Origin of the sequence: Vibrio metoecus (assembly GCF_009665255.1) — a bacterium.
Classification (GTDB): Bacteria; Pseudomonadota; Gammaproteobacteria; order Enterobacterales; family Vibrionaceae; genus Vibrio; species Vibrio metoecus_B.
This window is the reverse complement of record NZ_CP035686.1, coordinates 2,407,501-2,464,951: the sequence shown is the minus strand read 5'-3', so window position 1 is coordinate 2,464,951 and position 57,451 is coordinate 2,407,501. Positions and strand designations below refer to the sequence as shown.

General features: G+C 47.2%; 54 protein-coding genes, 7 tRNA genes, 2 rRNA genes and 2 pseudogenes (2 of these 65 running past the window's edge). 51 read left to right on the top strand and 14 right to left on the bottom strand.

The window, feature by feature from the left end:
* Positions 1-1,719 carry the final stretch of a DNA-directed RNA polymerase subunit beta' gene (rpoC, locus tag EPB59_RS11225; RefSeq protein ID WP_154172773.1) on the top strand. 2,487 nt of this gene lie to the left of the window's left edge, so the window shows 1,719 of its 4,206 coding nt (coding positions 2,488-4,206); the start codon falls outside the window, past its left edge; it ends in the stop codon at positions 1,717-1,719.
* A gap of 102 nt (positions 1,720-1,821) precedes the next feature.
* Here rpoC and rsd read toward each other — a convergent pair whose 3' ends face one another.
* Positions 1,822-2,316, bottom strand: coding sequence for a sigma D regulator (rsd, locus tag EPB59_RS11220; RefSeq protein ID WP_154172771.1), 495 nt, complete (start codon positions 2,314-2,316; stop codon positions 1,822-1,824).
* 177 nt (positions 2,317-2,493) lie between these two features.
* Here rsd and nudC point away from each other — a divergent pair, with 177 nt between their 5' ends.
* The 4 genes from nudC (at position 2,494) to EPB59_RS11200 (ending at position 6,373) form a co-directional block, all read left to right on the top strand.
* Positions 2,494-3,270 carry an NAD(+) diphosphatase gene (nudC, locus tag EPB59_RS11215; protein WP_195706992.1) on the top strand — a complete coding sequence of 259 codons (777 nt, stop codon included), beginning with the start codon at positions 2,494-2,496 and terminating at the stop codon, positions 3,268-3,270.
* 255 nt (positions 3,271-3,525) lie between these two features.
* Positions 3,526-4,596: a uroporphyrinogen decarboxylase gene (gene hemE, locus EPB59_RS11210; RefSeq protein WP_195706991.1), complete on the top strand. Its 1,071-nt coding sequence runs from the start codon at positions 3,526-3,528 to the stop codon at positions 4,594-4,596.
* A gap of 95 nt (positions 4,597-4,691) precedes the next feature.
* Positions 4,692-5,327: a TetR/AcrR family transcriptional regulator gene (locus EPB59_RS11205; RefSeq protein WP_055052265.1), complete on the top strand. Its 636-nt coding sequence runs from the start codon at positions 4,692-4,694 to the stop codon at positions 5,325-5,327.
* Between the two features lie 86 nt (positions 5,328-5,413).
* A complete protein-coding gene (locus tag EPB59_RS11200; protein WP_154172765.1) occupies positions 5,414-6,373 on the top strand; it encodes a DHH family phosphoesterase in 960 nt (319 codons plus the stop codon).
* Here the strand turns inward: EPB59_RS11200 and EPB59_RS11195 are convergent.
* From EPB59_RS11195 to rsgA, 6 genes and pseudogenes are all read right to left on the bottom strand, one after another.
* Positions 6,370-7,530: a murein hydrolase activator EnvC family protein gene (locus EPB59_RS11195; RefSeq protein ID WP_154172763.1), complete on the bottom strand. Its 1,161-nt coding sequence runs from the start codon at positions 7,528-7,530 to the stop codon at positions 6,370-6,372. The genes EPB59_RS11200 and EPB59_RS11195 overlap by 4 nt on opposite strands.
* A gap of 164 nt (positions 7,531-7,694) precedes the next feature.
* On the bottom strand, positions 7,695-9,227 hold the full coding sequence (gpmM, locus tag EPB59_RS11190; RefSeq protein ID WP_154172761.1) for a 2,3-bisphosphoglycerate-independent phosphoglycerate mutase: 1,533 nt from the start codon (positions 9,225-9,227) through the stop codon (positions 7,695-7,697).
* 142 nt (positions 9,228-9,369) lie between these two features.
* A pseudogene (locus tag EPB59_RS11185) lies at positions 9,370-10,256 on the bottom strand (DMT family transporter).
* A 151-nt stretch (positions 10,257-10,407) separates the two neighbouring features.
* Positions 10,408-11,823, bottom strand: a complete 1,416-nt coding sequence (locus tag EPB59_RS11180) for an SLC13 family permease (RefSeq protein ID WP_154172759.1) — start codon at positions 11,821-11,823, stop codon at positions 10,408-10,410.
* Positions 11,824-12,035: 212 nt separating this feature from the next.
* The gene (gene asd, locus EPB59_RS11175) at positions 12,036-12,893 is read right to left on the bottom strand and encodes an archaetidylserine decarboxylase (RefSeq protein WP_154172757.1); all 858 of its coding nucleotides are present in this window, start codon (positions 12,891-12,893) and stop codon (positions 12,036-12,038) included.
* Between the two features lie 95 nt (positions 12,894-12,988).
* The gene (gene rsgA / locus EPB59_RS11170) at positions 12,989-14,050 is read right to left on the bottom strand and encodes a small ribosomal subunit biogenesis GTPase RsgA (RefSeq protein WP_154172755.1); all 1,062 of its coding nucleotides are present in this window, start codon (positions 14,048-14,050) and stop codon (positions 12,989-12,991) included.
* 122 nt (positions 14,051-14,172) lie between these two features.
* Between rsgA and orn the strand changes: the two genes are divergently transcribed.
* The 7 genes from orn (at position 14,173) to EPB59_RS11135 (ending at position 15,555) form a co-directional block, all read left to right on the top strand.
* Positions 14,173-14,718 carry an oligoribonuclease gene (orn, locus tag EPB59_RS11165; protein ID WP_148524284.1) on the top strand — a complete coding sequence of 182 codons (546 nt, stop codon included), beginning with the start codon at positions 14,173-14,175 and terminating at the stop codon, positions 14,716-14,718.
* A 158-nt stretch (positions 14,719-14,876) separates the two neighbouring features.
* A tRNA-Gly gene (locus EPB59_RS11160) sits at positions 14,877-14,952 on the top strand.
* Between the two features lie 39 nt (positions 14,953-14,991).
* Positions 14,992-15,068, top strand: a tRNA-Met gene (locus tag EPB59_RS11155).
* A gap of 34 nt (positions 15,069-15,102) precedes the next feature.
* A tRNA-Gly gene (locus EPB59_RS11150) sits at positions 15,103-15,178 on the top strand.
* A gap of 62 nt (positions 15,179-15,240) precedes the next feature.
* Positions 15,241-15,317, top strand: a tRNA-Met gene (locus tag EPB59_RS11145).
* A gap of 42 nt (positions 15,318-15,359) precedes the next feature.
* A tRNA-Met gene (locus tag EPB59_RS11140) sits at positions 15,360-15,436 on the top strand.
* A gap of 42 nt (positions 15,437-15,478) precedes the next feature.
* Positions 15,479-15,555 (top strand) — tRNA-Met (locus EPB59_RS11135).
* Between the two features lie 572 nt (positions 15,556-16,127).
* On the opposite strand, the gene queG is transcribed toward EPB59_RS11135, so the two are convergent.
* On the bottom strand, positions 16,128-17,237 hold the full coding sequence (gene queG / locus EPB59_RS11130) for a tRNA epoxyqueuosine(34) reductase QueG (RefSeq protein ID WP_154172753.1): 1,110 nt from the start codon (positions 17,235-17,237) through the stop codon (positions 16,128-16,130).
* 204 nt (positions 17,238-17,441) lie between these two features.
* On the opposite strand from queG, the gene tsaE reads away from it, so the two are divergent.
* The 9 genes from tsaE (at position 17,442) to EPB59_RS11085 (ending at position 26,743) form a co-directional block, all read left to right on the top strand.
* Positions 17,442-17,906 (top strand): tRNA (adenosine(37)-N6)-threonylcarbamoyltransferase complex ATPase subunit type 1 TsaE, encoded by a 465-nt coding sequence (gene tsaE, locus EPB59_RS11125; RefSeq protein ID WP_055052300.1) that lies wholly within the window; start codon positions 17,442-17,444, stop codon positions 17,904-17,906.
* Positions 17,900-19,624: an N-acetylmuramoyl-L-alanine amidase gene (locus tag EPB59_RS11120; RefSeq protein WP_055052301.1), complete on the top strand. Its 1,725-nt coding sequence runs from the start codon at positions 17,900-17,902 to the stop codon at positions 19,622-19,624. Before tsaE ends, EPB59_RS11120 begins: the two co-directional genes overlap by 7 nt.
* A 6-nt stretch (positions 19,625-19,630) precedes the next feature.
* Positions 19,631-21,577, top strand: coding sequence for a DNA mismatch repair endonuclease MutL (gene mutL / locus EPB59_RS11115; protein ID WP_154172751.1), 1,947 nt, complete (start codon positions 19,631-19,633; stop codon positions 21,575-21,577).
* Positions 21,574-22,521 carry a tRNA (adenosine(37)-N6)-dimethylallyltransferase MiaA gene (gene miaA, locus EPB59_RS11110; RefSeq protein ID WP_154172749.1) on the top strand — a complete coding sequence of 316 codons (948 nt, stop codon included), beginning with the start codon at positions 21,574-21,576 and terminating at the stop codon, positions 22,519-22,521. Before mutL ends, miaA begins: the two co-directional genes overlap by 4 nt.
* A 172-nt stretch (positions 22,522-22,693) precedes the next feature.
* The gene (gene hfq, locus EPB59_RS11105) at positions 22,694-22,957 is read left to right on the top strand and encodes an RNA chaperone Hfq (protein ID WP_001051872.1); all 264 of its coding nucleotides are present in this window, start codon (positions 22,694-22,696) and stop codon (positions 22,955-22,957) included.
* A 32-nt stretch (positions 22,958-22,989) separates the two neighbouring features.
* Positions 22,990-24,279 (top strand): ribosome rescue GTPase HflX, encoded by a 1,290-nt coding sequence (hflX, locus tag EPB59_RS11100; protein WP_000460369.1) that lies wholly within the window; start codon positions 22,990-22,992, stop codon positions 24,277-24,279.
* Positions 24,280-24,324: 45 nt separating this feature from the next.
* Positions 24,325-25,515 (top strand): FtsH protease activity modulator HflK, encoded by a 1,191-nt coding sequence (gene hflK, locus EPB59_RS11095; protein WP_055052304.1) that lies wholly within the window; start codon positions 24,325-24,327, stop codon positions 25,513-25,515.
* A 2-nt stretch (positions 25,516-25,517) separates the two neighbouring features.
* Positions 25,518-26,498 (top strand): protease modulator HflC, encoded by a 981-nt coding sequence (gene hflC, locus EPB59_RS11090; protein WP_055052305.1) that lies wholly within the window; start codon positions 25,518-25,520, stop codon positions 26,496-26,498.
* 56 nt (positions 26,499-26,554) lie between these two features.
* Positions 26,555-26,743 (top strand): DUF2065 domain-containing protein, encoded by a 189-nt coding sequence (locus tag EPB59_RS11085; protein WP_055044470.1) that lies wholly within the window; start codon positions 26,555-26,557, stop codon positions 26,741-26,743.
* 30 nt (positions 26,744-26,773) lie between these two features.
* On the opposite strand, the gene EPB59_RS11080 is transcribed toward EPB59_RS11085, so the two are convergent.
* A complete protein-coding gene (locus EPB59_RS11080) occupies positions 26,774-27,001 on the bottom strand; it encodes a SlyX family protein (protein WP_001186809.1) in 228 nt (75 codons plus the stop codon).
* Between the two features lie 3 nt (positions 27,002-27,004).
* On the bottom strand, positions 27,005-27,940 hold the full coding sequence (locus EPB59_RS11075; protein ID WP_195707114.1) for a WD40 repeat domain-containing protein: 936 nt from the start codon (positions 27,938-27,940) through the stop codon (positions 27,005-27,007).
* A gap of 184 nt (positions 27,941-28,124) precedes the next feature.
* Between EPB59_RS11075 and fkpA the strand changes: the two genes are divergently transcribed.
* The 15 genes from fkpA (at position 28,125) to rplI (ending at position 38,122) form a co-directional block, all read left to right on the top strand.
* Complete coding sequence (fkpA, locus tag EPB59_RS11070; protein WP_055030540.1) at positions 28,125-28,904, top strand: FKBP-type peptidyl-prolyl cis-trans isomerase; 780 nt, start codon at positions 28,125-28,127, stop codon at positions 28,902-28,904.
* A gap of 207 nt (positions 28,905-29,111) precedes the next feature.
* On the top strand, positions 29,112-29,828 hold the full coding sequence (locus EPB59_RS11065; RefSeq protein ID WP_000140990.1) for a helix-turn-helix transcriptional regulator: 717 nt from the start codon (positions 29,112-29,114) through the stop codon (positions 29,826-29,828).
* Positions 29,825-30,220 (top strand): sulfurtransferase complex subunit TusD, encoded by a 396-nt coding sequence (tusD, locus tag EPB59_RS11060; protein ID WP_154172745.1) that lies wholly within the window; start codon positions 29,825-29,827, stop codon positions 30,218-30,220. Before EPB59_RS11065 ends, tusD begins: the two co-directional genes overlap by 4 nt.
* A complete protein-coding gene (gene tusC, locus EPB59_RS11055; RefSeq protein WP_154172742.1) occupies positions 30,217-30,573 on the top strand; it encodes a sulfurtransferase complex subunit TusC in 357 nt (118 codons plus the stop codon). Before tusD ends, tusC begins: the two co-directional genes overlap by 4 nt.
* A 9-nt stretch (positions 30,574-30,582) precedes the next feature.
* Positions 30,583-30,858 carry a sulfurtransferase complex subunit TusB gene (gene tusB, locus EPB59_RS11050; protein ID WP_154172740.1) on the top strand — a complete coding sequence of 92 codons (276 nt, stop codon included), beginning with the start codon at positions 30,583-30,585 and terminating at the stop codon, positions 30,856-30,858.
* Positions 30,859-31,043: 185 nt separating this feature from the next.
* Positions 31,044-31,418, top strand: a complete 375-nt coding sequence (gene rpsL, locus EPB59_RS11045; RefSeq protein ID WP_000201237.1) for a 30S ribosomal protein S12 — start codon at positions 31,044-31,046, stop codon at positions 31,416-31,418.
* A 101-nt stretch (positions 31,419-31,519) separates the two neighbouring features.
* Positions 31,520-31,990: a 30S ribosomal protein S7 gene (rpsG, locus tag EPB59_RS11040; protein WP_001138050.1), complete on the top strand. Its 471-nt coding sequence runs from the start codon at positions 31,520-31,522 to the stop codon at positions 31,988-31,990.
* 75 nt (positions 31,991-32,065) lie between these two features.
* Positions 32,066-34,162 (top strand): elongation factor G, encoded by a 2,097-nt coding sequence (fusA, locus tag EPB59_RS11035; RefSeq protein ID WP_055034024.1) that lies wholly within the window; start codon positions 32,066-32,068, stop codon positions 34,160-34,162.
* Positions 34,163-34,283: 121 nt separating this feature from the next.
* Positions 34,284-35,468: an elongation factor Tu gene (gene tuf, locus EPB59_RS11030; protein ID WP_000031640.1), complete on the top strand. Its 1,185-nt coding sequence runs from the start codon at positions 34,284-34,286 to the stop codon at positions 35,466-35,468.
* A 304-nt stretch (positions 35,469-35,772) separates the two neighbouring features.
* The gene (locus EPB59_RS11025) at positions 35,773-35,961 is read left to right on the top strand and encodes a (2Fe-2S)-binding protein (RefSeq protein ID WP_055052195.1); all 189 of its coding nucleotides are present in this window, start codon (positions 35,773-35,775) and stop codon (positions 35,959-35,961) included.
* Positions 35,962-36,030: 69 nt separating this feature from the next.
* Positions 36,031-36,507, top strand: a complete 477-nt coding sequence (bfr, locus tag EPB59_RS11020) for a bacterioferritin (RefSeq protein WP_055052194.1) — start codon at positions 36,031-36,033, stop codon at positions 36,505-36,507.
* 210 nt (positions 36,508-36,717) lie between these two features.
* Entirely contained in the window at positions 36,718-37,086 is a 369-nt protein-coding gene (gene rpsF / locus EPB59_RS11015; protein ID WP_001216668.1) for a 30S ribosomal protein S6, read from the top strand.
* A 7-nt stretch (positions 37,087-37,093) separates the two neighbouring features.
* Positions 37,094-37,396, top strand: a complete 303-nt coding sequence (priB, locus tag EPB59_RS11010; protein WP_055052193.1) for a primosomal replication protein N — start codon at positions 37,094-37,096, stop codon at positions 37,394-37,396.
* Between the two features lie 15 nt (positions 37,397-37,411).
* Positions 37,412-37,639, top strand: coding sequence for a 30S ribosomal protein S18 (gene rpsR, locus EPB59_RS11005; RefSeq protein ID WP_000090471.1), 228 nt, complete (start codon positions 37,412-37,414; stop codon positions 37,637-37,639).
* 33 nt (positions 37,640-37,672) lie between these two features.
* Positions 37,673-38,122 (top strand): 50S ribosomal protein L9, encoded by a 450-nt coding sequence (rplI, locus tag EPB59_RS11000; RefSeq protein ID WP_001196056.1) that lies wholly within the window; start codon positions 37,673-37,675, stop codon positions 38,120-38,122.
* A 55-nt stretch (positions 38,123-38,177) separates the two neighbouring features.
* Here rplI and EPB59_RS10995 read toward each other — a convergent pair whose 3' ends face one another.
* Positions 38,178-38,942, bottom strand: a complete 765-nt coding sequence (locus EPB59_RS10995) for a DUF481 domain-containing protein (protein WP_431355100.1) — start codon at positions 38,940-38,942, stop codon at positions 38,178-38,180.
* A 170-nt stretch (positions 38,943-39,112) separates the two neighbouring features.
* Here EPB59_RS10995 and EPB59_RS10990 point away from each other — a divergent pair, with 170 nt between their 5' ends.
* The gene (locus EPB59_RS10990; protein WP_000774913.1) at positions 39,113-40,519 is read left to right on the top strand and encodes a replicative DNA helicase; all 1,407 of its coding nucleotides are present in this window, start codon (positions 39,113-39,115) and stop codon (positions 40,517-40,519) included.
* A gap of 13 nt (positions 40,520-40,532) precedes the next feature.
* Positions 40,533-41,618 (top strand): alanine racemase, encoded by a 1,086-nt coding sequence (alr, locus tag EPB59_RS10985; RefSeq protein ID WP_195707113.1) that lies wholly within the window; start codon positions 40,533-40,535, stop codon positions 41,616-41,618.
* A gap of 63 nt (positions 41,619-41,681) precedes the next feature.
* Here the strand turns inward: alr and EPB59_RS10980 are convergent, their stop codons facing one another.
* A complete protein-coding gene (locus EPB59_RS10980; RefSeq protein ID WP_154172736.1) occupies positions 41,682-42,101 on the bottom strand; it encodes a secondary thiamine-phosphate synthase enzyme YjbQ in 420 nt (139 codons plus the stop codon).
* Positions 42,102-42,384: 283 nt separating this feature from the next.
* Between EPB59_RS10980 and pgi the strand changes: the two genes are divergently transcribed.
* On the top strand, positions 42,385-44,037 hold the full coding sequence (pgi, locus tag EPB59_RS10975) for a glucose-6-phosphate isomerase (RefSeq protein ID WP_154172734.1): 1,653 nt from the start codon (positions 42,385-42,387) through the stop codon (positions 44,035-44,037).
* 187 nt (positions 44,038-44,224) lie between these two features.
* Positions 44,225-45,403 carry an MBL fold metallo-hydrolase gene (locus EPB59_RS10970; protein ID WP_055052189.1) on the top strand — a complete coding sequence of 393 codons (1,179 nt, stop codon included), beginning with the start codon at positions 44,225-44,227 and terminating at the stop codon, positions 45,401-45,403.
* 124 nt (positions 45,404-45,527) lie between these two features.
* Here EPB59_RS10970 and EPB59_RS10965 read toward each other — a convergent pair whose 3' ends face one another.
* Together EPB59_RS10965 and zur are read right to left on the bottom strand one after the other, a co-directional pair.
* The gene (locus EPB59_RS10965) at positions 45,528-45,989 is read right to left on the bottom strand and encodes a chemotaxis protein CheX (RefSeq protein ID WP_001200950.1); all 462 of its coding nucleotides are present in this window, start codon (positions 45,987-45,989) and stop codon (positions 45,528-45,530) included.
* Between the two features lie 9 nt (positions 45,990-45,998).
* Positions 45,999-46,463 (bottom strand): zinc uptake transcriptional repressor Zur, encoded by a 465-nt coding sequence (gene zur / locus EPB59_RS10960; RefSeq protein ID WP_032469759.1) that lies wholly within the window; start codon positions 46,461-46,463, stop codon positions 45,999-46,001.
* 379 nt (positions 46,464-46,842) lie between these two features.
* Between zur and dusA the strand changes: the two genes are divergently transcribed.
* The 11 genes and pseudogenes from dusA to EPB59_RS10905 all read left to right on the top strand — a co-directional run.
* On the top strand, positions 46,843-47,793 hold the full coding sequence (gene dusA / locus EPB59_RS10955; RefSeq protein ID WP_050418644.1) for a tRNA dihydrouridine(20/20a) synthase DusA: 951 nt from the start codon (positions 46,843-46,845) through the stop codon (positions 47,791-47,793).
* Between the two features lie 162 nt (positions 47,794-47,955).
* Positions 47,956-48,168, top strand: a complete 213-nt coding sequence (gene pspG / locus EPB59_RS10950) for an envelope stress response protein PspG (protein WP_000462390.1) — start codon at positions 47,956-47,958, stop codon at positions 48,166-48,168.
* An 85-nt stretch (positions 48,169-48,253) separates the two neighbouring features.
* Positions 48,254-48,919, top strand: a complete 666-nt coding sequence (locus EPB59_RS10945) for a TIGR04219 family outer membrane beta-barrel protein (RefSeq protein ID WP_055030530.1) — start codon at positions 48,254-48,256, stop codon at positions 48,917-48,919.
* Positions 48,885-49,044, top strand: a pseudogene (locus tag EPB59_RS10940) (Fe3+ hydroxamate ABC transporter substrate-binding protein). Before EPB59_RS10945 ends, EPB59_RS10940 begins: the two are co-directional and overlap by 35 nt.
* A complete protein-coding gene (locus EPB59_RS10935; RefSeq protein WP_195706990.1) occupies positions 49,041-49,271 on the top strand; it encodes a hypothetical protein in 231 nt (76 codons plus the stop codon). Before EPB59_RS10940 ends, EPB59_RS10935 begins: the two are co-directional and overlap by 4 nt.
* 106 nt (positions 49,272-49,377) lie before the next feature.
* On the top strand, positions 49,378-51,204 hold the full coding sequence (locus EPB59_RS10930; RefSeq protein WP_195706989.1) for an assimilatory sulfite reductase (NADPH) flavoprotein subunit: 1,827 nt from the start codon (positions 49,378-49,380) through the stop codon (positions 51,202-51,204).
* Positions 51,204-52,937: an assimilatory sulfite reductase (NADPH) hemoprotein subunit gene (cysI, locus tag EPB59_RS10925; protein ID WP_154172726.1), complete on the top strand. Its 1,734-nt coding sequence runs from the start codon at positions 51,204-51,206 to the stop codon at positions 52,935-52,937. The genes EPB59_RS10930 and cysI overlap by 1 nt, the downstream gene beginning before the upstream one ends.
* Positions 52,930-53,679 (top strand): phosphoadenylyl-sulfate reductase, encoded by a 750-nt coding sequence (locus EPB59_RS10920; RefSeq protein WP_154172724.1) that lies wholly within the window; start codon positions 52,930-52,932, stop codon positions 53,677-53,679. The genes cysI and EPB59_RS10920 overlap by 8 nt, the downstream gene beginning before the upstream one ends.
* A 536-nt stretch (positions 53,680-54,215) precedes the next feature.
* Positions 54,216-55,758, top strand: a 16S ribosomal RNA gene (locus EPB59_RS10915).
* A 68-nt stretch (positions 55,759-55,826) separates the two neighbouring features.
* Positions 55,827-55,902: transfer RNA gene (locus tag EPB59_RS10910), tRNA-Glu, on the top strand.
* Between the two features lie 301 nt (positions 55,903-56,203).
* A 23S ribosomal RNA gene (locus tag EPB59_RS10905) occupies positions 56,204-57,451 on the top strand (it continues 1,639 nt past the right edge of the window).
* The 16S and 23S rRNA genes sit together here with 1 tRNA gene alongside, the layout of an rRNA operon.

The window sequence follows — 57,451 nt, the reverse complement described above, 5'->3', positions numbered from 1 at the left end:
GACGTTAAAGTTGCTCTGACTGAACTGGCTCTGGGCCGTGTGGTTGCGGAAGATATCCTCAAACCAGGTACAGACGAAGTGCTGATCCCACGTAATACGCTGCTTGATGAGAAGTGGTGTAAGGTGATCAACGATAACTCAGTTGACCAAATCCAAGTACGTTCAGTGGTAACTTGTGATTCTGACTTCGGTTGTTGTGCACAGTGTTACGGTCGTGACCTGGCACGCGGTCACTTGGTGAACCAAGGTGAAGCGGTCGGTGTTATCGCGGCACAGTCAATCGGTGAGCCGGGTACACAGCTGACGATGCGTACGTTCCACATCGGTGGTGCGGCATCAACAGCAGCAGCAGAAAACAGCATCCAAGCGAAAAACAACGGTTCTGTGAAACTGCATAACGCGAAGTTCGTAATCAACAAAGATGGCAAGCTCATTATCACGTCTCGTGCTTCTGAGCTGACCATCATTGACGAGTTTGGTCGTACCAAAGAGAAACACAAACTGCCATACGGCTCTATGCTGAGTAAAGCCGATAGCGATGCAGTTGCAGCGGGTGAAACTGTTGCAAACTGGGAAGCGCACACCATGCCAATCATCACTGAAGTGGCAGGTCGCGTACAGTTTGTGGATATGATCGATGGCGTAACCGTTTCTCGTCAAACGGACGATCTGACTGGTCTGTCTTCAAGTGAAGTGACTGAGGCCGCAGCGCGTCCTGCAGCAGGTAAAGATATGCGTCCAGCGATTAAGCTGGTTGACGCAAATGGTAAAGATGTCCTGATCCCAGGTACTGATATGCCAGCTCAATACTTCCTGCCAGGTAAAGCGATTGTGAACTTGGACGACGGCGCTGAAGTGAATGTGGGTGATACACTGGCTCGTATTCCTCAGAAGTCTGGCGGTAACAAGGACATCACCGGTGGTCTACCACGCGTTGCTGACCTGTTCGAAGCGCGTAAGCCAAAAGAGCCTGCGATTCTGGCTGAACACTCAGGTACTGTATCGTTCGGTAAAGAGACCAAAGGTAAGCGTCGTTTGATCATCACTCGTGACAGTGGTGACACTTACGAAGAGATGATCCCTAAACATCGTCAATTGAACGTGTTTGAAGGTGAGCGCATTGAGCGTGGTGATGTGATTGCGGACGGCCCAGAGTCGCCACATGATATCCTGCGTCTGCGTGGTATCCATGCTGTGACCACTTACATCGCGAACGAGGTTCAGGAAGTTTACCGTCTACAAGGCGTTAAGATTAACGATAAGCACATCGAGACTATCGTTCGTCAAATGCTGCGTAAGTGTACGATCACCTTCGCGGGTGACTCAGAGTTCTTGCCTGGCGAGACAGTTGAGTACTCACAAGTGAAGATCGCGAACCGTCAACTGGTTGAAGAAGGCAAAGAGCCAGCTCGTTTCGAGCGTGAGCTGCTGGGTATTACCAAAGCATCTCTGGCGACTGAGTCCTTCATCTCGGCAGCATCGTTCCAAGAAACCACTCGCGTTCTAACCGAAGCAGCGGTATCTGGTAAGCGTGACGATCTGCGCGGTCTGAAAGAGAACGTAATCGTTGGCCGTCTGATCCCGGCTGGTACTGGTTTTGCGTACCACCAAGATCGTCAAGCCAAACGTGCACAAGAACAGCAAGGTCCATCAGCTGAACAAGCGACTGACAACCTAGCTGCACTGTTGAATGCAGGTTTCTCTTCTGACGACGAGTAAGTCATCAAACTATGAAAAAAGGCACCTTATGGTGCCTTTTTTATTGGTACTTTTCTTTTGAAATTCAAGATGAGCAAGCTCATTCAAGGATGTACAGAGTGATTAAGCGCCTGGAGGTACAGCAAGGCTATCGGCGATCAACTGGATTAAATGATCTTCGAGAGAGAAACGAGCTTCAAGCACTTCACCCACTTCGGATAAATCGCGATCTAAATCGATCAACTCATCATATTCACTGATGGTGGCGTACTGATCGTTAAAGTTCAGTAGTGGCTCAGTCGTGGCGACAATTTTGGCGTACACCTGATTAATCTCATCAGTGGCTTTAAAGCCAGTAGCTTGCCATTGATTCATGACCATGTCGTAGATCTTGAAATGACCTTCAGAAATGTAGTCCACCAGTTCTTGGCAAAAGTACAGCAAAGCCTGTGGAGAAGGGAGTTCTGATACGGTAGTCTTATTAGCACAAGGCTGTAGAGCTGCAAGCTTACAATACTCAACGATCACATGTTGTCGTTTCTCCAACCAGTGATCAATGATCTCGTTCGAACCGCCCCATTGGTCTTGAGTGTTTTTGAATCTTTTTAGCATGACCATGTCCTCATGATCGGATCGTCACTGACGATCGTTCCTTTGCCTTCTTAGTAATATCAATAAGATATAACTACTGCCCTCACAAAAAGTTATAGTCAATAATTGTTGTGCTGACAAATTGTGGTGTGAATTTAGATTGCCAGTAAAATGATCCGACTGCAAGCAATCAGGAGAAGCAGAGTGGAAAAGAGTGACGGCAAGAACGCTTATTGGTGTGTTGTTTCAGGCAGTGACCTGTGGTTGGTGGATGGGCAAATTCCTTTTGGTAGTGCACAGCAGTGGGATCTGCCGCAAGATAAGGCGATCTTAGTGGATCATTACCAAAACTCCCCTGTCTACTGGCTGAATGCCGCGGATATTGAGCAAGATCGCTCGCTCAGCTCGCTACGCGAATTGTTGGGTATTGATGAAACTCTATTTTTATCGGCGAGCAAAGCGGTGCAATACGGACATATGAGCCAAACCATACGTTTTTGTCCACAGTGTGGGGGGCGCAACTACCTCAATCATCAGCAACTGGCAATGCAATGCCACGATTGCCGAACGTTGCATTATCCGCGTATTTTCCCCTGTATTATCGTCGCTGTTCGCAAAGAGAAGCAGATTTTATTAGCGCAGCACCCACGCCATCGTAGCGGCATGTATACCGTGATTGCTGGTTTTGTAGAGGTGGGAGAAACACTTGAACAGTGTGTGGCTCGTGAGGTACGGGAAGAAACCGGAATTGAAGTGACCAATATTCGCTACTTTGGCAGCCAACCTTGGGCTTTTCCATCGAGTATGATGATGGCGTTTCTCGCTGATTATCGAGGTGGTGAGCTTAAGCCTGATTACAGTGAACTGAGTGATGCCAACTGGTTTGGTATGAATAATCTTCCACCCGTTGCGCCACAAGGCACCATCGCTCGTGCGTTGATTGAGCAGACGTTGGTCAATATTGCTCAAGACCATCACTAGAAAATGACAAAAAAAACCCTCCGGTTAAGGAGGGGGTAAGTAAGATGTCGTTATGAGATGCTGAGTCGAAGACCCAGTTTATGATTATAGTTTTCGCTAGCGAACAAATTTTTAACACCGTTAAGGTTTGGACGCAATTTAAGCATTGATTTATGAGTTAATAACTTGATCCCGCTTGCAAAGCCAACCGTTTTTGTGGGACAAACGGTGTTAGAATACGCGCAAAGTAAAGCAGCCGAATAAGTGGAAATCACCATGACTGAATTAAAAAATGATCGTTATCTGCGTGCTCTGCTCAAGCAGCCAGTCGATTACACCCCTGTATGGATGATGCGCCAAGCTGGCCGTTATCTTCCTGAATACCGTGCCACTCGCGCTCAAGCGGGTGATTTTATGGCGTTGTGCAAGAATGCAGAGTTGGCTTCTGAAGTCACACTCCAGCCGCTGCGCCGTTTTCCGCTCGATGCCGCGATTCTATTCTCTGATATTTTGACTATCCCTGATGCCATGGGGTTGGGGCTACGTTTTGCAGCTGGTGAAGGTCCAGTGTTTGATCGCCCGATCACCTGCAAAGCGGATGTCGATAAGATTGGCATTCCCGATCCAGAAGGTGAATTGCAGTATGTGATGAACGCGGTGCGTCAAATTCGCAAAGATCTGCAAGGTGAAGTGCCGCTGATTGGTTTCTCTGGCAGCCCATGGACTCTCGCCACGTATATGGTTGAAGGTGGCAGCTCAAAAGCCTTTACCAAAATCAAAAAGATGATGTACAGCGAGCCTGCGGTGCTGCATGCGCTGTTGGATAAATTGGCTGATAGCGTGATTACTTACCTCAATGCCCAAATCAAAGCGGGTGCTCAGGCGGTAATGGTGTTTGATACTTGGGGGGGCGTATTAACTCCACGTGACTACCAGCTCTTCTCCTTACAGTACATGCACAAGATTGTGGATGGCTTGATTCGTGAAAACGAAGGCCGCCGTGTTCCGGTCACACTGTTTACTAAAAATGGTGGCATGTGGCTGGAGCAGATCGCCGCGACAGGCTGTGATGCCGTGGGTTTGGACTGGACGATCAATATCGCTGACGCCAAAGCACGCGTGGGAGATAAAGTGGCACTGCAAGGCAACATGGATCCTTCCATTCTGTATGCTCCTGCCCCACGAATTCGCGAAGAAGTAGCGAGTATTTTGGCGGGTTTCGGCCAAGGTGATACAGGGCATGTGTTTAACTTAGGTCACGGTATTCATCTTGATGTTCCGCCTGAAAATGCCGGTGTATTTGTTGAAGCGGTGCATGAGCTTTCTAAGCCTTACCACCAAAAATAATTTGTTAAAGCGTCTGCAGGTCAGACGCTTTTCACATCTTGAGCCCAACTGTTTTATACTTCGGTAATCCAGACAGATAGATAAAGCGAATCATGATGAAAACCAAGGATCGCATCGTGCATGCTGCGCTTGAGCTGTTTAATCAGCAAGGTGAACGCAATATCACGACTAACCACATCGCTGCTCACATTGAGATTAGCCCGGGTAATTTGTATTACCACTTTCGCAATAAGCAGGAGATTGTGCGCGATATATTCGGCCTTTACTCTGCAGAGTTGATTGAGCGTTTTACCCCATTACAGGGGAAATATGAAAGCCTCTCTCTACTCAAGCATTATCTAGATTCTATTTTCACACTGATGTGGAAATACCGCTTTTTCTATGCCAATTTGCCAGAAATTTTGCAGCGTGATGAAGAGTTACACGATGACTATATTCAGGTGCAAGAACGGTTACAGACTAATTTGATTGATATCGTACGCAATTTTGTGAGTTTGCAACTGCTGGATTTAAATGAAGATGAGATGCCGATATTGGTTCGCACGCTGCATCTGATTGCTTCCAGTTGGCTTGGTTATCAATCAGCGATGTCGCATAAGACTCAAGTGACCGAGGAGGTGATTCATCAAGGCATGTTGCAAATGATCTCAGTCGTCAAACCTTGTGCTACTAAAGCCGGCCGTGAACAACTTCAACTGCTTGAAGAGGGTGTGCGAGCCATGCATGCCTGAGCATGAGTTATAACCAATCTGTCTTGGGCATGAGGTTGATAACTTGATAGTTTTCTGGTCATTCCAATGCAGAAAGGAAGACGTACGTGGATTATGATGTGTTTAATGGGGATGCCGATGGCATCCTTTCTCTTGTGCAATGGCGTCTAGCGCATCCTAAATCTACTCAGCTAGTCACGGGCGTTAAGCGCGATATTGCCTTACTCGATCGACTGACGGTAATGGCTGGTGATGAGCTGGTGGTATTGGATATCTCCATGGCTAAAAATCAGCTTGGCTTGCAGCGAGCTTTGCAAGCGGGAGCCCATGTATTTTATGCCGACCATCATCAGCCCGGTGACATTCCTACCCATTCTGCACTGCAAGCACATATTTATACCGATGCTAATGTTTGTACCGCGCTGATTATTGATCGACTACTGAAAGGGCGTTTTCGTGACTGGGCGATAACGGCTGCGTTTGGCGATAACTTACACCGTGTTGCACAAACTCTGGCTGAAGAAGCGGGATTCGATGCCGTACAAACCGCAGAGCTTTGTGAATTAGGAACGCTGATAAACTACAACGGCTACGGACGTGAGGTGTCTGAACTGCATTTTGCGCCCGATGCACTTTATCAAACCTTATTGGCTTATGGCACGCCATGGGCTGTGCTGGCCGATCTTAACTCGCCTTTCTACCAATTACGCAGCGCTTATCAGCAAGATTTTGCTTTTGCCCTTGATCAACCGGCTTATTATCAGAGTCCAAGCTTAATGGTGGTGATATTGCCTGATTGTGCAGCGGCGCAGCGAGTCAGTGGCGCATTCGCCAATCATCTTGCCAATCAGGATGTGCAACGTGCGCATTTGATTGTGACGTATGCGGATGTTCAACACTACACGCTCTCTTTACGTGCACCATTGAGTGATAAACGAGGCGCGGGAGCTTTGTGTTCCCAGTTTCCTTCCGGTGGTGGCCGTGAATCTGCGGGTGGCATCAACCATCTACCCCAAGCTTTATTGGATGAAGTTATCCAAGTTGTGGAACGATTTTACGCTCGTTAGCGTTGTAACCACTGCGAGGGGTTTTCCGCACGGCTATTGCGGCGAATCTCAAAATAGAGGGCAGGACGCGCTTGGCCTCCGGTATCACCGGCAAGGGCAATGGTTTCACCGGCGATGACTTTATCGCCCTCTTTTTTGAGTAGAGTTTGGTTAAAACCATACAGTGTCATATCACCTTTGCCGTGGTCGAGGAGCACAACCAAGCCATAACCACGCAGGTACTCGGCAAACACGATCGTGCCCGGATAAACCGCTTTGACCTCTTGGCCGTAATTGGCATCAATGACCAAACCTTTCCAATCGATCTGCCCAGTTTGGCGTTCACCGAAGTTATGTAGCACACGACCTTTCAGCGGCCAAGGCAGTTTACCGCGTTGACTCGCAATGCCATTCATCAGTACCGCATTACGTTTGGCGGCTTTGGCAATTTCTGCTTTGAGGCGAGTTTCGTTGCGTTGCAATTCGGCAAGGTACACTTTGTCGCCAGAAATGCTGCTCTCGATTTTCTTCACCGTTTGTTTACGCTCAGTTTGCGTTTTGGCGAGCTTGTCTCGCTGTTGGGTCTGCTCTGCCAGTAATTTTTCAATTTGTTCACGCTCTGCTTGCCTTTGCTGCTGGTTGGCATGCAGATCAGAGCGTGTTTTTTCTAACGCTTCGATGGCTTGCGCACGGCTTTTTGCCAAATGTTGATAGTACTGGCTGATGCGATCTTCATCGGCGCTGCGATGAAAAAACTGGCCATTCGTCAATGAGCGTTGCGTAAGGTAATAGGTTTGTAGCAGGCGCTCTAGTTTTTCAGCTTGCTGCTGTTTCTGCGTTTCCAGTGCTTGAATGTTGCTATTAAGCTGAGCAATGTTGCGATTGGCATTCTCTAGATCATTTTTGGTTTTCGTGATCTGATTTTCGATGCTGTTGATGCCAAGCTCTTGTTGCTTAAGTGACTGCTGTAGTTGATCGAGTGATTTTTGTTGTTCCGCCAAAGATTGTTGTTGGCGAGAAATTTCACTTTTTACTCCAGTCAGTTCCTGCTGCGTTGCGGCTCCAAGGTGAGGTACAACCATAAGTACAACCATAAATAGCAGGCAAGCCAACAGACGACTGGTCAGGGTTTTACCTCGAAAGTCACTGAAAATCGCATGCGGCGCAGTAGGTGTCATTGAGTTTGATCTGGAGTTAGTGGATTGAAAAGGGTGATTCAGTATACCCAAAGCTTGGCAGGTGGCGAGCCTGTGATGTCAAAAGTTTGCAATTCTCATCGCACGCAATGGGAAAAAGGTACAAAAAAGCCCTGAGTATTCAGGGCTTTCATCATTGAGGCTGCTTAGCTGTACAGCACTTGGCCTGACATGTCTGCTGGAATTTCCAGATCAGATAGCGCCAACATAGTTGGTGCCAGATCAGACAGTTTACCGTTGTCTTTCAGGCTGATCGCTTTGTTCCCGACATAAATGAGCGGTACTGGCAGGCTAGTGTGCGCAGTGTGTACACCACCTGTTTCAGGGTCGATCATCATTTCCGCGTTACCGTGGTCAGCCGTGATCAGCAGTTGACCATCCACTTCTTTGATGGCTTCAACCACACGGCCGATACATTCATCGACTGCTTCACACGCTTTCACTGCAGCATCGTAAACGCCAGTGTGACCAACCATGTCGCCGTTTGGATAGTTACAGATGATCGCATCGTATTTACCTGATTTAATCGCTGCAACCAACTTGTCAGTCAGCTCTTTAGAGCTCATTTCTGGTTGTAGGTCATAGGTTGCTACTTTTGGTGAAGCAACCAGCTGACGCTCTTCGCCAGGGAATTCATTTTCAACGCCGCCGTTGAAGAAGAAAGTTACGTGCGCGTATTTCTCAGTTTCAGAGATGCGTAGCTGAGTTTTACCCGCTTTTGATAGCCACTCACCGTATGTGTTTTCCAGTGACGCTGGACCAAACGCACACTTCAGTGGGATGTCTGCTGCGTATTGAGTCAGCATCACAAAATCAAGCGCTGGGAATGCTTTACGGCTAAAGCCTGCGAAATCCGGTACGAAAGTACGGGTGATTTGACGCGCGCGGTCAGCACGATAGTTCATGAACAACAGTGCATCGCCATCTTGCATCGCGGCAGACTCTTGACCCGCTGCGCGGATTTCGGTCGCTTTCACGAACTCATCGTTTTCTTCACGAGCGTAAGCCGCTTGCAGTGCTTCAACGGCAGAGTCACAAGTAAACTCGCCTTGTGCCAGAGTCAGCAGGTCATAGGCTTTTTCAACGCGATCCCAGTTGTTGTCACGATCCATTGCGTAGTAACGACCCACGATAGAAGCGATACGACCTTTGCCCAGTTTGGCAAACAGATCTTGGAAGCGTTTCAGTGATGCTTCTGCGCTACGTGGTGGTGTGTCACGACCGTCAAGGAAGCAGTGCAGGTAGATTTTTTCTGCTCCACGTGCGGCTGCCATTTCTACTGCTGCGTAGATGTGATCTTCGTGTGAGTGAACGCCACCTGGAGACATTAGACCCATTAGGTGAACCGCTTTGCCAGCAGCAACCGCTTTATCAATCGCAGCAACCAGAATTTCGTTTTGTTGGAATTCACCATCCATGATCGCTTTGGTAATGCGAGTCAGGTCTTGGTAAACAATGCGGCCTGCACCGATGTTGGTGTGACCCACTTCTGAGTTACCCATTTGACCATCAGGTAGACCTACGTCCATACCAGAAGCAGAAATCAGAGTGTGAGGGTTATTCGCCATTAGGCTATCCATCACAGGTGTACGCGCATTGTTGATCGCGTTATTTGCGTTGTCTTCGCGGTAACCCCAACCATCTAGGATCACCAGAGCCATTGGCTTCTTAGCTGACATAGTTCTAACCTCGTCAAAATCAAAATAACTGAAACATAAAATTAGCGTAATTTTACTACAATCTAGACGCTTTGCATCCGGTTAAGATCAATGATTCTCTCTATCAATGCAAGTAAATGTAGCCTATTGATCAAAATCGGTTTTAAGACACCAATAAGCTAGTACCTGCTACGGCAACGATAGCCCCTAACCAAGCATAGCGGTTTGGGCACTGTTTGGTGTACAGCCAAAGTAGTGGCAGCAGCATAATCGGCGTGGTGGAAGAAAGTAGGGCGACCATACCGACATTCCCCTCACGCAGAGCGTAGAGGATTAGCGTCATGCCGACGGCCATGGCAATAAAACCATTGAGCGCGGTGACCAGAAAGATGTTTAGCGTAATGCTTTGGGTTGGGCGAGCAATGCGCGCGCCCGTTAAGCGCAGTAAAGAGTGAGCCGCAAAGGCGGTGATCATTCGCATCGCAGAGGCAGCAACGGGATCGATCTCCGTTTGCATCACCGGTTTGGCAATAATACCCCGAGGGCTTGGCATAAGGCGGCGGTTAATCCTAGCCCAATCCCAACCCAAACGCTGCCATTGATGCTATCCAAACTTGGCCCTGCTTGCCCGCGGCGACCAAAGAAAATTGCCATCAAAACGCCGCTAAACACCAAGGTTGAGCCGAATAGCTCTTGCTTGGTCATGCTTTCACTAAACAGGAAATAACCGAGCACGGCAGAAAACACCGCATGACAGGAGAAGAGTAAGCCGGACTGTCTTGGCCCCATGCGATTCAGGCAAGCAAAAAGCGCGGTATCACCGATGAAGATTCCAATAAACCCCGACAACATCATGGCTGGAATCGCACTGCTGTGTACGGTTAACCAACCTCCGCTGAAGAGAGCAATGGTGGTTAAGATGACGGAGGTACACCCCATACGCCAGCGACTGTAAGCAAAAGAGCCGAGGTGTCTCGCTGGTGTAATAGAAAGTAAACTGGCGATAGCCCAAAGACAGGCTGCGGCAAGTGCCAGCCATTCGTAACCCATTGCGTCATCCTTGCGGTTGGGAGTTGTGAGGGCACTCAATATGCCATTAAGCGATCAGGAAAACAAAACCAATTTCTGTGCGATTAGATGTCTCACACCTTGCCGTATCAAGAGTGACGACAAGGTGTGAAGGAGAGGTGGAAGAGGAAGTTTATCCGAGTAGGAACACCATCAGATAAACGATGCAAAGCCCAATCACCCCGATGACCAAACCAGTTTTGGCCATATCTTTGCTTTCGATAAGCCCCGTTGAGTAAGCGAGTGAGTTTGGCGGTGTCGAAACGGGCAAAATCATCCCCAGTGACGCGGAAAAAGCGACCACGACTAACAGCGCTTGTAAGCCACCGACCTGCTCAAGGCTACTCATCGAAGTACCAATCGCTGCGGCAATCGGCATGATCAAGTTGGCGGTGGCGGTGTTAGACATAAAGTTGGCCATCAGCCAGCACACCAGTGAAAGGGCAATCACAATCAACATAGGTGAGAGAGATTGATAGTCGATGGCGTGTGCTAACGCTTGGGCGAGTCCAGTCTGTTCAAGGCCGATGCCAATCGCGATCCCACCGGCAACTAACCAAAGCACATCCCAGTTGATCTGTTTCAGCTCTTCTTTGCCCATGATGCCAGTGAGGGTGAACACGGCAAGCGGAATAATCGCCACCACATAAGTGTTCATGCCGTGCCATGTGGTGGTCATCCACAGCAATATGGTTAAAGCAAACGTGATGTAGACCAGCATGGCACGCCAGCCGCGTTGAAATTCGCCTTTGAGTTTCAAGGTCATTGTGGCTTGTGAGGAAGGGAAAAGCTTCTGAAGTAAGAACCATGCAATCGTCAGTTGTACCAATACGAAAGGTAAGCCCATCATCATCCATGACAGAAAGTCGATGCTGTTTTCGCCCGTTAGATACTGTAGTGCGATGGCATTAGGTGGCGTGCCGATCGGTGTTGCGATACCCCCTGTGTTGGCCGCAATCGGAATACACAGCACCAGAGCTTTGATGCCTAAATCCCCTTTGGGGGCAGAGGCAACAATAGGGCCAAGCAGCGCCAACATCATCACGGTGGTCGCTGTGTTGGACATAAACATTGAGAAAACAGAGGTGATCAGCATTAACCCCAGCATGATGTACTTAGGTTGGTGGCCAAAAGGTTTGAGTAACACTCGTGCTAGGTTGTTATCCAATTCGTATTTAGATGCGGCGATGGCTAAGGCAAAACCACCCATAAACAAAATGATAATCGGAGAGGAAAAGGCACTGAAAATATCGGTGTATTTAAGGAGCTCGCCGAGCGGATGCTGAGGATCGGACACTCGAAAGCCATGCAAGCCTTTATCGGAGATCATGATCAGTTCTAGAGCGATGATCAGGATCGAAGTGGCGAAAACAGGAACAGGTTCCAACACCCACAGCAATGCAGCAAGAAGAAAAATGGCTAATAAACGGTGTTGTACCAAGGTGAGATCCTGAATCGGAATCGCATCAATTGGCATGAACAGCACGCCCAACGGCAGTAAAAAACAAATTAGGAGTTTGACGAGCAGACCTCGTTCCAGTTTTGGCATTGGCACTTCCTCTTCGCTGGATTGAAAGCCTAGAGTAAGCGATTGAAAAATAGGGGTCTTAGAAGGTGGTTAAACTTTTGTCTTTTGCAGTGGATAACAGTGCAGATGTGTGGCGAGCTTCAAAAGACAACATCCCAGCCGAAGCTGGGATGTTGAGTCTCATCTTCCTACTTGAAGCTGCAGTTGTGTTGGCTGCAACTCCAAGTCGTATATTAAGCTTGGTGTGCGTAGGGCTCGCCCATGCGGGTTGGCGCGCCCAGTGCCATGCTGTCATCAAAGCGGATGGCTTGTTTGGCAAACAGGTTGATCACAGTTGATCCCAGTTTAAAGCGACCCATCTCTTCGCCTTTTTTCAGAACCACAGCTTGGCTACCGTTTGCTGGGTAGTCCCAACGATAAACTGTGTTGCCACGCGGTGGAGTCACGGTGCCAGCCCAAATCAGTTCAATACTGCCGACAATTGTGGCGCCAACCAGCACTTGTGCCATTGGGCCAAATTCGGTATCGAAAATACACACCACACGCTCATTGCGGGCAAACAAGTTCGGTACATTTTCCGCTGTCAGAGGGTTTACCGAGAACAGGTCGCCCGGTACGTAGATCATTTGGCGCAACGTGCCATCACAAGGCATATGTACGCGGTGATAATCCCGTGGCGAGAGATATAGAGTGGCGAAATCGCCATCGCGGAATTCTTCCGCGAGCTTGGCATCACCACCGAGCAGCTCTTGGGCTGAGTATGTGTGGCCTTTCGCTTGAATCAGTTTACCGTCTTCAATCGCACCAAACTGGCTCACGCATGCATCGGCAGGATGAGTGATCACCTTTTCGCCCTCAGCGACAGGGCGCACGCCAGCTTTTAGCTCGCGCACAAAAAATTCATTAAACGTCTTGAAGTGAGTCGGATCAGAGTGCAGAGCCTCGTCCATATTGACGTTATATTGCTTGATGAACCAGCGGATGATGGCGGTGGTCAGGCTGCCTGCACGCGCAGACGCCAACTTGCCGACCAAACGGGTCAGGGCATGTTGTGGAATCCAATATTGCAGTCCAACTTTAATCTTATCCATGGTTTACATTCCAATACATTAGTGATGGGCGCGAGATGTTACTGAAAATCGCGCCTTCTGTCAGTAGATGCTCTAAACTTGCTAACAATTTGCTCTTACAGATCGGCTTTTTTACTGCGCGAATACTGTCGGTTAGCCTTGTTTTCCGTCATGCTTTGTACAATACGGTGGTAATTTTCGAAACGCTGAGCGCTGATTTCGCCTTTTTCAACCGCTTCACGCAGCAAGCATCCTGGGTCATCCCCATGTTTGCAATCACGGAATTTGCAGCCACCTAAATAAGGGCGAAACTCCACAAAAGCTTTAGTGACATCATCGGTCTCTAAATGCCATAAACCAAATTCACGCACTCCGGGAGAGTCAATCAAATCACCTCCACTTGGAATGTGATAAAGCCGTGCGGCGGTGGTGGTGTGTTGACCTAAGCCAGACGTTTCAGAAATCGCCCCTTCTTCCACATCTTCTTCCAATTCTGGAAGCAATGCATTGACCAAGCTGGATTTGCCAACACCCGATTGACCGACAAATACGTTGGTGCGATCGCGCAGTTTCACTTCAAGATCCGCAATCCCTTCACCGGTCTTTTTACTGACGTAGAGCACGTCATAGCCAATGGCGCGGTAATCATTTAACCATGTCGTGTATTGTTCGCGTAGTTCAGGGCTGAGCAGATCAATCTTGTTCAGCACGATGAGTGGAGCAATGCCCAAGGTTTCAGAAGCAATCAAGTAGCGATCAATAATATTCAGAGAGAGCTCGGGCAATACCGACGATACGATCACCATTTGATCCACGTTTGCCGCAACCGGTTTGAGGCCATCGTAATAATCAGGGCGTACTAATACTGAACTGCGCGTTTCTACCGCTTCTACCACACCAGATATTCCCGCGAGAGTTTCTGCTCCGGGGCGCCACAGCACTTTATCGCCAGAAACGAGGCTTTCTATGCCACGGCGCAGGTTGCAGCGATGAATTTCCCCCGTCGCTGGATCTTCAATATCGGCATGTTGACCAAAGCGGGTAATCACTAATCCCGGTTGCGCACTGCCGAGCAAGGCCTCATCCCAAACGATAGACTCTTCTTGTTTGAGTTTTTTATGTTGGTTATTTCTAACCCGGCGTACTTGACCGTGTGTAAGCTTTTTCTTTTTTGTCACAGTGTTCTACTTACTCTCTGCTAGATATAAGGCGTATCAAATCTCGATTTGATACGTATCCTGTCGATCTGAATTTGGGTATAGTACCTCTTTTGTGAATAAACCCCTATAGGCGCACCATTATGTCTTTCAGCGACCAGAATCTGATTTGGATTGATTTAGAGATGACGGGACTTGATCCTGAAACGCACAAAATCATTGAGATGGCGACCATTGTTACTGACAGTGAGTTAAATATTTTAGCCGAAGGCCCAGTGATTGCGATTCATCAACCCGAATCCGAACTCGCGAAAATGGATGAATGGTGTACCACAACACACACCGCAAGTGGCTTGGTGGCGCGTGTGCGTCAAAGCCAAGTGAGCGAAGAAGACGCGATAGATCAAACACTCGCGTTTTTGAAGCAGTGGGTACCGGAAGGCAAATCCCCGATTTGTGGCAACAGTATTGGTCAAGACCGACGTTTCCTTTACAAACATATGCCGCGTTTGGAATCTTACTTCCATTATCGTTATATCGATGTCAGTACCATCAAAGAGTTGACTCGCCGCTGGCAACCGGAAGTGCTGAAAGAGTTCAGTAAAACAGGTAGCCACCTTGCTTTGGATGATATTCGAGAGTCGATCGCCGAGCTTCAGTTCTATCGTAAGACGGTATTCAAGATTTAAAATGGTGCTTTCAAACGCTTGAAGAGCACAATAGTTCGACATCTTGCGTGCTTTTTCGGCAGGCGAAAAAAAAAAGAGTTTTTTTCACGAGAAGCTCTTGCATCGCAAGAAAATGCTCTTATAATTCGCAGCCCTAAACGACGTAAAACGTTGTTGATGCGACACTAGCTCAGTTGGTAGAGCGCAACCTTGCCAAGGTTGAGGTCACGAGTTCGAACCTCGTGTGTCGCTCCAGTTTCATAGCCCTTATCGTGCTTAACGATAACATACGGACGCGGGGTGGAGCAGCTTGGTAGCTCGTCGGGCTCATAACCCGAAGGTCGTCGGTTCAAATCCGGCCCCCGCAACCAAATCTTTCGTAGATGCAGTAGCGTCACGACAAATGCGACACTAGCTCAGTTGGTAGAGCGCAACCTTGCCAAGGTTGAGGTCACGAGTTCGAACCTCGTGTGTCGCTCCAGTTTCTTGCATACCACAGAAAACTGAAGAAAAGTTTTATTGCGCCTAGTGATAATACACGGACGCGGGATGGAGCAGCTTGGTAGCTCGTCGGGCTCATAACCCGAAGGTCGTTGGTTCAAATCCAGCTCCCGCAACCACATTTAAAGCTTTCACTGTGCTTAACAGTGACACAATACGGACGCGGGGTGGAGCAGCTTGGTAGCTCGTCGGGCTCATAACCCGAAGGTCGTCGGTTCAAATCCGGCCCCCGCAACCAATTTTAAAGCTCTCATTGTGCTTAACAGTGAAACAACATGGACGCGGGATGGAGCAGCTTGGTAGCTCGTCGGGCTCATAACCCGAAGGTCGTTGGTTCAAATCCAGCTCCCGCAACCAATTCTTTAAAAAAGAGAGACTGTGCTTATGCGCAGGTTTTTCTTTTTAGACTACTTAGCTATTTGCTAAGGCTCTTTCTATAATGCTGTGAAGCATCATCTCTTAGCGACTTTCTCATTGAACATTAGTTCAAATTTATCGCTATCACCGATATAAAATACAGATTTATAGCAACTAAGTGCTTATTGTTAAGGATAGGACTTTGCTTGCTTTGCCCACTTCATTAACAGACTTATCCACAAAAATCTTCTGTGGATAAAGTGGTTGATAAACTCTTAATCCTCATATTGCTTATTGACACATCAGAGGATCTTTGCTTGTTCTCACTTCTTTAAAAGAAAGATGGGATTCTTTAACTTATTGTTTTTAATTGTTTTTTAATTGATGCCAGAGAGTGGCTTATAGAACATTAAGATCATTACCATCCAAAAGCTTGATCCTAATCATTTACTGAGACTGTGATTAAGTTTTTTTCTAGATAGAAAACAGCGTCTGATTAAAAATGTTGTCCACACAGCGCAATTTGGGATGGGCATCAAACAATCTTTCCTCTGATTATGCAAGTTACTTTCTTATGCGTCTCGCGGTAGACCTTTCTCGATAATTCGAATAAGTCGTGTATGTTGACGTGATGGCTCTGACTTGTTGGTTTGTTCTGCTAAAGCCCAGTAAATATGTTCATCAAGCAGTTCGCTTTGCCCAAGGTGTTGCTGTAGGGTTTCAATAATACGCGGAGAGTAAGGTGCATTCCCCATCGCGATGATCAGATTGCGCCGCCACTGTTGATGGCCAATACGTCGAATCGCAGAACCTTCCATATTTTTTAGAAATGTTGTCTCATCCCACTCAAATAGGGTGACTAAGTCAGCATTGGTTAAGCTTTGCCGACGATGGAAATCACTCTGCTGAGTTAAAGGGGCAAAGCGATTCCAAGGGCAAACGAGTTGGCAATCATCACATCCGTAAATTCGGTTGCCCATGGCTGACCGAAATTCAAGAGGGATCACTCCATCAAATTCGATGGTCAGGTAGGAGATACACCGCCGTGCATCAACTACGCCTTCTGCCACAATGGCGTTGGTTGGGCAGCTTGTTATACAAGCCGTGCACTTACCACATTGATTTTCGCTAGGTTCATCAACCGGTAATGGAATATCCACCAGTAATTCACCAAGAAAGAACCAAGAGCCAGTCTCTTTATCTAAGATTAAAGAGTGTTTCCCCGTCCAACCTAGCCCTGCTTTCTGTGCTAATGGGCGCTCTAGAATAGGGGCTGAGTCGACAAAAGGACGGTAACCCAGTTCCCCCACTTCTTGTTCGATTTTTTCCCCGAGTTTTTTGAGCTGGTTTCGAACAAGCTTATGGTAATCACGCCCTAAAGCGTAACGGCTGATATAAGCTTGGTTGGGATCGCTTAAGTTGGAAGCAAACTGTGCTTGTGGTGGGAGATAGTTGATGCGAGCACTGATCACCCTAAGCGTTCCGGGTAATAGTTCTGCAGGGCGGGCGCGCATCATGCCGTGCCTTGCCATCCAATCCATTTCACCGTGGTAACCTGCGTCTAGCCAAGCCTGCAATGCTGGTTCATGTTCACTCAAATCGACGTCGCAAATCCCGACTTTTTCAAAGCCGAGTTCGATCGCCCATTGTTTGATCTGATTTGCGAGTAATTGATAGTCCATCAGGCGGTCTCACGGAAAGGGGCGAGGATCTTAGCGGATCTTCTTTTCTGCATCTAGCATTAATCACGGCGAGATCTTGCGGGATCATGGATATTTTTCGCTTTGTTAACAGAACAGCTCTTGTCTCTCAATTCCAACCCAGTTTACTATTCCTGTTCTTTTGATTTCTTTATAGTCAATAATGCCCTTGTCGAGAAAAGTGCAATGAATAACAAGATTTTTTCCCTAAAAGATGAGCAAGCCACCATTGAATTGGGTAGCGCGTTAGCGGCTATTTGTTCACAACAAACGACGCTTTATCTGCATGGTGATCTTGGTGCGGGAAAAACGACATTTAGTCGTGGTTTTATTCGTGCATTAGGCCATAAAGGCAATGTCAAAAGCCCAACCTATACTTTGGTGGAGCCATACCAACTCGACGCATGGCAGGTGTATCACTTTGATCTTTATCGCCTCGCCGATCCGGAAGAACTCGAGTTTATGGGGATTCGTGATTACTTCACCACCGATGCGATCTGTTTGGTTGAGTGGCCAGAAAAAGGGCATGGGTTATTGCCTCATGCAGATCTCGATATTGATTTACGTTATGACGGTGAGCAACGAATCGCGACACTCACTGCCAATAATGACTATGGACGCGACCTCTTGAATCAGTTGGAGTTATGTTGAACGTTAGCCGTTTTCGTTTTGGATTCTTACTCTTCGGATTAGCCTTACTGACTCTCGCTCCTCAAGCTTGGGCGAATGTGTTGGAGGGGGTGCGAGTTTGGCCTTCTCCTGATGAAACCAGAGTGGTTTTAGACGTTAAGTCTGAAGTGGACTATAGCTACTTTACTCTCAGCTCGCCTGAGCGTTTGGTTATTGATCTTAAACAGAGCACGTCTCGCGCTAAGTTACCGCAGAATGTCACTGAAAGCGGGATTCTATCGAAAATTCGCGCCTCGTCTCCGCCAGAAAAAAGCACTTTCCGACTGGTTTTTGAACTGAAGCAAAAAACAACGCCAACCTTGTTCAAATTGGCTCCAACTCCTGGCGGACAATATGGGCACCGCTTGGTGGTGGACATGCCTCATGGCAAAGTGAGTGAAAGCAGTGCTGCCAGTACCCCAAGTTCGTCTACCCAAGTGAGCAAAGATGCCTCTCAGTTACTGGGCAATGACGATATTGTGGTCGCGATTGATGCTGGGCATGGGGGGGAGGATCCTGGCTCGATAGGGCCGACACGCAAATATGAAAAAGACGTCACCCTAAGTGTATCGAAAAAACTGGCTGACCAACTTAATGCAGTACCGGGAATGAAAGCGGTATTGACTCGTCGTGGTGATTATTTTGTAAATCTCAATAAACGCACAGAAATTGCTCGTAGCAGTAAAGCACATCTGCTGGTTTCGGTGCATGCGGATGCTTTCCATACTCCGCAGCCTCGTGGTGGTTCAGTGTTTGTACTCAATACCCGTCGTGCCAATACCGAGATTGCCCGTTGGGTTGAAAACCATGAGCAGCAATCTGAATTGCTCGGTGGGGCCGGTGAGGTGCTGTCAAAAGCCAATAACGATCGCAACGTCAGTCAAACTCTGCTGGATCTGCAATTTAGCCATTCACAAAAAGAAGGCTATAAAGTTGCCTCTAATATTTTGCGAGAGATGGGTAAAGTGGCTCATTTGCATAAAGCGGAACCAGTGAACGCGAGTTTGGCAGTGTTAAAATCGCCCGATATTCCCTCGGTGTTAGTCGAAACCGGTTTTATCTCGAATCCATCGGAAGAAAAACTGCTGTTTCAACGTACCCATCAAGATAAGTTAGCGCGTGCGTTAGCCACGGCGATTGTGCAGTACTTTGAAGATAACCCTCCAGAAGGAACCCTCTTTGCCAATCGTGGAAAAGCGCAAAAGCATAAAGTTCAGCGTGGAGAGTCGGTGGGGGTGATCGCGAATCAATATGGCGTGAGTGTGGATGCCTTGATGAAAGCGAATAAACTCAAATCGTCAACATTGGCGGTGGGGCAATGGTTGGTCATTCCAGCTTCACAAGCTCCGGCTCCAATCCCTGTGCCCACGGTGAATAATCCAGTAGAAACGGAAACTGTTACTCATGTGGTGAAATCGGGTGATTTCCTTGGCAAGCTTTCAAGCACGTACAAAGTTTCCGTTGCTGCGATAAAAAAAGAGAACAACCTGAAGTCCGATACGCTGGTGCTCGGGCAAAAGCTGAAAATCACCGTGAGCTTAAAAGATAAGCCGCTACGTAAGCACAAGGTGCAGCGCGGTGAGTTCCTGAGCAAAATCGCTGATCAATACAATGTTAGTGTTGATAGCATTCGCCAAGCCAACCAGTTGCGCTCTGACCAACTGTTGGTGGGGCAGCAACTGATTATCCCGAATAAATAACCGATTATGACGATTCAAATTCTACCGGCTCGCTTAGCCAACCAAATTGCTGCTGGTGAAGTAGTAGAAAGACCCGCATCGGTGGTGAAAGAGCTGGTGGAAAACAGCCTAGATGCAGGGGCGACTCGGATCGATATCGACATCGAGAAAGGTGGCGCGAAGCTCATTCGTATCCGAGATAATGGCTCTGGAATTGATAAAGAGGAGTTGGGTTTGGCGCTGAGCCGTCACGCGACTTCTAAAATTCATACACTGGATGATCTCGAAGCGATCATGAGCCTTGGGTTTCGTGGTGAAGCGTTAGCAAGTATCAGCTCTGTGTCTCGTTTGACGCTGACATCGCGCACCGTGACTCAAGAAGAAGCGTGGTCGGCCTACAGTGAAGGGCGCGATATGGCGGTGAAGTTACAACCTGCCGCCCATCCAGTAGGTACAACAGTGGAAGTGCTGGATCTGTTCTTCAATACTCCCGCGCGGCGTAAATTTCTGCGTACTGAAAAAACCGAATTTACTCATATCGATGAGCTGCTCAAGCGGATTGCGCTGAGCCGCTTTGATGTTAGCTTTACCTTGCGCCATAACGGCAAAATCGTGCGTCAGTATCGTGCCGCCAACACTTTACCACAGCAAGAGAAACGCTTAGCTGCGGTATGTGGCAACCCGTTTGTGCAGCATATGCTGCGCATTGAGTTAGAACACCAAGGCCTTAAATTGCATGGTTGGATCACCACACCCGAAGGCGCGCGTCAGCAGAGCGATCTGCAATACTGTTACGTAAATGGCCGGATGATGCGCGATAAGCTGATCAATCATGCGATCCGTCAAAGCTATGAAACCAGTCTGCGTGCCGATCAATTTGCCACCTATGTTTTGTTTATTGAGCTCGATCCTCATCAAGTGGATGTCAACGTGCATCCGGCCAAACATGAAGTGCGCTTTCATCAAGCACGCCTCGTTCACGATTTCATTTACCAAGCATTAAGCAGTGCGTTGGTACAAAGCGAGCAAGTGATGGCACCTGCAGTGAATGAAGGCGCCTTCCATTCGTCACCGGCGGAAGAGGTACCGATAGCGATAGAAGCATCCGTGCCAGACAGAGTGTGGCAAGCCGTGCAAAGTTCGCCTGATTATCCACGCAAAGTTGCGCGCGATAACCCTGAAGGTGAGAGCGAGAATTATCAGCTGAGAGAACGAGCTGCCGCCAATCCGTGGGTTGCTTCACCAAAGCCTGCCGGTTCGAACAAGGAAAAATTCGGCTCAGTATCTGTGAGTAAAAAAGAGGTCGAGGTTTACCAAACCTTGATGCAAACTCCCGATTTGCCTGATGAGGCGCCTCGCGTTGCCTCTACTAACCTCTCTGCAATTAGAAAAGAGCAAGCGGGTATCACGATAGAAAAACTGGGCAAGGCGATTCAAGTGGTGGCGGGGCAGTATCTGTTGATGAGTAGCCCACAAGGTTGTGTGCTTATCTCGCTATACCAAGCTCAGAAACTCAAACTGCGTGGATTACTCAATGCTCAGCATGGTGCGCTGAAAGCGCAGCCACTGCTGGTGCCACTCGCGCTAAAACTGAATGAATCTGAATGGCAAGTGGCGCAGCGTCATTCATCGGCCCTGTTGCAACTGGGTATTGAGCTGAAAACGCGCACCAATCACAGCATTATGGTGATGGCGGTGCCTCAGCCACTGCGCCAGCAAAATTTACAGCAATTGCTGCCGGATCTGTTATCTTACGCCGCGAATTACTCCGACAGCCAAGTTTTGAGCCATCAAGCATTGGCCGATTGGTTAACCCAACGCATCGTTGTAGAAAAAAGAGACTACACTTTAGCCGAGGCGATCGGTTTGATCGCAGAGCTGGAGCAGCTCTGGCAAGGCAACTTGCCTTTGCAAGACCCGAATTTTATTACTTTGGTGGATTTTTCCGCCTCAATTACAGCATTACACCCATGACTCAAAAGTTACCTCTCGCCCTCTTCTTAATGGGCCCAACGGCTTCTGGCAAAACGGACTTAGCCATTCGCTTACGTCAGAAATACCCGGTGGAGATCGTCAGCGTTGATTCGGCACTGATTTATCGGGGGATGGACATCGGTACCGCTAAACCCGATGCTCAAGAGTTAGCACTCGCACCGCACCGTTTGATCGATATTCTTGACCCGAGTGAATCTTATTCGGCGGCCGATTTTCGTCGTGACGCGTTGAAAGAGATGGCAGATATCGTTGCTCAGGGCAAAATTCCGCTGTTGGTGGGTGGGACGATGCTCTATTACAAAGCCTTGCTCGAAGGGTTGTCACCACTGCCTGCGGCCGATCCTGCGATTCGTCAGCAGATCGAACAAGAAGCCGCAACATTAGGCTGGCAGGCGTTACATGAACAACTACAACAGATTGATCCCGCCTCAGCACAGCGAATTCATCCCAATGATCCACAAAGATTGTCGCGGGCATTGGAAGTTTATCGAATTTCAGGTAAAACTCTTACTGAACTGACGCAAACCAAAGGGGAAGCAATTCCTTATCGGGTGCTGCAGTTTGCAATTGCTCCCAAGGAAAGGGCAGAACTCCATCGTCGGATTGAACTTCGTTTTGAGAAGATGGTCGAATCAGGGTTTGAAGAAGAGGTCAAAGCATTATATGCCAGAGACGATCTTCATCCAGATCTTCCTTCTATTCGCTGCGTCGGTTATCGACAGATGTGGGATTACTTAGACGGTCACGGTACCCTAGATGAAGCGATCTATCGTGGAATCTGCGCCACCCGTCAATTGGCCAAGCGACAGATCACCTGGTTACGCAGCTGGGATGATTTAACTTGGTTAGATAGCGAAAACGTTGATCAAGCCGTTGAAACACTCTCGAATGCGATAGCGTCCAACGAAATAAGCTGTGTATAATGTGATCGCTTTTGCGTGATGTACCCCGGAAAGGATCCGCTATTGGTACTCTGTTGAGCATCGGTAGCAACGGGGATTTTGATTCGTTTAGCTCAGATGCAAGGCTGCATATAATTCTGCTGCACCGCTAGCTAAATAATTACTAGAAAAGACAAAATAAGGAAAAAATAAAATGGCTAAGGGGCAATCTCTACAAGACCCATTTCTGAATGCACTACGTCGTGAACGTATTCCAGTTTCTATCTACCTTGTTAACGGCATCAAGCTGCAAGGCCAGATTGAATCATTTGATCAATTTGTGATCCTGCTGAAGAACACGGTAAACCAAATGGTTTACAAGCACGCGATTTCTACTGTGGTTCCTGCTCGTCCAGTTAGCCACCACAGCGGCGACCGCCCAGCATCGGATCGTCCAGCAGAGAAGTCTGAAGAGTAATTCTTTGCACAATTATTTAAGGAGTTGATCGCTTGTTTGACCGTTATGAAGCCGGTGAGCGAGCCGTACTTGTTCATGTCAACTTCACGCAACGGGGTGAGTGGGAAGATCTGAGCGAATGTAAAATGCTTATATCTTCCGCTGGGGTGACTACACTGCATGTCGTAACAGGCAGTCGTCAAACCCCTCACCCTAAATATTTTGTTGGTGAGGGCAAAGCCCAAGAAATCGCCGAAGCTGTGCAAATGCACGGTGCTAACGTGGTGATTTTTAACCATGCTCTTTCTCCTGCCCAAGAACGTAACCTCGAAAGACTGTGCCAGTGTCGTGTGATTGATCGCACAGGCCTTATCCTTGATATTTTTGCTCAACGTGCTCGTACCCATGAAGGTAAGCTACAAGTCGAGTTGGCTCAGCTGCGCCATATTTCGACACGCTTAATTCGTGGTTGGACGCATTTGGAAAGACAAAAAGGCGGGATTGGTTTACGTGGGCCGGGTGAAACCCAGCTTGAAACTGACCGACGTTTACTGCGTGAACGAATTAAAGCGATTTTGCGCCGCTTAGAAAAAGTGGCCAAACAGCGTGAGCAAGGGCGCCGTGCTCGTAGCCGTGCAGAAATTCCAACCATCTCGTTGGTGGGTTATACCAACGCAGGGAAGTCAACCCTGTTTAACCGAATCACTGAAGCCGGCGTGTATGCAGCGGATCAGCTGTTCGCAACGCTTGATCCTACCTTGCGTAAAATCGATCTCGCGGATGTCGGCCCAGCCGTACTAGCCGATACGGTAGGTTTTATTCGTCATCTTCCGCATGATCTTGTTGCGGCTTTTAAAGCGACGTTACAAGAGACACAAGAAGCTGACATTTTGTTACATGTTGTTGATGCCAGTGATGAACGCTTTCGTGAGAATATCCAAGCGGTAGAGACTGTTTTGCAGGAAATCGATGCCCATGAAGTCCCAACCCTGTTGGTGATGAACAAAATCGATAATCTGGAAGAGCACGCTCCGCGTATTGAACGAGATGATGAAGGCGTTCCAAGAGTCGTGTGGATCTCTGCCATGCAGGGAACTGGTATTGAACTACTCTTTGAAGCATTGAGCGAGCGTTTGGCAAGCCAAGTGGTGGAGCACAATCTACGTATTCCGCCGCGACATCAAGGGCGTATCCGTAGCACATTTTTCCAAATGAACTGCATTCAACAGGAAGAGTATGATCCGGAAGGCAATTTACTGATCACTGTTCGGTTGCAACAGGTCGATTGGGCTAGACTAGAAAAACGAGAGCAAGCAGATTTATGTGACTTTATAGTTACTTAAAGGACTGCTAGAGTATAACGTCATATCAAATGATGGAGTTTTCTAATGGCGTGGAATGAGCCTGGTAATAATAACGGCAACAATGGCCGCGATAATGACCCATGGGGGAACAACAATCGCGGTAACAAAGGTGGCCGAGATCAAGGTCCCCCTGATTTAGACGAAGTGTTTAATAAACTGAGTCAAAAGCTGGGTGGGAAATTTGGTGGCAAAGGCGGTAAAGGGCCTTCGCTGACGGGTGGTGGTGCCATCGGTTTTAGCGTGATTGCTGCTATTGCAGCTACGATATGGTTCTTCACTGGCTTCTATACCATTGGTGAAGCAGAGCGTGGTGTTGTTCTACGCCTTGGCAAATATGACCGCATTGTTGATCCTGGTTTGAACTGGCGTCCACGCTTTATTGATGAAGTGACCCCAGTTAACGTACAAGCCATTCGTTCACTGCGTGCATCGGGTTTGATGCTGACCAAAGATGAAAACGTGGTGACCGTTTCGATGGATGTGCAGTATCGCATCTCAGATCCGTATAAGTACCTGTATCAAGTGACAAATGCGGATGATAGCTTGCGTCAAGCGACTGACTCTGCGTTACGTGCAGTGGTTGGTGATTCATTGATGGATAGCATCTTGACCAGTGGCCGTCAGCAAATTCGCCAAAGCACTCAGCAGACACTCAATCAAATCATTGATAGCTATGATATGGGCTTGATGATTGTTGATGTGAACTTCCAATCGGCTCGTCCACCAGAGCAAGTTAAAGACGCTTTCGATGATGCGATTGCAGCGCGTGAGGATGAAGAGCGTTTCATTCGTGAAGCCGAAGCGTACAAGAACGAAATTTTGCCTAAAGCCACAGGTCGTGCTGAGCGTCTGAAGAAAGAAGCACAAGGTTATAATGAGCGCACCATCAATGAAGCGCTCGGTCAGGTAGCTCAATTTGAAAAACTGCTGCCAGAATACCAAGCCGCGCCGAAAGTGACGCGCGATCGTCTCTATTTGGATGCGATGGAAGAGGTATATAGCAACACCTCGAAAGTGCTGATTGATTCTGAATCGAGCGGTAACTTACTTTATCTGCCAATTGATAAGTTAGCCGGTCAAGACAGTAAAAAGGCCGAGCCGCGTCCGAGCAAATCGTCATCTTCGTATGATCAGATTGAGCTTGAGTCACAGCAAACGACAGAAACGAACACTGATACTCAGTCGCGTAGCACTACACGTCAAGGGAGATACTAAGAATGCGTAAGTTATTAATCCCTACTGTTGTTCTGATCGTCGCAGCATTATTGATGTCGATGTTTGTGATCCCAGAAGGTGAGCGCGGCATCGTGATCCGTTTTGGTCGAGTGTTGAAAGACAATAACGATCTGGCGAAGATTTACGAACCGGGCTTGCATTTTAAAATGCCACTGTTTGACCGTGTGAAAACCTTAGATGCGCGTATTCAAACCATGGATGGCCGTTCAGATCGTTTTGTGACGTCAGAGAAAAAAGACGTGATCATTGATACTTACGTAAAGTGGCGTATCGACGATTTCGGTCAGTACTACTTGGCTACCGGTGGTGGTAATGCGTTGACCGCAGAAGCCCTACTGGAGCGTAAAGTGACTGACGTATTGCGTTCTGAAATCGGTGCGCGTGAAATCAAGCAGATCGTGTCTGGCCCGCGTAATGTGGCGATATTACCTGCAAACTCAGATTCTTCTGAAGTCACCACAGAAGCGGCGAAAGAAGCGCTTGAGATTGATGGTCAGCGTGATCAAATCATGTCTGAAGTGCTTAACGATACTCGTGAAAGTGCGATGAAGGATTTAGGGGTATACGTGGTCGACTTCCGAATGAAGAAGATCAACCTACCTGATGAAATCAGTGAATCTATCTACCGCCGTATGCGTGCTGAACGTGAATCGGTAGCTCGTAAACACCGCTCACAAGGCCGTGAAAAAGCCGAAGTCATCAAAGCACAAGCAGAGCTTGAAGTGGCCACGATTCTTGCTGAGGCCGATAAAACCGCGCGCGTTACTCGCGGTACCGCCGATGCAGAAGCGGCGAAGATTTACTCGGATGCCTACAAGAAAGATCCTGAGTTCTTCAGCTTCCTGCGTTCATTACGCGCTTACGAAAAATCGTTCAATAGCAAAAATGACATTCTGGTGTTGGATCCCAAAAGTGAGTTTTTCCAATACATGAATAATGCCAAAGGCGCTGCAGCCAAGTAAGCATAACGTCACTTTTTAAAAGGCTCCGTAAGGGGCCTTTGTTATTTGGAGTCAATATGTCACAGACACTTTGGATTGCACTGGGTTTAGTGCTTATTGTTGAAGGCTTGGGGCCATTATTGGCGCCGAGAGGATGGCGGCAGATGGTGGCGCAATTGAGTTTACAACCGGACAATCAATTACGCCGTATCGGCGGGTGTTTGGTGGTTGCTGGGGCCGTCATCGCCTACGTGTTTGCTAGATGAGTTCTCGTGCTAACGTAGGCATTGGACAGTTTAGTAATGTGGTGGTGGGGTTTCGTGAGCCTGATCGGCGAGGTTGGATGTATCGATGTTTCTGACTTTACCGACCACATACTTCATTTGATCTTGCATTCTGGTGATCAATAACTGCTGCTGGGTCAGAGAATCATTCAAGGTTTCAATCGTCTGCTCTTGAAAAGCGAGTTTGCACTCTAAGTCTTCAATACGTTCTTGAAGTTGGGTTAGCGATAATTGTTGCATTTGTCATTTCTCCACACGCCAAGCTTGAGCGATACCAGCTGAGCTACCTGATACGGCACGCTGCTGGGCATCAAAGGTGGCATCATACACGACTGCTTGGGCAGGTCCGCTATCTTTTTTGGTTGCTGATTCAAAGCTGGCGATTTTCTTTCCATCTTGGCTGCTCCACACTTCAACGAGTCCTGATGGTGTACCTGTGATTAACTTTTTACCATCATCGGAAAAGCGTGCGGTAGAAAAAACCAGTTGTCGCCTAAAACTTCGCAGTTGGATGGGTTTATTCTGTGATGTTAAATCCCAAATCAGCGCTTGATTGCCATCATCGGAAGTAAAGGCTAATTTCCCTTCTCTCTGTAACGCAACTCGGTTGACGCGTTGCTCATGATCAAATTGGCGAAGAATTTGCCCAGTCTTGGTATCCCATAGATAAGCGTGATAATCATTGCCTCCAGTCAAGGCATAACGACCATTCGGAGAGAGTGCCACTGAATTCACTTTTTCACGGTGAGCAAGGAACTCCATGCGTCTTCCGTTGACTAAGTCAACGTAAATAGCTTTGCCATTGGTCAATCCTAACAGCACTTGTTCGCCATCGCTGGAGAGATCGACATCGCGGATCAGACCATCAGTAATCGACCAAAGCCCTTTAGCTTGGGTCCAAGCCAGATCCCAAACTGCAAAGTTGTTTTGGCTCGCCGTAATCGCGTAGCGGCCATTGTCAGCAATCCGGATCTTGGAAACAGGGTTGGCCTGCGGATCTTGCGCACCTAAGTCGGACAGTTTTTTGTCTTGCTGGAGATCCCACAGGACCAACTGTTGCTGCTTGGAATAGATCAATGCGAAGCGGCCATCACGGCTTAAACCAAAAGCGGTTGAACCTTCAGGGGCTAAATCCCATCGTTGTTCTGCTTGATTAGCAAAAAAACATCCGCTTAACATGAAGACGATAAGTAAGTAGCAGAGTGAGTGATAAATTCTTCGCATCAAGTCTAATTATCCGTTTGTTGTGTAAAGACAATCATGAAACATACCGCTATATTGGTACAACTCTTTGTTGTGCACCAGTGAGTTGCTGGTTTTTGTGCACAACGCCAAAAGGAATACCTCATAATTGGAGACCTCAATGAAATCACTTTTTAAAGTGTCACTGCTAGCTGCGACAGTAATGCTCGCGGTTGGTTGTCAAAAAGAAGAAGCACCAAAAACTGAAACGGCACCAGCGGCTCAAACCGCGACAGCAAAAACCGTTGAGTTTAAGTCTGAAGATGACAAAGCGGCTTACGCAATCGGCGTGTCATTTGCCAACTATCTGAAAACTAGCATTGAAAAACCAAGTGAAATTGGCATTGAGCTGAACAAAGATCTGGTACTGAAAGGTATTCAACATGTTTTCGCTGGCAATCCAGAAATGAGTGAAGAAGAAACTCGCGCAGCACTAGAGGCTTTAGATAAACGTGTAGCTGAAACCATGCAAGCGAAAGCGACAGAAAAAGCCGCAGAAAATAAGAAGAAAGGAGATGAGTTCCGCGCCCAATTTGAGAAAGAGCAAGGTGTTGTGAAAACACAATCTGGCCTGCTGTACCAAGTGATGACTCCGGCTGAAGGCGATAAGCCAAAAGACACGGATACCGTACAAGTTCACTACAAAGGAACATTGACGGACGGTACTCAATTCGATAGCTCTTATGAGCGTGGCGAGCCAGCAACTTTCCCACTTAACCGTGTGATCCCAGGATGGACGGAAGGCGTACAGCTGATGCCAGTAGGCTCAAAATTCAAACTGGTTATCCCGCCTGAACTGGCTTACGGTGAGCAAGATACTCCAACGATCCCAGCGAATTCAACCTTAGTGTTTGAAGTGGAATTGCTGAAGATTGAAAACGGTAAAGACGCTACCCAATAATCGTTCATTCAGAGCTTGCTTTGTATTTTGTGAGCAGATGAATCACTTAAGGCCTGACTGTGTTCAGGCCTTTTTCTATGCGCTGATCCTAATAAGAATTTGTTCTAAATCACTTGTTGGTAATATTGCAGAATCGTGGTTTAAAATTTTCTGATAAACTTACAGCAATTTGTTGATTTTTCATTCTAAGGTTTAAGCACAGTGACAATGACAGAAACCATGAATGTCGATTTACTGCTAGAGATGGAATCGGTGCACGTAAAGCCATTTACCGAGCACGATAAGGTGATCTTGCGTTCCTATGAAGCAGTTGTCGATGGTATCGCAAGCCTGATTGGTCCATTTTGCGAAATCGTTCTTCACTCGCTCGAAGATTTAAACACGTCGGCGATCAAAATTGCCAATGGTGAAAACACTGGCCGTCAGGTGGGCTCTCCGATTACCGACATGGCGCTGAAAATGCTGCGTGATATTGAAGGATCTGAGCGTAACTTTTCTCGCTCTTATTTCACGCGCGCCAAAGGTGGCGTACTGATGAAGTCGATCACCGTTGCGATCCGTAATGGCGATAACCGAGTGATTGGTTTGTTGTGTATCAACGTCAACCTTGATGCTCCTTTCTCACAAGTGCTGAAATCTTTCATGCCAACCCAGGAAGCACAAGAAGCGGCTTCTTCGGTGAACTTCGCCAGTGATGTTGAAGAGTTGGTGGATCAAACCGTAGAACGTACGATCGAAGAAATCAATGGCGATAAATCGGTCTCCAACAACACCAAAAACCGTCAGATTGTGATGGCGCTGTTTGATAAAGGCATCTTCGACATCAAAGATGCGATCAACCGTGTTGCCGATCGTCTGAACATCTCTAAGCACACGGTTTATCTCTATATTCGTCAGCGCAAAACTGAGGATGATGAGAAGTGAAATCTCTCAATTACACCTTGGTGGTGAACGGGCCACAATACGGCACCCAATCAGCTCGTAATGCCTATCTATTTGCCAAAATGCTGATAGCCAAAGGGCATACGTTGAAAAGTGTGTTCTTTTATCAAGATGGTGTGCTGAATGGTTCGGCAACCCATGTACCAGCCAATGACGAATTCGACTTACTGCAAGGCTGGCAAACGCTCGCTCAAGCACATAACGTGCAACTTGAAACCTGTGTCGCTGCGGCGCTACGTCGTGGGGTGGTGAGTGAGCAAGAGGCTCAACAACACGGTTTAAGTAGCCATAACCTCGCATCTCATTTCACTCAGGCTGGGTTAGGTAGCCTCGCACAAGCGTTATTAGAACAAGATAGGGTGGTGCAGTTTTGAATAAAGTTGCATGGGTATTCCATACTCCACCGCATGGAACAGCCGCAGGGCGAGAAGGGCTTGATGCTATTCTCGCCACGTCAGCTTACAGTGACGAGCAAGCTCTGTTTTTTGTTGGCGAAGGCGTGTTGCAGCTCGTGAAAAATCAGCAACCAGAAGTGATTCTAAGTCGTGACTATATCGCGGCATTCAAGTTGCTGGATCTGTACGATGTTGAAGCGCGCTATGTTTGCCAACAGAGTTTGCAGCACTGGGGGTTGAGTGAGCAAGATCTACTGATTGAGGTCGAAGTGCTTACCGCTCAAAAATTGGCGCAGCGTCTACGCCAATATGATCAATTACTCTCATTCTAAGGAGCTCACATGCTACATATTGTTAAGCACTTAGAAAAACTCCCGTTAGTCAACGCGTATTTATTACCGGGTGATGCCGTATTGTTAACTGAAAATGCCGTTTATGCTGCAGCGGCTCAATCGCCTTATCCAATCAGCCTCAATGATCAAATCTCTTGGACTGTTTTGCAGGAAGATCTGCAAGCGCGTGGTTGGCTGAAAAACATAGATGCTCGAATTACTATTGCGACCATGAGTGATTTTGTCGAATTGACTATAAGTCATGAAAAATCAATAACATGGTAGGTCTGTTTTTTCTGGATTTACAAAGGGGATAAGCAGTCCGGTAGGATCAGCAAAAAAGATCTGTATATTTCTTGACACACCCCCCACTGCTGCATAGAATTTTGCGTCCCTATTTGTGCAATCTGTTTGCATGAGTTGGGGTAGATTTTTCACAAGCTTACTTTAAGTAAATCAGGAGCTAGTTAATGGCAACTATTAACCAGTTGGTTCGTAAGCCACGTGCTAAGCAAGTTGTTAAAAGCAACGTGCCAGCACTAGCTGCGTGCCCACAAAAGCGTGGTGTATGTACTCGTGTTTATACTACTACACCTAAAAAACCTAACTCAGCACTTCGTAAAGTATGTCGTGTACGTCTAACTAACGGTTTTGAAGTTACTTCATACATCGGTGGTGAAGGTCACAACCTACAAGAGCACAGTGTTGTACTGATCCGTGGTGGTCGTGTTAAAGACCTTCCAGGTGTTCGCTACCACACTGTTCGCGGCGCACTTGACTGTGCTGGCGTGAACGACCGTAAACAAGCTCGTTCTAAGTACGGTGTGAAGCGTCCTAAGTCTTAATGGAATCCGTTAAGTAAGGCCAAACACTAAATTAATTTGAATTTTTTGAAAAAACTGAAAAGTTTTGGAAAAAACCTGAAGAAGACAACGGAGAATATTCCATGCCACGTCGTCGCGTCATTGGTCAGCGTAAGATCCTTCCAGATCCAAAGTTCAAATCTGAACTGCTGGCAAAATTCGTTAACATCCTTATGGTTGACGGTAAAAAATCTACTGCAGAGAAAATCGTTTACACTGCACTAGACACTATGGCTGAGAAGTCTGGTAAAGACCACTTAGCTGTTTTTGAAGAAGCTCTTGAAAATGTTCGCCCAGCGGTAGAAGTTAAATCTCGCCGTGTAGGTGGTTCAACTTACCAAGTGCCAGTTGAAGTACGTCCAGTACGTCGTAATGCTCTGGCAATGCGTTGGTTGGTTGAAGCTGCGCGTAAGCGTGGTGAAAAATCTATGGCTGCTCGTCTGGCTGCTGAAATGCTGGATGCGGCTGAAAACAAAGGTTCTGCTGTTAAGAAACGTGAAGACGTTCACCGTATGGCAGAAGCGAACAAAGCGTTCGCTCATTACCGCTGGTAATACCTTCTGTGCTGCGAGGTTCTCTCGCAGCACATTTCTATTTTCTAAGGTTGACCTTAGTAAGAGGATACAATCGTGGCTCGTAAAACTCCTATTGAGCGCTACCGTAACATCGGTATCTGTGCTCACGTAGATGCAGGAAAAACAACCACTACTGAGCGTATTCTGTTCTACACTGGCCTCTCTCACAAAATTGGCGAAGTTCACGACGGTGCTGCGACTATGGACTGGATGGTCCAAGAGCAAGAGCGTGGTATTACCATTACCTCTGCGGCTACCACCACCTTCTGGCGTGGTATGGAAGCGCAATTCCAAGAACATCGCATCAACATCATTGATACCCCTGGACACGTTGACTTTACGATCGAAGTAGAGCGTTCACTTCGTGTGCTTGATGGTGCAGTGGTCGTATTCTGTGGCACATCAGGTGTTGAACCTCAGTCTGAAACCGTTTGGCGCCAAGCTGACAAATACGGCGTTCCACGCATGGTATTCGTTAACAAAATGGACCGTGCCGGTGCAGATTTCTTACGCGTAGTAGGCCAAATTAAACATCGTCTTGGTGCGAACCCTGTTCCTATCCAACTCAACATTGGTGCAGAAGAAGAGTTCAAAGGTGTCATCGACCTTATCAAGATGAAAGCCATCAACTGGAATGAAGCCGATCAAGGCATGAGCTTCACTTATGAAGAAATTCCTGCGGATATGCTTGAGCTTGCCCAAGAGTGGCGTAACCACCTTGTGGAAGCAGCAGCCGAAGCCAGTGAAGAGTTGATGGAAAAATACCTTGAAGATGGTGAACTTAGCGAAGTAGAGATCAAACAAGCTCTGCGTCAGCGCACCATCAATAACGAAATTGTTCTCGCAGCTTGTGGTAGTGCGTTTAAGAACAAGGGCGTACAAGCGGTACTGGATGCCGTGATTGAGTTTCTACCATCACCGACAGATGTTCCTGCGATCAAAGGTATTGATGAACGAGAAAACCATGTTGAGCGTCACGCTGACGACAACGAACCGTTTTCTTCACTCGCGTTTAAGATTGCTACCGATCCTTTTGTTGGCACACTGACTTTTATTCGCGTCTACTCTGGAGTGGTTAACTCGGGTGATGCGGTTTACAACTCAGTGAAGCAAAAGAAAGAGCGCTTTGGCCGTATCGTACAGATGCATGCTAACAAGCGTGATGAAATCAAAGAGATTCGTGCGGGCGACATCGCAGCGGCTATCGGCCTGAAAGATGTCACCACGGGCGATACTTTGTGTGATCCGAATCATGTTGTGATTCTGGAGCGCATGGAGTTCCCTGAACCAGTTATTCAGATCGCTGTAGAGCCACGCTCTAAGGCCGATCAGGAAAAAATGGGTATTGCTCTAGGTAAACTAGCCGCAGAAGACCCATCATTCCGCGTAGAGACTGACGCTGAAACGGGTCAAACGCTGATTTCTGGTATGGGTGAGCTTCACCTAGATATTATCGTCGATCGCATGAAACGTGAGTTTGGTGTCGATTGTAACGTAGGTAAACCTCAGGTGGCTTACCGTGAAACCATTCGTGGTAAATCGGAAGTAGAAGGTAAGTTCGTTCGTCAGTCTGGTGGTCGTGGTCAATATGGTCACGTCTGGCTGAAAATTGAACCTGCTGAGCCTGGTCAAGGGTTTGTCTTCGTTGACGCAATCGCGGGTGGTGTGATTCCAAAAGAGTTTATCAACCCAGTTGCGAAAGGTATCGAGGAGCAAATGAACAACGGTGTGTTAGCTGGCTATCCAGTATTGGATGTTAAAGCTACCCTGTTTGATGGTTCATTCCACGATGTCGACTCCAGCGAAATGGCGTTTAAAATCGCTGGTTCTATGGCATTCAAGAAAGGTGCGCTTGAAGCACAACCTGTTCTTCTTGAGCCGCTAATGAAAGTTGAAATAACCACTCCAGAAGATTGGATGGGTGATGTAGTGGGTGACTTAAACCGTCGTCGCGGCATCATCGAAGGTATGGATGAAGGCCCTGCGGGACTGAAAATCATCCACGCTAAAGTGCCACTTTCTGAGATGTTTGGTTATGCAACTGATCTGCGTTCTGCGACACAAGGTCGTGCTTCTTACTCTATGGAGTTTGCTGAGTACGCTGATGTGCCGAAAAATATTGCAGACGCAATTATCGCAGAACGTGGTTAACCGTTGTTGGTTAATAACGAATCTATTGCGCTAACGTGAGTTGGCGCATAAAATAGCAATTTCTGGCGCGCCTTGGGTATGGTTTACCCAAAGCGAATCATAACTAGGAAGGAACACGATCGTGTCTAAAGAAAAATTTGAACGTACGAAACCGCACGTAAACGTTGGTACTATCGGCCACGTTGACCACGGTAAAACAACTCTAACCGCAGCTATCTGTACTGTACTTGCAAAAGTATACGGCGGTAAAGCTCGTGACTTCGCGTCAATCGACAACGCACCAGAAGAGCGTGAGCGTGGTATTACAATCAATACTTCTCACGTAGAGTACGATACTCCAAACCGTCACTACGCACACGTAGACTGTCCAGGACACGCGGATTATGTTAAGAACATGATCACTGGTGCTGCACAGATGGACGGCGGTATCCTAGTTGTTGCTGCAACAGATGGTCCAATGCCACAAACTCGTGAGCACATCCTGCTAGGTCGCCAAGTAGGTATTCCTTACATCATCGTATTCATGAACAAATGTGACATGGTTGACGATGAAGAGCTTCTAGAGCTGGTTGAGATGGAAGTTCGTGAGCTGCTGTCTGAGTACGATTTCCCAGGTGATGACCTGCCAGTAATCCAAGGTTCAGCACTAGGCGCGCTAAACGGCGAAGCACAGTGGGAAGCGAAGATTGTTGAGCTAGCAGAAGCACTGGATTCATACATTCCAGAGCCAGAGCGTGCAGTAGACATGGCATTCCTGATGCCAATCGAAGACGTATTCTCAATCCAAGGTCGTGGTACAGTAGTAACTGGCCGTATCGAGCGCGGCATCCTGAAAGTGGGTGACGAAGTTGCGATCGTAGGTATCAAAGACACAGTAAAAACTACCTGTACAGGTGTAGAGATGTTCCGTAAGCTGCTTGACGAAGGTCGTGCAGGTGAGAACGTTGGTGCACTGCTACGTGGTACTAAGCGTGAAGAAGTAGAGCGTGGTCAAGTACTGGCGAAGCCAGGTTCAATCACTCCACACACTAAGTTCGAATCAGAAGTATACGTACTGTCAAAAGACGAAGGTGGCCGTCATACTCCATTCTTCAAAGGTTACCGTCCACAGTTCTACTTCCGTACAACTGACGTAACAGGCAGCATCGAGCTTCCAGAAGGCGTAGAAATGGTAATGCCAGGCGACAACATCAAGATGGTTGTAGACCTGATTGCGCCAATCGCGATGGACGAAGGTCTACGCTTCGCTATCCGTGAAGGTGGCCGTACTGTAGGTGCTGGTGTTGTAGCTAAGATCATCGCTTAATTGCGTTTATCTTGCCGCGCAATGCTGCATCGAAAAAGGGGAGCTTCGGCTTCCCTTTTTCATTTTTAGTTATAAGCATTTTCACCTATCTTTGCTGTTGCCACTTCTTTCCGTTTATAGCTAAAACAACCTATTAGTTTCAATAAAAGACAGTGAACCGCTGTCTTCTTCCATCTCTTACCGATATGGCCACCTCTCCTGTTACTTCTCTTATAACCATACGATCTGAATAAAACAGTAAACGCAATAGAAATGGGAGTGATTCTCCTTTATATTTGTGGCGTGGATATGTTGAGGTTGTTTTATGTACGTCTGTTTGTGTCATGGTGTCTCAGACAAAAAAATCAAGAGATTGGTTGCGGAACAAGGGATAACGGATATCAAAGGTATTAAACGCTGTACTGCACTGGGTTCACAGTGCGGTAAGTGTGTACGCCAAGCTAAAGAGATCATTGAGGAGTCATTGATAAGCCAGTTCAAAATGGCCAGTTAGTGGCAGACACTTTTTGACTCTCTTCTAATTGGTTCTACAGTTAATAGAGCCAAAGAGGAGGGCTCTGTTATGAAAGGTGATCCGGTTATTATTCAGCATCTCAACAAAGTGCTTGCTAATGAGTTAATTGCCATCAATCAATACTTTTTGCATGCGCGTATGTACAAGGACTGGGGCTTAAAACATCTGGCTGATAAGGAATATCATGAATCGATTGATGAGATGAAACACGCGGATCATCTTGTCGAGCGCATCTTATTTCTTGAGGGTATTCCCAACTTGCAAGATCTCGGCAAGCTGATGATTGGTGAAGATGTGCACGAGATGTTGGAGTGTGATCTCAAACTTGAGTTAGCCGCCATTCCCGATCTGAAAGAGGCGATTGCTTACGCTGAAAAAGTGCGTGACTACGTATCGCGAGATCTATTTCATGGCATATTGGAAGATGAAGAAGAACACGTCGATTGGTTAGAGACCCAACTCGGGCTTATCGACATGACGGGTATTCAAAATTACTTACAAGCTCAGTTTGTAGATGAAGAATAACGTGAACGACTGATGTACAACATCACAAGGCAGACAGCAACTTATCTGCCTTGTGAGTTTCCTATCTCCCCCAGAGAATTCCCTTGCTAAAGCTGCTTCCTTTCTGTACTATTCCCGCTCCTTAATTCTCGGTCAATTATCATTAGTTCCTTGCTTCCTCTGGATGACCGGGCCAACTCTGGAAGCTGAATAATCCGTAAGGAGCAAATAATGCGTCATTACGAAATCGTATTCATGGTGCACCCAGATCAAAGCGAGCAAGTTGCTGGCATGATCGAACGTTACACTGGCTCAATCACTGAAGCGGGCGGTAAAATCCACCGTCTAGAAGATTGGGGTCGCCGTCAACTGGCTTACCCAATCAACAAACTGCACAAAGCTCACTACGTTCTGATGAACGTTGAAGCTGACCAAGCAGTCGTTGATGAGCTAGAGACTGCTTTCCGTTTCAACGATGCAGTTCTACGTAACATGATCATGCGTACTAAAGCTGCTATTACTGAACCTTCAATCATGCTGAAAGCTCGTGAAGAGCGTGTAAAGCGTGACGAGATGAAGTTCGACGCAGACGTTGAGTAATGGTTTGATGACCAATCGGATCGAGTTGAGCGGCGTTGTCGCAAAGGCTCCGGTTCGAAGCCAAAGTCCATCGGGTGTTAAACATTGCCATTTTTGGCTAGAGCATCGCTCTACGATGGTAGAAGCTGACCTTCCGCGACAAGTTTTTTGTCGATTACCGGTGGTGGTGAGTGGGGCTAGGTCAGATGCATTAACTCAAAATTTAGTACAAGGCAGTAGCATTTTGGTAAGCGGTTTTGTGGCTTACCAAACCAGCCGAAATGGCGTAGGTAAATTAGTGCTGCATGCCGACAAAATTTCTCAAATATAGATCAGGAGATAGCCCATGGCTCGTTTCTTCCGTCGTCGTAAATTCTGCCGTTTTACTGCAGAAGGCGTACAAGAGATTGATTACAAAGACGTAGCAACTCTCAAGAACTACATCACTGAAGCTGGTAAAATCGTTCCTAGCCGTATCACTGGTACAAGCGCTAAATATCAGCGTCAGCTAGCTCGTGCAATCAAACGCGCTCGCTACCTAGCTCTACTGCCGTACACTGACAAGCATCAGTAATCGGCACCGTTTATTAAGAAAGAGGATTAAGCAATGCAAGTTATTCTACTTGATAAAATCGGTAACCTAGGCAGCCTTGGCGATACAGTAAACGTTAAATCTGGTTACGCTCGTAACTTCCTTATCCCACAAGGTAAGGCAGTAATGGCAACTAAAGCTAACGTTGCAATGTTTGAAAGCCGTCGTGCAGAGCTAGAAGCAAAAGTTGCTGAGCAACTGACTGCTGCTCAAACTCGCGCTGACCAAGTTAACGCTCTGGAAGCAGTTGTTATTGCTTCTAAAGCTGGTGACGAAGGTAAACTGTTCGGTTCTATCGGTACTCGTGATATCGCTGATGCAATCACTGCAGCTGGCGTTAAAGTATCTAAGAGCGAAGTTCGCCTGCCTGAAGGCGCTCTGCGCAACGTTGGTGAATTCGAAGTTAGCGTTCAACTTCACTCTGAAGTTTTCGCAACTGCGAAAGTACAAGTTGTTGCTGAGTAATTTCAGTTACTGACGAATATGAAAACACCAGCTTCGGCTGGTGTTTTTTTATGAGTTAAAACTGGAAGGATAGATTGACCGATAAAACGCTGTCTGCTTTGCTTAAGCCTTCAGGTACACGGTTGTGATACTGACGAGACTGGCGAATTTTTAATGCGATATTTTTTGTGATTTTGTTTGTTAGACTGATGTCGCTATCAACGCTGGTATTACTTTCCCCTGAGACTAACGTTAGTTCGGCGGCGAAACGCAAGTTGGTTAAGGCTTGCCATTCACTTTTCAAATTACCACGAAAGATCGGTTCATCGACCTGGTCGGGAAACACGATATCATCATCATCGATTTCATCTTGATTCGGCTTTTGGTAGCGAAAACCAGGACCTAATTCGAGTTCGAGCACCCAATCCTCAGTGTAGGCAAACTGGTAGCCGAGACCTGCAGAGAGTGTGTAATCTTTAAAGTAGGCGCTATAACGAGAATCAGTGCCATAGAAACTGCCATACAAATAGGTTTTCGGACCGAGTTTATAGTCACTTTGTAGGGCGTAAGTCGATTGACGCTTATCTTCTTTGTTGTTTTTATCTAGCTTATAGAACTTCCATTCACCATAGGTACGGTGACGCCCTAAGGTATATTCGGATTTGACTCTGGAATTGAGGGACTGTGAGTCACTATTTCCCGTATGTGCTTGATAGCCAAACTCGACCTGATGACTCCAAGGTGAAGGTAATACAATGTCATCCTTTTGCTCTATCTGTTCATCGGCGAGTGCAGGAACGCAGAGCAATAGGCCAGCCCAAGTTAAGCATTTTCGAAACACAACCACCTCATTCATTTTTAGGGTGGCGGCATAGTAAAAACTCTCCACTCTGCTTGGGTCAACCCTAGGTCAATTCTGGTTAGGCGGCGCACAAACTTTCGTTGGTTTAATTACAAATCACGGATTCTCGTTATAATGGCGGACATTCAAAAGTTACTTAAAGCGAAGTCATGGCAGATCCACGTACTGATAATCGAAACCGTAAAACTTCCGATGCACAAGTTGATGCAATTAAACTCCCACCGCACTCGTTAGAAGCTGAGCAATCTGTTATTGGGGGCTTGCTGCTGGATAATGAGCGCTGGGATACGGTCTCAGAACACGTGGTGACGCAGGACTTCTACAGCCGACCGCATCGATTGATTTTCGATGGTGTGAAATCCATTTTGGAGGCGAGTAAGCCACTTGATTTAATCACACTGTCTGAATACCTTGAGCAGCGTGAACAGTTGGAAGATGTTGGCGGCTTTGCCTATTTGGCCGATTTAGCCAAGAACACCCCAAGTGCCGCGAATATCAATGCGTATGCAGAGATTGTGGCAGAGCGTGCGTTGGTACGTAACCTGATTGGTGTGGCAAACGAAATTGCGGATGCGGGATACGATCCGCAAGGACGTAATGCCGAAGACCTGCTCGATCTGGCGGAAAGTAAAGTATTTGCGATTGCGGAAGCGCGTACCAGTGAAAATGAAGGCCCGAAAAACGTTGATAGCATTTTGGAGCGTACCTTAGAGCGGATTGAGCTGCTGTACAAAACGCCGCAAGATGGGGTGACAGGGGTTAATACTGGCTTTACTGATCTCAATAAGAAAACCGCCGGTTTACAAGGTTCCGATTTGATCATTGTCGCGGCACGTCCTTCAATGGGTAAAACCACGTTTGCGATGAACCTGTGTGAAAATGCGGCAATGGAACAAGAGAAGCCAGTGCTGATCTTCTCGCTTGAGATGCCAGCAGAACAGATCATGATGCGTATGCTCGCCTCGTTATCACGCGTTGATCAAACCAAAATTCGTACCGGTCAGCTCGATGATGAAGATTGGGCGCGTATCTCTTCTACCATGGGGATCCTCATGGAGAAGAAGAACATGTACATCGATGACAGCTCTGGCCTAACTCCCACTGAAGTTCGCTCGCGTGCACGACGTATTGCGCGTGAACACGGCGGTTTGTCTCTTATCATGGTCGACTATTTGCAGTTAATGCGCGTTCCTGCGTTAACCGATAACCGTACCCTTGAAATTGCTGAGATTTCTCGCTCATTGAAGGCCTTGGCCAAAGAGTTGAATGTACCTGTTGTGGCATTGTCGCAGTTGAACCGTTCTTTGGAGCAGCGTGCAGATAAACGACCAGTTAACTCGGATTTGCGTGAATCGGGATCTATCGAGCAGGACGCGGACTTGATCATGTTTATCTATCGTGATGAGGTTTATCACCCAGATAGTGCACTGAAAGGGACGGCGGAAATCATTATCGGTAAACAGCGTAACGGTCCGATTGGTTCGGTACGCTTAACTTTCCAAGGACAATATTCTCGTTTCGACAACTATGCGGGACCTGCATTTGACGATGAGTAATTCGATGAACTATATGAAGGCGGCCACCGCTTACATTAATTTGGATGCGTTGCAGCACAACTTGCAGCGCGTTAAGCAGCAAGCGCCAGACAGTAAAATTATGGCGGTGGTGAAAGCCAATGGTTATGGACATGGCCTACGTCATATCGCACGTTATGCGATGGGTGCCGATGCTTTCGGTGTCGCTCGAATTGAAGAAGCATTGCAACTGCGTGCCAGTGGCGTAGTGAAACCCATTTTGTTGCTTGAGGGATTCTATTCTCCCGGTGATTTGCCAGTATTGGTCACCAACAACATCCAGACAGTCGTGCATTGTGAAGAGCAATTACAAGCACTGGAGCAAGCTCAGCTAGAGACTCCGGTCATGGTATGGCTGAAAGTCGACAGCGGGATGCATCGGTTAGGGGTTCGCCCTGAGCAATATCAAGACTTCGTCACGCGTTTACATCAGTGTGATAATGTGGCGAAACCACTGCGTTACATGAGCCACTTTGGCTGTGCTGATGAGTTAGATAAATCGACCACAGCAGCACAAACCGAGTTGTTCTTATCACTGACCCAAGGCTGTCAGGGTGAGCGTTCTCTTGCGGCGTCGGCTGGGTTGCTGGCTTGGCCTCAAAGCCAACTGGAATGGGTGAGACCGGGTATTATCATGTACGGCGTTTCACCATTTTCGGAAAAGAGTGCCGCCCAGTTAGGTTACCTGCCGGTCATGACATTAAAATCGCACTTGATTGCAGTGCGTGATGTGAAAGCGGGAGAGAGTGTTGGCTATGGTGGTACTTGGACTAGTCAACGTGATACCAAAATTGGCGTGATTGCGATTGGTTATGGTGATGGTTATCCACGCACCGCGCCGAATGGGACGCCGGTGGTGGTCAATGGTCGCCGTGTACCGATTGCGGGACGCGTGTCGATGGATATGTTGACCGTCGATTTAGGGCCAGAGGCCAGCGACTGTGTCGGCGATGAAGCCATGCTGTGGGGATGTGAACTCCCAGTAGAGGAAGTGGCCGCCCATATCGGCACGCTTGGGTATGAGTTAGTCACTAAACTCACGTCGCGAGTGGAAATGTCTTATTCAGGAGCAGGCATTTAGCCTGCTTATTTATGACCTCACTCTCCGTCTACTCAAATGTCGGTGAGTGAGCCACTTGGTTACTCATTCACCCTGAATCGTGGCGATTATCCTCCTTGCTCCGCCATGATCCCTATGCTCACCCAGGTAGATTCCCTGCCAAGTTCCTAACGCCAGTTGACCATTGCAAATTGGTATGCTCACACTGCATCCGAGTAATGAAGATTTGATGTGAGCAGGCATGTCATCATCGCCCTCATAAATGTGCCGATAGTAAGGCGCACCCTCAGGAACTACGTGGTTAAAATGGGCTTCCATATCTTGGCGTACAGTAGGATCGGCATTTTCATTGATGGTGAGACTAGCGGAAGTATGTTGCACAAATAAATGTAGCAAACCGACATTTAACGCTTTTATCTGCGGTAATTGTTGTTCAATTTCATCAGTAATGAGATGAAACCCGCGCGGGCGCGGCCTTAATTGGATGGGTTGCTGCTGCCACATTACGCCAGCTCCTTAAGTATATTGGCAAAGTGAATGTTTAAGGGTAAGGTGAGCGACTTAGATTACCAGACAAAAATGAGTTGTGGTCGGTGTTTACGTGACCTATCGCAAAGTGGGTGCAAATGAGTTCGCTCATAATGATGCACTGAAAATTAATTACATGTTATTCCCACGCGGAAAACTCATTTTTAACCTATTCTTTTTGCTTAAATCGGGGATTTCATCAGCAGCCTATGTCTGCATCGAGATGAAATAAAACCACTGTAACATCGGGATAGATGCCATGTTGAAAAATATCAATCCAACACAAACTCAAGCTTGGAAAGCGCTGACTGCGCATTTTGAATCCGCTCAGGATATGGACCTCAAAGCACTTTTTGCGCAAGACAGCGAGCGTTTTGCCAAATACTCTGCGCGCTTTGGGCAAGACATTCTGGTCGATTATTCGAAAAACCTTGTGAATGCTGAAACCATGCAACACCTGTTTGCGTTGGCCAAAGAAACGGGTCTGCAATCTGCCATCACCGCGATGTTTAAAGGTGAAGCGATCAACCAAACCGAAGATCGTGCGGTACTGCACACTGCATTACGTAATCGTAGCAATTCACCTGTGCTGGTGAACGGTGAAGATGTGATGCCAGCTGTGAACGCTGTACTGGCTAAAATGAAAGCCTTCTCTGAGCGTGTGATTGGCGGTGAGTGGAAAGGTTTCACCGGCAAAGCGATTACTGATGTAGTGAATATCGGTATCGGTGGTTCTGACCTTGGTCCTTACATGGTCACGGAAGCTCTGGTGCCTTATAAGAACCATCTGACCATGCATTTTGTGTCAAATGTGGATGGTACGCACATGGCGGAGACACTGAAAAAAGTGGATCCTGAAACCACGCTATTCCTTGTGGCTTCCAAAACTTTCACCACCCAAGAGACCATGACTAACGCACACACAGCGCGTGATTGGTTCTTAAAAGCGGCGGGCGATGAAGCACATGTTGCCAAGCACTTTGCTGCGCTATCAACCAATGGTAAAGCGGTCGCTGAGTTTGGTATCGACACCGAGAACATGTTCGAATTTTGGGATTGGGTAGGCGGTCGTTACTCATTGTGGTCAGCGATTGGTCTTTCTATCATTCTGTCTATTGGTTACGACAACTTTGTTGAACTGTTGGCGGGTGCGCATGAAATGGATCAGCATTTCGTGAATACACCGTTTGAAAGCAATATTCCGGTGATTTTGGCGCTGATTGGTATTTGGTATAACAACTTCCACGGTGCAGAATCTGAAGCGATCCTGCCTTACGATCAATATTTGCATCGCTTCGCGGCTTACTTCCAACAAGGCAATATGGAATCGAACGGTAAGTATGTTGATCGTGATGGCAACCCAGTGACTTACCAAACTGGGCCGATTATTTGGGGTGAGCCAGGCACTAACGGACAGCACGCGTTCTACCAACTGATTCACCAAGGTACTAAACTGATCCCGTGCGATTTCATTGCTCCGGCGCTCAGTCATAACGTAGTGAGCGATCACCACCAAAAACTGATGTCTAACTTCTTTGCCCAGACGGAAGCTCTAGCCTTTGGTAAATCAGCGCAAGCGGTACAAGCTGAATTAGAAAAAGCAGGTAAGTCGGCGGCAGAAATCGCAGCGTTAGTGCCATTCAAAGTGTTTGAAGGCAATCGTCCAACCAACTCGATTCTGGTCAAGCAAATTACACCACGCACACTGGGTAACTTGATTGCGATGTACGAACACAAAATCTTCGTACAAGGTGTGATTTGGAATATCTTCAGTTTCGACCAATGGGGTGTTGAGCTAGGCAAGCAGCTGGCGAACCAGATCCTACCTGAATTGGCGGATAATGCCGATGTGAATTCGCATGACAGTTCTACCAACGGTTTGATCAACGCATTTAAAGCCTTTCGCGCTTAATGTATTGACCTAACACGTTGGATGCCAAGGCCTTACTTTTACGTAGGGCCTTTTTATTGCTCCTAAACTGGGCATCTGTTTGTTTCACTGCAATCGAAAGTTCATTTTTTCACTGTACTTGGTCATAAAACAGACACGTGACCACGATTAACTACTGCTATCGCTAGGGTGATAGGGCTTCTTCTGTATGTCAGAAACGACTATTCAGACTAAAACGCGAACATCTCAACGTAAGGTGTCTCAACAGAATGCTGTTCAGCATTACCGCTCGCAACTCGAGCAACGAATCAGGAGATCGGCTCAATTTCGGTCGGGCAGAGTGATGAATGCCATGCCCAATATCACTAGCCATCAATCATGGTGGGAAGTGGCATGGAGTTATTTAGGCGGGAGATCACAGCTTAAACCTTGTAGTGAGCTGCCTTTCTTACCAATCAATTCCCACCTATTGCAAACCTGTAGTGATGACTTACGAGTGACTTGGCTTGGTCATTCCAGCTTGTTTATTGAGTTGGATGGCGTAAGAGTGATGACCGATCCAGTCTTTGACTACGCCTCTCCGTGGCTCGCGAAAGCATGGTTTAAGCGCAATATGCGGAATGGTGATACACGTGAACAGCTGCCTCTACCCGATATCATTTTGATTTCCCATGATCACTATGATCATCTTGAGCAAGCGAGTATTGAATATTATGCCACTCAGCCCGTGACATTTTATGTTCCTTTAGGTGTTGGTGGTCATTTGATTCGCTGGGGAGTGACACCTGAAAAGATCATTGAGTTTGATTGGTGGGAGAGCTTTCAATTTCGCGGTATAGAGTTTATCTGTACGCCAGCCAATCATAATTCAGGTCGTTACTACTTAGATCGCAATGCGACCTTATGGTGTTCATGGCTGATCAAAAGTAGTGAGACAAGCCTGTTTTTCAGTGGTGATACTGCTTATGACGAGCACTTTGCGCAGATAGCTGAACGATATGGACCGATTGATTTGGCCTGTTTAGAAGTCGCAGCGGATGTAAAAGGGCAAAAAGGTTACCCAGTAGAAAATTGGGGGCACATGCAAGCGTCACAGACTGTACAAGCTTTTCACGATTTAAATGCAAGGAAGTTGATGCCTATCCATTGGGCAACCTACGAACTGTTTACCCATCGTTGGGATGAACCGATGGAGGATCTTCTCAAGCATTGTGAAGCTGAAGAGCTTGAATTATTGACCCCGATGGTTGGAGAAATTCTCACCATAGCTCAGGTCACGGCGACCGAACGTTGGTGGCAAGGATTAAAGACTCGGCAAGAGGATATCAGCCTGCATTGGGAGTTGGGCTTTGCTTGTTCGCTATTGCTGCTATTAATGGTGGTTTAGTCAGTATGCTCAGATAAAACAAAACCGGACCTCATGTGTCCGGTTTTCGCTTGTTTCATCGAAGACGAAAAGTCAGTGAATTTTGGTTGTAACAGCTGTTATAAAGCGAGCCAGAGGCTCCAAACTACTCGAAACAGATTTCGATGAACGCATTACCCCAAGGTGAGGAGAACGGCATGATGATGATCGCCCCTTCACACTTGTGACGGATGGTGTGTCCTCGGCCAGATACGACCACTGGTGTGGCCATATCAAAATCAAAGCCGCTTTCAGCCAAAATTCGCTTAGCTCCACCTGTGACCATGTTGGTAATTTCACCCACCATGTCAGTAACTTCTTCGTTAAGACCATTTGGGCGTTCGCCAAGCATATTCTGCATAATTTCCAGTGCGAGACTTTCATCAAAGGTGATCGACATTGAGCCACGCGTTGTTGGGCCGATCATACCGATGAGGCCGGAAACATCACCGCGAGCAATTTCGTCTTTTTTAATCCGTGGTTTTTGAGGCTTCAACTCAAGGGAAGCCATGGTTTTCAACACGTTCATTAAAGACGCTAAAAACGGGTTTACAAATTCAGCGCGCATAACCTTCTTCTATTGTTGCTTCTTCTCTTTTGAGAGACAGGTTTGACAAACTCCATGTGATTCGATGACATGATTGCTTATCGTAAAACCGTGTTTCTCCGCGTTACTTGCTAGCAAGGCTACCAGACTATCATCCCGAGATTCAATGACGTTACCGCACTGGTCACAAATCAATAGATGTGAAAAGTGCTTATGGGCATTACATGAACAGCAAGATATAAAACTGTTCGTTGACTCCACTCGGTGAATAAAGCCTTGTTCTAGCAAAAAATCCAGTGCTCGGTATACAGTCGGAGGTTTCGCTTGTGGTTCACTTTTTTTAAGATCTTCCAACAGCTCGTAGGCACTCGACGAGCGCTTACTTGCACAAATCAACTCAAATACAGTTTTACGCTGTGAGGTGAGCCGAACTCCTCTGGCTGCACATATTTCTTCTATTTGCTTCGTTAGCTTGTTGTCCAAAACTATCACCATCACTGTTGGACTTTAGTAATAATATACTATGTAGAGATGAATATCGTTGAGACACTAAATAAAATCCACATGAAACTGGGTGGTTGATAAAGTCATCCCGTTGAATAGGCGTAAATTACCTTATCTGGTGCAAAAACGATACCGCTAACCTCGGTTACTTGAAGCGAGTGTGTCATCTGTAACATTGTTAACGGTATTACTTATGTTGCGATGGGTTGACCATTCTCTCTAAACCAGATTCTCGAACAAAGATTAGCGCTCAAGCAAAGATACGATTAAAATGCCGGACTTTGATTTTTCGCCACCGTGCGGTGGTTGTTTTTGACTGAAATGGGGACGTTCACCTATGACTCACTCATGCAGACTTTCAGTTGCTCCAATGCTCGATTGGACCGACCGCCACTGCCGTTACTTTCACCGTTTGCTCTCTTCGCAAACTCTTTTGTATACCGAAATGGTCACGACAGGGGCAATCATTCATGGTCGCGGTGATTTTCTGGCTTATAACCAAGAAGAGCATCCAGTGGCGTTGCAGTTTGGTGGTTCTAATCCTAAGGATTTGGCGCATTGTGCAAAATTAGCGCAAGAGCGTGGCTATGATGAAATTAACCTGAATGTAGGCTGCCCTTCGGATCGTGTGCAGAATGGTCGTTTTGGTGCTTGTTTAATGGCAGAGCCTGAATTGGTCGCTGAATGTGTTGCTGCAATGCGCTCGGTAGTCGATATCCCGGTGACAGTGAAAACTCGAATTGGTATTGATGATCAAGATTCGTATGAGTTTTTGACTCAGTTTATCTCCACCGTCGCTGAAAAAGGCGGCTGTGAGCAATTTACCATTCATGCGCGTAAAGCATGGCTGAGTGGCTTAAGCCCGAAAGAGAACCGAGAAATTCCGCCGTTGGACTATTCAAGAGCGTATCAAATCAAACGTGATTTTCCGCACTTAACTATTGCGGTCAATGGTGGTGTGAAAACGTTGGAAGAAGCGAAACTGCATCTTCAACATCTTGATGGTGTGATGATTGGGCGTGAGGCGTACCAAAGTCCTTACTTACTTGCAGAAGTGGATCAGCAAATTTTCGAGCTGGATACACCAGTGAAAAAACGTTCGCAAGTGATCCATGAAATGTTGCCTTATATTGAGCGTGAGTTATCTCAAGGTACGCATCTCGGTCATATGACTCGCCATATGTTAGGGCTGTTCCAAAATATGCCGGGTGCACGTCAATGGCGACGCCATATTAGTGAAAATGCGCATAAACAAGGTGCTGGGTTGGAAGTAGTCGAGCAAGCCTTGGCAAAAATTCCGTATCAAGATCTTGGAGTGTAAAAAACACCGCATTTTAGCAAAATTCACACTATTCTCTTGTGAGTCAATCGGTGTCGGATCGATTGACTCTATTTTTATTTGAAGAATCATTGAGTTAGTATTTTTGTGTGGTTGGCGCGAAAACTGCTTATTAATCATGAATCGACAAGAGGAGTGCTCACGATGTTTGAATTGATCTTTATTTTGGTATTTGCCGCAACACTATTGGTTACGGGGATCACCTTGCTTAGCGTATTTGGCGCAATGGCGCTGGCTTTCTTAATCATGGCGCTGTTTGGTATGCTGGGTATCGTATTGAAATTGCTGCCGTGGCTGTTGATTGTCTTGCTAGTGGTCTGGTTGATGCGTGACAAAGTGAGCCCTTCACGTCGGTAATGACAAAACCCTTCGTCGTTTTTCGGTTTGTGTTACCATCATCCACCTTAAAATCATTGAATCCCAATATAACGGAGCATAGCTCATGAACCGAACTGCATCGGTGGCGTTGGTCACTGCATTGATGATCTCACCTTTATCCGCTTTTGCCGCTGGGTCATTCTATACTGCATCAGTGGGTGCAGATATGTGGTTGGCGAGCACGAAAATTGACAACACTCGTCGTGATGATGCCAATGCCCCAACACTCTATATAGCGTTTGAACATGATTTTCCCTATTTGCCGAATGCAAGCTTGCGCTATACCAATTTAGAAGCGGATTTTGCCTCATTCGATAAATACGATTACACCTTTTACTACCAAGTGTTAGATCGTGAATTGATGAAGTTTGATGCGGGTATCACGCTGACTCAGTACGCGAATAGTAACTATCGAGCACCTGATGCTCGTCGCTACGATTTTGATCAAACGACGTTTAATTGGTACGCGAGTGCAGAAATTGCTATTCCTCATACTCCATTTGATGTGATTGGCCAATTTGATTTCGGCAACAACAGCGATCTGAAGTCGTCAGATGTAGTTGCCGGATTGCAATATCACTTACCGATTCGAGCGGGTGAATTAGCCTTTAAAGCCGGTTATCGTGTCGTGGATCTCGAATTTACTGAACTTGCCAAGCAGTCGGCGGATGTAAAACAGTCTTTCGTGTTTGCGGATGGTTGGTTCCTTGGCGCGCAATTTAGCTTTTAATTGATATTCTCAATATTGCATTTGTTGCGAATCAATACGTTTTAAATGGGCCACAAGTTGGCTCATTTTTGCTATTTGGACCATGCTTAGTTTTATCAATAAGCCAAGGATGGAAAGCAAAATGAAGATTCCGGAGTTAAGAGAGCTATATCAAACCCAACAGTTGGTTGAAGCGATAATAGAACCTTCCCTTCAAAATGGGGAATGGATTGTAGAATTTCGCCATCAAATGGGCGGCTTTGTGTTGCTTACGGATGAAAATGGCGAAGAGTGCCGTTATATCGATCTCGATAGCGCTTCGCAATCCGCCATGGCGGTTGGGTTTCGTCAAGTTCGAATTGAAAACCAGTAGCGAGATGGTTAAGTCAAAAAGTTATAAAACATTCACATCTATTCTTTCTTGTTATTAAAAAGAGTGATTAATCTATCGTCATGAAATGAATAGGGAAGTCGTGACGATGTCTTTAGGAAACACTCTACCTCCGGCACTAGCTGGGCTCGCTAGTCCGTTAAATGATCTACAACTCAATCAACTTCAACAGACAGTTACCCAACTCAATCCCCAGCAATTGGCTTGGGTGAGTGGTTATTTTTGGGGGCTTAGTCAATCCAATGCGCTGAATACCCCTCAATTGTCTTCTGCGCAAACACTGCCGCTGGCTGCTGCTGGCAAATTAACCATTATTTTTGCTTCGCAAACGGGAAATGCGAAAGGCGTTGCCCAAGCGTTATTGAAAGAAGCGCAAGCGGAAGGTATTAATACCCAACTGTTTGATGCTAGTGATTACAAAGGCAAAGACTTAACTAAAGAAACTCATGTGATCTTTGTTGCTTCAACCAATGGTGAAGGAGAAGCTCCTGATAATGCATTGGCTTTGCATGAATTCTTAAAATCGAAAAAAGCGCCCAAGCTGCCTAATCTTAAATACGGCGTCTTAGGGTTGGGGGATTCCAGTTATCAGTTTTTCTGCCAAACCGGCAAAGATTTTGACCAGTTTTTAGAAAACCTTGGGGCGCAACGTCTGGTTGAGCGCTTAGATGCGGATGTCGATTATCAGACTGCAGCGACTGAGTGGCGCAAGCAAGTGCTGTCTATTTTGAAAGATGAGCTGACAGGAGCCACGGCAGTGACGAGCGTGGTTACTTTCGCAGTGAGCCAGACAGCTGAGAGTCATTACAGTAAAGAGCAACCTTACACGGCGAGCTTATCGACGAGCCAAAAAATTACTGGCCGTGATTCAGGCAAAGATGTACGCCATATCGAAATTGATTTGGCCGATTCTGGCATCACATATCAACCGGGTGATGCATTAGGTGTGTGGTATGAAAACCGTCCACAGCTGGTTAATGCCCTACTCGATAGCGTAGGACTTTCTGGTCATGAAGAAGTACAAGTGGATGGTGAAACGCTTTCTCTGCATTCGGCACTGACTCATCATTATGAAATTACTGCAGCCAATCCGCAGTTGGTGGCGCAATTTGCTGAGCTTGCACAAAGCGAAAAGCTCACCTCTTTAGCCCAAGATAAAGAGGCACTGCGTGAATACGCGACGCGTACACAAGTGATTGATGTGTTGCGCGAAGAAAAAGTCACCCTTTCCGCGATTCAACTGTTATCACTTCTCCGTCGTTTAACGCCGCGTCTATATTCGATTGCCTCTAGTCAAAGTGAGGTGGGGGAAGAGGTGCATCTGACGGTTGGGGTGGTCGAGTATGAGTATAAGGGAGCGCAACGCTTGGGTGGTGCATCCAGCTTCTTAGCTCATCAATTAGAAGAAGGTGCTCCAGTTAAAGTCTTTGTTGAGCACAATAACAACTTCAAGTTGCCGAGTGATGATAATGCTCCGGTGATCATGGTTGGCCCCGGAACGGGAATTGCTCCTTTCCGCAGTTTTATTCAAGAGCGTGAAAACCGTGGCGCAGCAGGGAAAAACTGGCTGTTGTTTGGTGATCGCACCTTTACCCAAGATTTCCTCTACCAAGTTGAGTGGCAAAAATATCTTAAGTCTGGTGTGCTTAACCGCTTAGATGTGGCTTTCAGCCGTGATCAGCATGAAAAAGTGTATGTACAGCATCGTTTGTTAGAACAGGCGGAGTTGTTGTGGCAGTGGCTACAGGAAGGTGCTTATTTCTACGTGTGCGGTGATGCATCACGTATGGCGAAAGATGTGCACCAAGCATTGATTACTGTCGTAGAGCAACAAGGTGGCTTGAATCGTGAGCAAGCTGAAGAGTATGTGAGTGAACTGCGTAAAGAAAAACGTTATCAAAGGGATGTCTACTAATGAGCGCAAATGAAAACCCATCAGTACAAGAGGTGCTTGGCGAAGTGCTCGGCCCATGGTCGGATAATGAACGCCTAAAGCGCGAGAGTCATTTTCTACGCGGGACGATCGAGCAAGATCTGCAAGATCGCATTACCGGCGGCTTTACCGCAGACAACTTCCAACTCATCCGCTTTCATGGCATGTATCAGCAAGATGATCGTGATATCCGTGCTGAGCGTAGCAAGCAGAAGCTTGAGCCTTTGCACAATGTCATGCTCCGTGCGCGTATGCCGGGAGGGATCATCACTCCTCACCAGTGGCTCGCGATCGATAAGTTTGCAACCGAACATACTCTGTACGGCAGTATCCGTTTAACCACACGACAAACGTTTCAGTTTCACGGTGTGCTTAAGCCGAATATCAAACTGATGCATCAAACCTTAAACAGCATTGGTATCGATTCGATTGCGACCGCAGGGGATGTGAACCGTAACGTTTTGTGTACCTCTAACCCCGTGGAATCTCAGCTGCATCTCGAAGCCTACGAGTGGGCAAAAAAGATCAGTGAGCACCTACTGCCGAAAACACGCGCTTATGCCGAAATTTGGTTGGATGGTGAAAAGGTGGAAGGACCCGATGAAGAGCCCATTTTAGGTTCAAACTATTTACCGCGTAAGTTCAAAACGACCGTTGTGATCCCGCCACATAATGATGTGGATGTACACGCCAATGACTTGAACTTTGTCGCGATTGGTGAAAATGGCCAGTTGGTCGGTTTTAACGTGTTGGTGGGTGGTGGCCTTGCGATGACGCACGGCGATACTTCAACCTATCCTCGTCGTGCCGATGACTTTGGTTTTATTCCTTTGGAGAAAACGTTGGAGGTTGCGGCTGCGGTGGTGAGTACGCAACGCGATTGGGGTAACCGCTCTAACCGTAAAAATGCCAAAACCAAGTACACCTTAGATCGTGTCGGGGTTGAGGTATTTAAAGCCGAAGTTGAAAAACGCGCGGGAATTGCGTTTGCACCAAGCCGAGCTTATGAGTTTACCAGCCGTGGCGATCGGATTGGTTGGGTTGAAGGCATCGATGGCAAACATCATTTAACCCTGTTTATTGAAAATGGCCGCTTATTGGATTTTCCGGGTAAGCCACTGAAAACGGGTGTCGCTGAAATTGCTAAGGTGCATCAAGGCGATTTCCGGATGACGTCTAACCAAAACTTGATTGTGGCTGGTGTGCCAGCGGATCAGAAACAGCACATTGAGCAGCTCGCACGTGAACATGGCTTGATTGATGATGGTGTGAGTGAGCAGCGTATCAATTCTATGGCGTGTGTGGCCTTCCCAACTTGTCCATTGGCGATGGCGGAAGCCGAGCGTTTTCTACCTTCTTTTGTCACAGAAGTGGAAGGTATTTTGGCAAAACATGCGTTACCAAAAGAAGAGAACATCATTTTGCGTGTGACGGGCTGCCCGAATGGGTGCGGTCGAGCCATGTTGGCTGAGATTGGCCTAGTCGGTAAAGCACCGGGTCGCTACAACCTCCATTTAGGCGGCAATCGAAATGGAACGCGCATTCCTAAGATGTATAAAGAGAACATTACCGATACGCAAATCCTTCAAGAAATTGATGAGTTGGTGGGACGCTGGGCGAGTGAGCGTCTGGAAGGAGAAGAATTTGGTGATTTCACCATCCGCGCAGGCATTATTGAAGAGGTCATTATCTCGAAGAGGGATTTCTATGCCTAACCGTACCGCTCCAACACTAGAAGAGTTACTAACGTTAAATAAGGTGCAGCAAACGCTGCGCCTAACGGAAGTCAATCAACATCTGGAATCCCTCAGCGCGCAAGAGCGCGTCGTATGGGCTCTAGAAAATCTGCAGGGCAATCATGCACTGTCATCGAGCTTTGGTATCCAAGCCGCAGTGATGCTTCATTTATTGACTTCAGTGAAGAGTGACATTCCTGTCGTTTTAACCGATACCGGCTATCTGTTCCCAGAAACCTATCAGTTTATCGATGAGCTGACTGAGCGCCTCAATCTGAACTTAAAAGTTTACTCCGCGCCTGTATCAGCGGCTTGGCAAGAAGCTCGCTACGGAAAACTGTGGGAACAAGGTGTTGAAGGGATCGAACGCTATAACCAGATCAATAAAGTAGAACCGATGCGTAGAGCGTTGGATGAACTTAATATCGGTACGTGGTTTTCTGGCTTACGACGCGAGCAGTCACAATCACGAGCAAGCTTACCGATTCTATCGGTACAAAATGGCGTGTTTAAATTCCTGCCAGTGATCGATTGGACTAATAAAGAGGTGCACTATTATCTCAAGGATAATGATCTGCCTTACCATCCACTTTGGGAACAAGGCTATCTTTCGGTTGGAGATACGCACACGACACAGAAATGGCAACCGGGGATGAGTGAAGAGCAAACTCGCTTCTTTGGTTTAAAGCGTGAGTGTGGGTTACACGAAGATAATCAGTAAACGCGTTCGTTTTCTATTTAAACGTAATAAAGAGAGGCTGCCGTGATGCAGCCTCTCGCGTTATCTCAGCCTCTAAAGAATAACTCTGTGGATAAGCTGTCATAAAATTCTGAGTAAAGTGGGATAAATAAGCCCTTGCGCGCAAATGCAGCGATTAAGCGCTATTTCTATAAATTTTCTCAAAAAACACTTGCCAGTGTGAAGCGGATCTCTATAATGCGCCCTCGTTGACGCAGCAAGGGCTCACAGCCAAATCGATGCCTCAACAGGCCAGAAAAGAAAATTGAAAAAAGTGTTTGACACAAAATCGATTCTCGCTAAAATGGCCGCCTCTTCTGAAGCAGACCGCTAAGAAGAGCGCTCTTTAACAATATAAACCAATCAATCTGTGTGGGCACTCGTTGATGATAATCAAAAAAAGATTTATCAATGAACTGAGTGACCATTTGAATGAGCAATCATTCAGCACAGTCAATTCACTCTCGAAAGAGAGTATCAGTATTCATTGAGCCGAAGCGAAAGCTTCACAAAACTTTTAATTGAAGAGTTTGATCATGGCTCAGATTGAACGCTGGCGGCAGGCCTAACACATGCAAGTCGAGCGGCAGCACAGAGGAACTTGTTCCTTGGGTGGCGAGCGGCGGACGGGTGAGTAATGCCTGGGAAATTGCCCGGTAGAGGGGGATAACCATTGGAAACGATGGCTAATACCGCATAACCTCGTAAGAGCAAAGCAGGGGACCTTCGGGCCTTGCGCTACCGGATATGCCCAGGTGGGATTAGCTAGTTGGTGAGGTAAGGGCTCACCAAGGCGACGATCCCTAGCTGGTCTGAGAGGATGATCAGCCACACTGGAACTGAGACACGGTCCAGACTCCTACGGGAGGCAGCAGTGGGGAATATTGCACAATGGGCGCAAGCCTGATGCAGCCATGCCGCGTGTATGAAGAAGGCCTTCGGGTTGTAAAGTACTTTCAGTAGGGAGGAAGGTGGTTAAGCTAATACCTTAATCATTTGACGTTACCTACAGAAGAAGCACCGGCTAACTCCGTGCCAGCAGCCGCGGTAATACGGAGGGTGCAAGCGTTAATCGGAATTACTGGGCGTAAAGCGCATGCAGGTGGTTTGTTAAGTCAGATGTGAAAGCCCTGGGCTCAACCTAGGAATCGCATTTGAAACTGACAAGCTAGAGTACTGTAGAGGGGGGTAGAATTTCAGGTGTAGCGGTGAAATGCGTAGAGATCTGAAGGAATACCGGTGGCGAAGGCGGCCCCCTGGACAGATACTGACACTCAGATGCGAAAGCGTGGGGAGCAAACAGGATTAGATACCCTGGTAGTCCACGCCGTAAACGATGTCTACTTGGAGGTTGTGACCTAGAGTCGTGGCTTTCGGAGCTAACGCGTTAAGTAGACCGCCTGGGGAGTACGGTCGCAAGATTAAAACTCAAATGAATTGACGGGGGCCCGCACAAGCGGTGGAGCATGTGGTTTAATTCGATGCAACGCGAAGAACCTTACCTACTCTTGACATCCAGAGAATCTAGCGGAGACGCTGGAGTGCCTTCGGGAACTCTGAGACAGGTGCTGCATGGCTGTCGTCAGCTCGTGTTGTGAAATGTTGGGTTAAGTCCCGCAACGAGCGCAACCCTTATCCTTGTTTGCCAGCACGTAATGGTGGGAACTCCAGGGAGACTGCCGGTGATAAACCGGAGGAAGGTGGGGACGACGTCAAGTCATCATGGCCCTTACGAGTAGGGCTACACACGTGCTACAATGGCGTATACAGAGGGCAGCGATACCGCGAGGTGGAGCGAATCTCACAAAGTACGTCGTAGTCCGGATTGGAGTCTGCAACTCGACTCCATGAAGTCGGAATCGCTAGTAATCGCAAATCAGAATGTTGCGGTGAATACGTTCCCGGGCCTTGTACACACCGCCCGTCACACCATGGGAGTGGGCTGCAAAAGAAGCAGGTAGTTTAACCTTCGGGAGGACGCTTGCCACTTTGTGGTTCATGACTGGGGTGAAGTCGTAACAAGGTAGCGCTAGGGGAACCTGGCGCTGGATCACCTCCTTACACGATGATTATCGTGATGAGTGTCCACACAGATTGATTCGGTTTAGATTAGAGAAGAGTATCTTAGTGTCCCGTTCGTCTAGAGGCCTAGGACACCGCCCTTTCACGGCGGTAACAGGGGTTCGACTCCCCTACGGGATACCATCTTTAAGCGTTTTCGCTGAGAATGTTTAAAAATGGTTCATCTTTTCTTTAAATAGAAAGGGAATCTTGCTCTTTAACAATTTGGAAAGCTGACAAAACAACAATTTATTGTTGTTTGTAAAGTTCTCAATGTTTATCGAAAGATAAACACCAACAACACATTCAAGTGTGCTTGGTATCGAATAAGACTTCGGTCTTGTTCAAATTTGAGTCCGGCAAAATCTGTCTCGCACTCATGTAAATTAAACGCGAGACAACTTAGGTTGTTTAAACAACAACCCGAAACTCCTTCGGGTTGTATGGTTAAGTGACTAAGCGTACACGGTGGATGCCTGGGCAGTCAGAGGCGATGAAGGACGTACTAACTTGCGATAAGCGCAGATAAGGCAGTAAGAGCCGTTTGAGTCTGCGATTTCCGAATGGGGAAACCCAACTGCATAAGCAGTTACTGTTAACTGAATACATAGGTTAACAGAGCAAACCGGGGGAACTGAAACATCTAAGTACCCCGAGGAGAAGAAATCAACCGAGATTCCGGTAGTAGCGGCGAGCGAACCTGGATTAGCCCTTAAGCACTCGGTGAAGTAGGTGAACAAGCTGGAAAGCTTGGCGATACAGGGTGATAGCCCCGTAACCGACGCTTCATCGAGCGTGAAATCGAGTAGGGCGGGACACGTGATATCCTGTCTGAATATGGGGGGACCATCCTCCAAGGCTAAATACTCCTGACTGACCGATAGTGAACCAGTACCGTGAGGGAAAGGCGAAAAGAACCCCTGTGAGGGGAGTGAAATAGAACCTGAAACCGTGTACGTACAAGCAGTAGGAGCACCTTCGTGGTGTGACTGCGTACCTTTTGTATAATGGGTCAGCGACTTATATTCAGTGGCAAGGTTAACCGTATAGGGGAGCCGTAGCGAAAGCGAGTCTTAACTGGGCGCTCAGTCTCTGGATATAGACCCGAAACCGGGTGATCTAGCCATGGGCAGGTTGAAGGTTGAGTAACATCAACTGGAGGACCGAACCGACTAATGTTGAAAAATTAGCGGATGACTTGTGGCTAGGGGTGAAAGGCCAATCAAACTCGGAGATAGCTGGTTCTCCCCGAAAGCTATTTAGGTAGCGCCTCGGACGAATACTACTGGGGGTAGAGCACTGTTAAGGCTAGGGGGTCATCCCGACTTACCAACCCTTTGCAAACTCCGAATACCAGTAAGTACTATCCGGGAGACACACGGCGGGTGCTAACGTCCGTCGTGGAGAGGGAAACAACCCAGACCGCCAGCTAAGGTCCCAAAGTATTGCTAAGTGGGAAACGATGTGGGAAGGCTCAGACAGCTAGGATGTTGGCTTAGAAGCAGCCATCATTTAAAGAAAGCGTAATAGCTCACTAGTCGAGTCGGCCTGCGCGGAAGATGTAACGGGGCTAAGCAATACACCGAAGCTGCGGCAATGTCTTTTAGACATTGGGTAGGGGAGCGTTCTGTAAGCCGTTGAAGGTGAATCGTAAGGTTTGCTGGAGGTATCAGAAGTGCGAATGCTGACATGA

What these genes read in the sequence shown, in the direction of transcription:
- dusA (WP_050418644.1), top strand. Translation starts at nt 46,843, where the DNA reads ATGCTCGATTGGACCGACCGCCACTGCCGTTACTTTCACCGTTTGCTC.
- rplI (WP_001196056.1), top strand. Translation starts at nt 37,673, where the DNA reads ATGCAAGTTATTCTACTTGATAAAATCGGTAACCTAGGCAGCCTTGGC.
- hemE (WP_195706991.1), top strand. Translation starts at nt 3,526, where the DNA reads ATGACTGAATTAAAAAATGATCGTTATCTGCGTGCTCTGCTCAAGCAG.
- pgi (WP_154172734.1), top strand. Translation starts at nt 42,385, where the DNA reads ATGTTGAAAAATATCAATCCAACACAAACTCAAGCTTGGAAAGCGCTG.
- EPB59_RS10920 (WP_154172724.1), top strand. Translation starts at nt 52,930, where the DNA reads ATGCCTAACCGTACCGCTCCAACACTAGAAGAGTTACTAACGTTAAAT.
- EPB59_RS10935 (WP_195706990.1), top strand. Translation starts at nt 49,041, where the DNA reads ATGAAGATTCCGGAGTTAAGAGAGCTATATCAAACCCAACAGTTGGTT.
- EPB59_RS10990 (WP_000774913.1), top strand. Translation starts at nt 39,113, where the DNA reads ATGGCAGATCCACGTACTGATAATCGAAACCGTAAAACTTCCGATGCA.
- rpsF (WP_001216668.1), top strand. Translation starts at nt 36,718, where the DNA reads ATGCGTCATTACGAAATCGTATTCATGGTGCACCCAGATCAAAGCGAG.
- EPB59_RS11195 (WP_154172763.1), bottom strand. Translation starts at nt 7,530, where the DNA reads ATGACACCTACTGCGCCGCATGCGATTTTCAGTGACTTTCGAGGTAAA.
- rsd (WP_154172771.1), bottom strand. Translation starts at nt 2,316, where the DNA reads ATGGTCATGCTAAAAAGATTCAAAAACACTCAAGACCAATGGGGCGGT.
- pspG (WP_000462390.1), top strand. Translation starts at nt 47,956, where the DNA reads ATGTTTGAATTGATCTTTATTTTGGTATTTGCCGCAACACTATTGGTT.
- miaA (WP_154172749.1), top strand. Translation starts at nt 21,574, where the DNA reads ATGACTCAAAAGTTACCTCTCGCCCTCTTCTTAATGGGCCCAACGGCT.
- tusB (WP_154172740.1), top strand. Translation starts at nt 30,583, where the DNA reads ATGCTACATATTGTTAAGCACTTAGAAAAACTCCCGTTAGTCAACGCG.
- EPB59_RS10930 (WP_195706989.1), top strand. Translation starts at nt 49,378, where the DNA reads ATGTCTTTAGGAAACACTCTACCTCCGGCACTAGCTGGGCTCGCTAGT.
- hflC (WP_055052305.1), top strand. Translation starts at nt 25,518, where the DNA reads ATGCGTAAGTTATTAATCCCTACTGTTGTTCTGATCGTCGCAGCATTA.
- alr (WP_195707113.1), top strand. Translation starts at nt 40,533, where the DNA reads ATGAAGGCGGCCACCGCTTACATTAATTTGGATGCGTTGCAGCACAAC.
- EPB59_RS11180 (WP_154172759.1), bottom strand. Translation starts at nt 11,823, where the DNA reads ATGCCAAAACTGGAACGAGGTCTGCTCGTCAAACTCCTAATTTGTTTT.
- EPB59_RS11065 (WP_000140990.1), top strand. Translation starts at nt 29,112, where the DNA reads ATGACAGAAACCATGAATGTCGATTTACTGCTAGAGATGGAATCGGTG.
- hflK (WP_055052304.1), top strand. Translation starts at nt 24,325, where the DNA reads ATGGCGTGGAATGAGCCTGGTAATAATAACGGCAACAATGGCCGCGAT.
- fkpA (WP_055030540.1), top strand. Translation starts at nt 28,125, where the DNA reads ATGAAATCACTTTTTAAAGTGTCACTGCTAGCTGCGACAGTAATGCTC.
- gpmM (WP_154172761.1), bottom strand. Translation starts at nt 9,227, where the DNA reads ATGTCAGCTAAGAAGCCAATGGCTCTGGTGATCCTAGATGGTTGGGGT.
- EPB59_RS11025 (WP_055052195.1), top strand. Translation starts at nt 35,773, where the DNA reads ATGTACGTCTGTTTGTGTCATGGTGTCTCAGACAAAAAAATCAAGAGA.
- rpsR (WP_000090471.1), top strand. Translation starts at nt 37,412, where the DNA reads ATGGCTCGTTTCTTCCGTCGTCGTAAATTCTGCCGTTTTACTGCAGAA.
- EPB59_RS10945 (WP_055030530.1), top strand. Translation starts at nt 48,254, where the DNA reads ATGAACCGAACTGCATCGGTGGCGTTGGTCACTGCATTGATGATCTCA.
- EPB59_RS10980 (WP_154172736.1), bottom strand. Translation starts at nt 42,101, where the DNA reads ATGTGGCAGCAGCAACCCATCCAATTAAGGCCGCGCCCGCGCGGGTTT.
- EPB59_RS11075 (WP_195707114.1), bottom strand. Translation starts at nt 27,940, where the DNA reads ATGTTAAGCGGATGTTTTTTTGCTAATCAAGCAGAACAACGATGGGAT.
- zur (WP_032469759.1), bottom strand. Translation starts at nt 46,463, where the DNA reads ATGGTGATAGTTTTGGACAACAAGCTAACGAAGCAAATAGAAGAAATA.
- EPB59_RS10970 (WP_055052189.1), top strand. Translation starts at nt 44,225, where the DNA reads ATGTCAGAAACGACTATTCAGACTAAAACGCGAACATCTCAACGTAAG.
- queG (WP_154172753.1), bottom strand. Translation starts at nt 17,237, where the DNA reads ATGGACTATCAATTACTCGCAAATCAGATCAAACAATGGGCGATCGAA.
- priB (WP_055052193.1), top strand. Translation starts at nt 37,094, where the DNA reads ATGACCAATCGGATCGAGTTGAGCGGCGTTGTCGCAAAGGCTCCGGTT.
- EPB59_RS11205 (WP_055052265.1), top strand. Translation starts at nt 4,692, where the DNA reads ATGAAAACCAAGGATCGCATCGTGCATGCTGCGCTTGAGCTGTTTAAT.
- rpsG (WP_001138050.1), top strand. Translation starts at nt 31,520, where the DNA reads ATGCCACGTCGTCGCGTCATTGGTCAGCGTAAGATCCTTCCAGATCCA.
- tsaE (WP_055052300.1), top strand. Translation starts at nt 17,442, where the DNA reads ATGAATAACAAGATTTTTTCCCTAAAAGATGAGCAAGCCACCATTGAA.
- mutL (WP_154172751.1), top strand. Translation starts at nt 19,631, where the DNA reads ATGACGATTCAAATTCTACCGGCTCGCTTAGCCAACCAAATTGCTGCT.
- EPB59_RS11120 (WP_055052301.1), top strand. Translation starts at nt 17,900, where the DNA reads ATGTTGAACGTTAGCCGTTTTCGTTTTGGATTCTTACTCTTCGGATTA.
- asd (WP_154172757.1), bottom strand. Translation starts at nt 12,893, where the DNA reads ATGGATAAGATTAAAGTTGGACTGCAATATTGGATTCCACAACATGCC.
- bfr (WP_055052194.1), top strand. Translation starts at nt 36,031, where the DNA reads ATGAAAGGTGATCCGGTTATTATTCAGCATCTCAACAAAGTGCTTGCT.
- rpsL (WP_000201237.1), top strand. Translation starts at nt 31,044, where the DNA reads ATGGCAACTATTAACCAGTTGGTTCGTAAGCCACGTGCTAAGCAAGTT.
- orn (WP_148524284.1), top strand. Translation starts at nt 14,173, where the DNA reads ATGTCTTTCAGCGACCAGAATCTGATTTGGATTGATTTAGAGATGACG.
- EPB59_RS10965 (WP_001200950.1), bottom strand. Translation starts at nt 45,989, where the DNA reads ATGCGCGCTGAATTTGTAAACCCGTTTTTAGCGTCTTTAATGAACGTG.
- EPB59_RS11085 (WP_055044470.1), top strand. Translation starts at nt 26,555, where the DNA reads ATGTCACAGACACTTTGGATTGCACTGGGTTTAGTGCTTATTGTTGAA.
- EPB59_RS11080 (WP_001186809.1), bottom strand. Translation starts at nt 27,001, where the DNA reads ATGCAACAATTATCGCTAACCCAACTTCAAGAACGTATTGAAGACTTA.
- cysI (WP_154172726.1), top strand. Translation starts at nt 51,204, where the DNA reads ATGAGCGCAAATGAAAACCCATCAGTACAAGAGGTGCTTGGCGAAGTG.
- hfq (WP_001051872.1), top strand. Translation starts at nt 22,694, where the DNA reads ATGGCTAAGGGGCAATCTCTACAAGACCCATTTCTGAATGCACTACGT.